Annotated in this window: 42 protein-coding genes (2 of these 42 only partly in view); 32 read left to right on the forward strand and 10 right to left on the reverse strand. The window is 73.8% G+C overall.

The window, feature by feature from the left end; all coding sequences use genetic code 11:
• From OGH68_RS29740 to OGH68_RS29755, 4 genes are all read left to right on the forward strand, one after another.
• Window positions 1–3349 carry the 3' portion of a S8 family serine peptidase gene (locus OGH68_RS29740; RefSeq protein WP_264248243.1) on the forward strand. Its footprint begins 392 nt before the window's first position, so the window shows 3349 of its 3741 coding nt (coding positions 393–3741); the start codon falls outside the window, past its left edge; it ends in the stop codon at window positions 3347–3349.
• A gap of 135 nt (window positions 3350–3484) precedes the next feature.
• Window positions 3485–5254, forward strand: coding sequence for a protein phosphatase 2C domain-containing protein (locus OGH68_RS29745; protein WP_264248246.1), 1770 nt, complete (start codon window positions 3485–3487; stop codon window positions 5252–5254).
• Window positions 5255–5336: 82 nt separating this feature from the next.
• Window positions 5337–7079: a pyruvate dehydrogenase gene (locus OGH68_RS29750; protein ID WP_264248247.1), complete on the forward strand. Its 1743-nt coding sequence runs from the start codon at window positions 5337–5339 to the stop codon at window positions 7077–7079.
• A gap of 188 nt (window positions 7080–7267) precedes the next feature.
• A complete protein-coding gene (locus OGH68_RS29755) occupies window positions 7268–7693 on the forward strand; it encodes an ATP-binding protein (protein WP_264250349.1) in 426 nt (141 codons plus the stop codon).
• Window positions 7694–7735: 42 nt separating this feature from the next.
• Here the strand turns inward: OGH68_RS29755 and OGH68_RS29760 are convergent, their stop codons facing one another.
• Both OGH68_RS29760 and OGH68_RS29765 read right to left on the reverse strand, forming a co-directional pair.
• On the reverse strand, window positions 7736–8800 hold the full coding sequence (locus tag OGH68_RS29760) for a DUF2637 domain-containing protein (RefSeq protein WP_264248250.1): 1065 nt from the start codon (window positions 8798–8800) through the stop codon (window positions 7736–7738).
• A gap of 209 nt (window positions 8801–9009) precedes the next feature.
• Entirely contained in the window at window positions 9010–9855 is an 846-nt protein-coding gene (locus tag OGH68_RS29765; protein WP_264248251.1) for a (2Fe-2S)-binding protein, read from the reverse strand.
• 149 nt (window positions 9856–10004) lie between these two features.
• Here OGH68_RS29765 and OGH68_RS29770 point away from each other — a divergent pair, with 149 nt between their 5' ends.
• Both OGH68_RS29770 and OGH68_RS29775 read left to right on the forward strand, forming a co-directional pair.
• Entirely contained in the window at window positions 10005–10769 is a 765-nt protein-coding gene (locus tag OGH68_RS29770) for a GntR family transcriptional regulator (RefSeq protein WP_264248253.1), read from the forward strand.
• 47 nt (window positions 10770–10816) lie between these two features.
• Window positions 10817–11986, forward strand: coding sequence for a hypothetical protein (locus tag OGH68_RS29775; protein WP_264248255.1), 1170 nt, complete (start codon window positions 10817–10819; stop codon window positions 11984–11986).
• Window positions 11987–12082: 96 nt separating this feature from the next.
• Here the strand turns inward: OGH68_RS29775 and OGH68_RS29780 are convergent, their stop codons facing one another.
• The gene (locus tag OGH68_RS29780; RefSeq protein ID WP_264248256.1) at window positions 12083–14206 is read right to left on the reverse strand and encodes an FG-GAP-like repeat-containing protein; all 2124 of its coding nucleotides are present in this window, start codon (window positions 14204–14206) and stop codon (window positions 12083–12085) included.
• A 709-nt stretch (window positions 14207–14915) separates the two neighbouring features.
• Here OGH68_RS29780 and OGH68_RS29785 point away from each other — a divergent pair.
• From OGH68_RS29785 to OGH68_RS29795, 3 genes are all read left to right on the forward strand, one after another.
• On the forward strand, window positions 14916–18626 hold the full coding sequence (locus OGH68_RS29785; RefSeq protein WP_264248259.1) for an ALF repeat-containing protein: 3711 nt from the start codon (window positions 14916–14918) through the stop codon (window positions 18624–18626).
• A 140-nt stretch (window positions 18627–18766) separates the two neighbouring features.
• A complete protein-coding gene (locus tag OGH68_RS29790; protein ID WP_264248261.1) occupies window positions 18767–19183 on the forward strand; it encodes a hypothetical protein in 417 nt (138 codons plus the stop codon).
• A gap of 78 nt (window positions 19184–19261) precedes the next feature.
• On the forward strand, window positions 19262–19618 hold the full coding sequence (locus OGH68_RS29795) for a hypothetical protein (protein WP_264248262.1): 357 nt from the start codon (window positions 19262–19264) through the stop codon (window positions 19616–19618).
• Here the strand turns inward: OGH68_RS29795 and OGH68_RS29800 are convergent, their stop codons facing one another.
• The 3 genes from OGH68_RS29800 to OGH68_RS29810 form a co-directional block, all read right to left on the reverse strand.
• On the reverse strand, window positions 19619–20137 hold the full coding sequence (locus OGH68_RS29800) for a protein phosphatase (protein WP_264248264.1): 519 nt from the start codon (window positions 20135–20137) through the stop codon (window positions 19619–19621).
• Window positions 20134–20931 carry a hypothetical protein gene (locus OGH68_RS29805; protein ID WP_264248266.1) on the reverse strand — a complete coding sequence of 266 codons (798 nt, stop codon included), beginning with the start codon at window positions 20929–20931 and terminating at the stop codon, window positions 20134–20136. The genes OGH68_RS29800 and OGH68_RS29805 overlap by 4 nt, the downstream gene beginning before the upstream one ends.
• A 116-nt stretch (window positions 20932–21047) precedes the next feature.
• The gene (locus OGH68_RS29810; RefSeq protein ID WP_264248268.1) at window positions 21048–22316 is read right to left on the reverse strand and encodes a hypothetical protein; all 1269 of its coding nucleotides are present in this window, start codon (window positions 22314–22316) and stop codon (window positions 21048–21050) included.
• Between the two features lie 170 nt (window positions 22317–22486).
• Between OGH68_RS29810 and OGH68_RS29815 the strand changes: the two genes are divergently transcribed.
• The 11 genes from OGH68_RS29815 (at window position 22487) to OGH68_RS29865 (ending at window position 35747) form a co-directional block, all read left to right on the forward strand.
• Window positions 22487–23467 (forward strand): ABC transporter substrate-binding protein, encoded by a 981-nt coding sequence (locus tag OGH68_RS29815; protein ID WP_264248271.1) that lies wholly within the window; start codon window positions 22487–22489, stop codon window positions 23465–23467.
• A 17-nt stretch (window positions 23468–23484) separates the two neighbouring features.
• Window positions 23485–24456 carry a FecCD family ABC transporter permease gene (locus tag OGH68_RS29820; RefSeq protein WP_264248274.1) on the forward strand — a complete coding sequence of 324 codons (972 nt, stop codon included), beginning with the start codon at window positions 23485–23487 and terminating at the stop codon, window positions 24454–24456.
• An 8-nt stretch (window positions 24457–24464) separates the two neighbouring features.
• Entirely contained in the window at window positions 24465–25490 is a 1026-nt protein-coding gene (locus OGH68_RS29825) for a FecCD family ABC transporter permease (protein WP_264248276.1), read from the forward strand.
• A 647-nt stretch (window positions 25491–26137) separates the two neighbouring features.
• On the forward strand, window positions 26138–27001 hold the full coding sequence (locus tag OGH68_RS29830) for an ABC transporter ATP-binding protein (protein WP_413471048.1): 864 nt from the start codon (window positions 26138–26140) through the stop codon (window positions 26999–27001).
• 83 nt (window positions 27002–27084) lie between these two features.
• The gene (gene amiA, locus OGH68_RS29835) at window positions 27085–27222 is read left to right on the forward strand and encodes a streptamidine family RiPP (protein ID WP_264250350.1); all 138 of its coding nucleotides are present in this window, start codon (window positions 27085–27087) and stop codon (window positions 27220–27222) included.
• Between the two features lie 80 nt (window positions 27223–27302).
• Complete coding sequence (locus OGH68_RS29840) at window positions 27303–28091, forward strand: hypothetical protein (RefSeq protein ID WP_264248278.1); 789 nt, start codon at window positions 27303–27305, stop codon at window positions 28089–28091.
• Window positions 28088–29581: a CocE/NonD family hydrolase gene (locus OGH68_RS29845; protein WP_264248280.1), complete on the forward strand. Its 1494-nt coding sequence runs from the start codon at window positions 28088–28090 to the stop codon at window positions 29579–29581. Before OGH68_RS29840 ends, OGH68_RS29845 begins: the two co-directional genes overlap by 4 nt.
• Window positions 29578–30945, forward strand: coding sequence for a YcaO-like family protein (locus OGH68_RS29850; RefSeq protein ID WP_264248282.1), 1368 nt, complete (start codon window positions 29578–29580; stop codon window positions 30943–30945). Before OGH68_RS29845 ends, OGH68_RS29850 begins: the two co-directional genes overlap by 4 nt.
• 7 nt (window positions 30946–30952) lie before the next feature.
• Window positions 30953–32302 carry a hypothetical protein gene (locus OGH68_RS29855; protein WP_264248284.1) on the forward strand — a complete coding sequence of 450 codons (1350 nt, stop codon included), beginning with the start codon at window positions 30953–30955 and terminating at the stop codon, window positions 32300–32302.
• Entirely contained in the window at window positions 32299–34041 is a 1743-nt protein-coding gene (locus OGH68_RS29860; protein ID WP_264248286.1) for an ABC transporter ATP-binding protein/permease, read from the forward strand. The genes OGH68_RS29855 and OGH68_RS29860 overlap by 4 nt, the downstream gene beginning before the upstream one ends.
• A complete protein-coding gene (locus OGH68_RS29865) occupies window positions 34038–35747 on the forward strand; it encodes an ABC transporter ATP-binding protein (RefSeq protein ID WP_264248288.1) in 1710 nt (569 codons plus the stop codon). Before OGH68_RS29860 ends, OGH68_RS29865 begins: the two co-directional genes overlap by 4 nt.
• Window positions 35748–36566: 819 nt before the next feature.
• On the opposite strand, the gene OGH68_RS29870 is transcribed toward OGH68_RS29865, so the two are convergent.
• On the reverse strand, window positions 36567–38255 hold the full coding sequence (locus OGH68_RS29870; RefSeq protein ID WP_264250351.1) for a PucR family transcriptional regulator: 1689 nt from the start codon (window positions 38253–38255) through the stop codon (window positions 36567–36569).
• A gap of 283 nt (window positions 38256–38538) precedes the next feature.
• Between OGH68_RS29870 and OGH68_RS29875 the strand changes: the two genes are divergently transcribed.
• From OGH68_RS29875 to OGH68_RS29930, 12 genes are all read left to right on the forward strand, one after another.
• The gene (locus tag OGH68_RS29875; RefSeq protein ID WP_264248290.1) at window positions 38539–39429 is read left to right on the forward strand and encodes an FAD binding domain-containing protein; all 891 of its coding nucleotides are present in this window, start codon (window positions 38539–38541) and stop codon (window positions 39427–39429) included.
• 2 nt (window positions 39430–39431) lie between these two features.
• On the forward strand, window positions 39432–40019 hold the full coding sequence (locus OGH68_RS29880; protein ID WP_264250352.1) for a (2Fe-2S)-binding protein: 588 nt from the start codon (window positions 39432–39434) through the stop codon (window positions 40017–40019).
• A 2-nt stretch (window positions 40020–40021) separates the two neighbouring features.
• Window positions 40022–42397 (forward strand): xanthine dehydrogenase family protein molybdopterin-binding subunit, encoded by a 2376-nt coding sequence (locus OGH68_RS29885; RefSeq protein ID WP_264248292.1) that lies wholly within the window; start codon window positions 40022–40024, stop codon window positions 42395–42397.
• 260 nt (window positions 42398–42657) lie between these two features.
• Window positions 42658–44139, forward strand: coding sequence for an NCS2 family permease (locus tag OGH68_RS29890; protein ID WP_264248294.1), 1482 nt, complete (start codon window positions 42658–42660; stop codon window positions 44137–44139).
• Window positions 44140–44172: 33 nt separating this feature from the next.
• Window positions 44173–45324, forward strand: coding sequence for an XdhC family protein (locus tag OGH68_RS29895; RefSeq protein ID WP_264248296.1), 1152 nt, complete (start codon window positions 44173–44175; stop codon window positions 45322–45324).
• Window positions 45325–45419: 95 nt separating this feature from the next.
• A complete protein-coding gene (locus tag OGH68_RS29900) occupies window positions 45420–45821 on the forward strand; it encodes a TOBE domain-containing protein (protein WP_264248298.1) in 402 nt (133 codons plus the stop codon).
• A gap of 13 nt (window positions 45822–45834) precedes the next feature.
• Window positions 45835–46620, forward strand: coding sequence for a molybdate ABC transporter substrate-binding protein (gene modA / locus OGH68_RS29905; RefSeq protein ID WP_264248300.1), 786 nt, complete (start codon window positions 45835–45837; stop codon window positions 46618–46620).
• 118 nt (window positions 46621–46738) lie between these two features.
• On the forward strand, window positions 46739–48715 hold the full coding sequence (locus OGH68_RS29910) for an ABC transporter permease (protein ID WP_264248302.1): 1977 nt from the start codon (window positions 46739–46741) through the stop codon (window positions 48713–48715).
• Window positions 48716–48834: 119 nt separating this feature from the next.
• A complete protein-coding gene (locus tag OGH68_RS29915; RefSeq protein WP_413471135.1) occupies window positions 48835–49461 on the forward strand; it encodes an RNA polymerase sigma factor in 627 nt (208 codons plus the stop codon).
• 23 nt (window positions 49462–49484) lie between these two features.
• A complete protein-coding gene (locus OGH68_RS29920; protein ID WP_264248305.1) occupies window positions 49485–50240 on the forward strand; it encodes a hypothetical protein in 756 nt (251 codons plus the stop codon).
• Between the two features lie 201 nt (window positions 50241–50441).
• Window positions 50442–50897 carry a hypothetical protein gene (locus OGH68_RS29925; RefSeq protein ID WP_319020253.1) on the forward strand — a complete coding sequence of 152 codons (456 nt, stop codon included), beginning with the start codon at window positions 50442–50444 and terminating at the stop codon, window positions 50895–50897.
• 110 nt (window positions 50898–51007) lie between these two features.
• Complete coding sequence (locus OGH68_RS29930; protein WP_264248308.1) at window positions 51008–52504, forward strand: aminotransferase class I/II-fold pyridoxal phosphate-dependent enzyme; 1497 nt, start codon at window positions 51008–51010, stop codon at window positions 52502–52504.
• A 50-nt stretch (window positions 52505–52554) separates the two neighbouring features.
• On the opposite strand, the gene OGH68_RS29935 is transcribed toward OGH68_RS29930, so the two are convergent.
• The 3 genes in view from OGH68_RS29935 to OGH68_RS29945 are tightly spaced (at most 52 nt apart) and all read right to left on the reverse strand, a layout consistent with a single transcriptional unit that may run on beyond the window.
• Window positions 52555–55824: an SAV_2336 N-terminal domain-related protein gene (locus OGH68_RS29935; protein WP_264248309.1), complete on the reverse strand. Its 3270-nt coding sequence runs from the start codon at window positions 55822–55824 to the stop codon at window positions 52555–52557.
• A gap of 6 nt (window positions 55825–55830) precedes the next feature.
• Complete coding sequence (locus OGH68_RS29940; protein ID WP_264248312.1) at window positions 55831–56859, reverse strand: AAA family ATPase; 1029 nt, start codon at window positions 56857–56859, stop codon at window positions 55831–55833.
• Between the two features lie 52 nt (window positions 56860–56911).
• Window positions 56912–57671, reverse strand: the 3' end of a protein-coding gene (locus tag OGH68_RS29945; RefSeq protein ID WP_264248313.1) for a hypothetical protein. It continues 1442 nt past the right edge of the window; the window shows 760 of its 2202 coding nt (coding positions 1443–2202); its start codon lies beyond the right edge, outside the window; the stop codon is at window positions 56912–56914.

Consider the following 57671-nt stretch of genomic DNA (forward strand, 5'->3'; position numbering starts at 1 on the left):
CGCGCACACCTCCGCGCTGCCGCTGATCGCCACCTACCGCGGCGACACCGCCCGCTCCGCCCCGGCGGTCCCACGCGGCGCGAAGCGCGCCCTCGTGCTGGACGCCGTGGACGGCGTCGCGCTCAAGGCCGACAAGAAGCAGGCCACGGCCTTCTGGGCGGACGTCACCGACTCCCGTTCCCGGTCGGCCTCCGGCCTGAAGAAGCTGTGGCTGGACCGCAAGGTGGAGGCCACGCTCGACCGCTCCACGCACCAGGTCGGCGCGGACCTCGTCTGGGCGTCCGGATACGACGGAAAGGGCACCAAGGTCGCCGTCCTCGACACCGGCGCCGACACCGGCCACCCCGACCTGCGGGGGCGGGTGACGGCCACCGAGAACTTCACCGACTCCGCCACCGCCGGCGACCGGCAGGGCCACGGCACCCACACCATCTCCACCGTCGGCGGCTCCGGCGCCGCGAGCGACGGGCGGAACAAGGGCGTCGCGCCCGGCGCCGAGCTGATCAGCGGCAAGGTACTGAACGACTCGGGCAGCGGTGCCGCCTCATGGATCATCGCCGGCATGCAGTGGGCCGTCGAGCAGCAGGCCGACGTCGTCTCCATGAGCCTCGGCAGCGCCGCGCCGACCGACTGCACCGACCCGATGAGCACCGCCGCCGAGGAACTCGCGCAGAACAAGGGCACGTTGTTCGTCGTCGCCGCCGGTAACACCGGCCCGTCGCTGAACACCGTCTCCTCGCCCGGATGTGCGCCCAGCGTCCTCACGGTGGGCGCCGTCGACCGTGACGACAGCACCGCCCCGTTCTCCAGCCGGGGACCGGCGCCCGTCCCCCACACCCTCAAGCCCGAGATCGCCGCGCCCGGTGTGGCCATCTCCGCGGCGTCGGCGGGCGGCCGGGGCGTGTACGCCTACCGGTCGATGTCCGGCACCTCCATGGCCGCCCCGCACGTCGCCGGCGCCGCCGCCGTCGTCAAGCAGCGCCACCCCGACTGGACGGCGCAGCAGATCAAGGCCGCGCTCGTGTCCTCCGCGAAGGCGTCCGTGCCCGGTGACGTACGCGAGACCGGCGGCGGCCGGCTCGATGTGCAGGCCGCCGTCGACACGACCGTGACCGGCGCCGCCGCGCTCCAGGGCGGGAGCTTCGACTGGCCGCAGGACAGGGGCGACCGCACCACCGTCGACGTCCCGTACACCAACAGCGGGGACAGGGCCGTACGGCTCGACCTCGCCGTGCGCGGCGTGACCGGCAACGACGGCTCCGCCGTCCGCTCCCCGCTCGCCCGGCTCGGCGCACGGTCGGTCACCGTCCCGGCCGGGGCGACGGTCACGGTGCCGCTGACCCTCGACCCCTCCGCCCGGCTCGAGCGCGCCCAGTACGGCGACGTCACCGGCCGCGTCCTCGCCACCGCGGACGGCGTCACCGTCTCCACGCCGTTCTCGCTGTACGTGCAGCCGGAGACGGTCACCCTCCGCGTCGAGCTCCTCGACCGCGACGGTCGGCCCGCCGACGGCGCGTCCTCGCTCGACGTCATCGGCACCGACACCGCGAGCGGTGAACGCCGCTTCAACGACGGCGCGGCCGGCCAGGTCTACCGGGTGCGGCCCGGCTCGTACTTCCTGTCCTCGTACGTGACCTCCGCCGACGGCTCCGTCAGCTACCTCGGCAGGCCCCGGACGGAGGTCGGGAAGGACACCACGGTCGTCCTCGACGCCCGCACGGCACACCGGCTGGACATCGCGACCGACCGGAAGTCCGAGGTCCGTACCGGCACACTGGGCTTCGCCCGCAGCTGGGACACCTGGCTGCACGCCGGCACCATCACCGGCTCGCGCGCCGTCACCGGCTACTACGCCGACGTCCGGGGCCGGGCCGAGGAAGGCGACTTCGAGTTCGTGAGCTACTGGCGGGCCTACGCACCGCTGATCGAGGAGCTCACCGTCGACGGCGGCCCCGAACTGCACCCGGTCGCCGCGAGCGTCGGTTCCGTCAACCTCGACGGCACCGGCGAGGCCGGCCTCGCAGACGCGGGCAGCGGCACCCCCGCGGAGCTCGAAGCGGCAGGCGTGAAGGGCGGGTTCGCGCTCGTACGGCTCCCGGACGACAGCACGAACGCCGTCACCGTGGCACGCGACGCCGAGGCGGCCGGTGCGCTCGCCGTCGTCGTGCACCGAACGGCGCCCGGCGGATGGCTGCCCTCCACCGGCTACGGGACCGCCCCGCTCCCGGTCCTCGGCGTCGACTCGGCACAGGCGGCGCTGCTGCTGGAACGGCTCGCCGACGGTCCGGTCACGCTCCGGTGGAAGGCCACCGCCAAGAGCCCGTACGTCTACAACCTGAGCTTCCCCGAGACCGGCCCCGTCACCTCGGACCGCACCTACCGGGTGCGCGACGCGAAGCTCGCCAGGAACGAGTCCACCTACCGGGCGATGGGTGTCACGACCGACTACACGGACGGTGTCATCGCCCACCGGCCCGGCGGCGTCCAGGCGTCCGTCTCCGGCTTCGACCTGGTGCCGGCGCCGGGCGAGCGCACCGAGTTCTACACGCCCGGAGACACCGAGTGGGAGCACTACGTCTCCTCCAGCTTCCCCTGGGGCGAGCTGATGCTCGACCGGCCGCGCGGCTACCGGGCGGGGGAGAAGCGCGAGGAGACCTGGTACGGCGGGGTGCTCGCCCCGACCGCGCCCCGTGACGCGTCGGGCGCACCGGCGCTCGCCGCCGAACGGCAGGGCAACCTCATCGGCGTGGCGCCGGCGTTCTGGGGCGACAGCGAACACGTCGGCATGGCCGGGTCGTTCGGTGACATCGGAGGCATGCGGCTCGTCCGCGACGGTGAGGAGATCGGACGGACGGCCTACCCGTTCGGGGTCTTCGACGTTCCGGCGGGCGACGCCGCGTACGAACTGACCATGTCCTCCATGAAGATCGGGTCCCCGGCGCGGGTCTGGAAGCGTTCCACCCGGGTCGAGACGACCTGGAGCTTCCGCTCCCGGCTCGACGAGGACGTGTACTCCCAGGGCGTCCCGCTCCTCTTCCCGGGCTACGGGCTCCCCGAGGACGGCCTCAAGACCGTCGCCGCGCGCGACGGCCTGCGCATCGCGCTGAGCGCCACGGGCCACGCGGGCTACGAGCCCGGTGCACTGACCGCCGCGAAGCTGTCGTACTCGTACGACGGCGGCAAGACCTGGAACGAGGCCGCGACGGAACGGCGCGGCGACGACGCGTGGACCGCGACCGTGGACCACGCCGGGGCGGCGGGCACGACCGTCACCCTGAGAACCGAACTGACGGACGCCCATGGAAACTCCGTCTCCCAGCTCGTGACCGACGCGTACGCGGTGCGCTGACCCGCTGACGCGCCGATCACGACCGGTCCGCCGGGCGTCCTTCCCGTGGGGGGTTGGGCCGCCCGGCGGACCTTTGGTGGGTGTCTTTTCGTCAATGCCCGTTTTCTGGCCCCCGGTGGGGTCGACAATAGGGGCATGAGTGAGCAGGGGGAGAGGCCCAACAGGCCTATGACCGAGGACGACTGGTGGAGCAGGCTGTACGACGACTCCGCCCCGGACACCGGCCCTCCGGCCGCATCGTCCGGCGACACGCTCGACGACCGCTTCGACTCGGCATCCGACACGGTGGCCACCCGCCCCGCGGCCTGGTGGGACCACCCCGGCGCCCCGTCCGCACCGGACCCGCGAGCCACCGGCGCCGGGCTGCGTCCGGACGGCCCTCCGCCGGCGCAGGGCTCACCGCCGTCTGACGGCGCCCCGGTCGGGGACTGCCCCGCGCCCCCGCGTCCTGCGGGGGCTCCGCCCGCCGCGCCGGACCCGCGGGGCGCCGGCCTGGCGGCCGGTGGGCCCGGGCCGCCGGCAGGCGGGTTCGCGGGTGGCGCTTCAGCGCCGCGCCCGGACCTGACGCCGTCCCGCCCGGTGACCGCTCCGCCGGCGCAGGGCTCACCGCCGGGCGACGGCGCCGCTCCCGCGCCACCGCGTCCCGCAGGGGCTCCGCCCGCCGCGACCGACGGCCCGGTCCCGGCCGTGCCGACCGAGGGGGCGGGCGGACCGCCCGGCTCCGCCGGGTTGCACCGGGAGGCTCCGCCCCGTGACGACGTCCCCGATGGGGACGCTCCCGCACGACCGTCGCACCCTGCCGGGGATGCCCCCGCGCCGCCGTCCCGAACGGACCGGGACACCCCCGCGCCGCCGTTGGCCGACCCGTCCGTGGGGGTGCCGGGCGGGAAGGGGACGGCGCGGGGCGTGGTGCCCGCGCAGGCGCCGCGGGGTGGGGTTGTCGGGGGCGGGCCCCCCACGTACGACCCTGAGCCGACCGCGCTGCCCGCCGCAGAGGCGGACTCGCTGGACCGGCTCGTCGCCGACACGGTGCTCGACGGCGCCCGGTACGGCACGTACACGCTGCGAGCCGCCTCCGTGCGGGGCGACTCCGCGCGGTTCCGTGGCGAGCCGCGCCGCGACGCGCTGCTCACCGCCCGCTTCGGAACCGGCCCCGCCGCGCTGGTGCTCGTCGCCGTCGCCGGCGGCAACCGCGCCGCCGGGACCGCGCATCTCGTCGCCGCCGACGCCTGCCGCTGGATCGGCGGTGCCGTCGGCCGCAGCCACGCACGGCTCGCCGAGGACATAAGGGCCGGCCGCCGGGGCGACCTCAAGTCCGGCCTGCACCGGCTCACCGACCGCGGCCTCGGCAAGCTCCGGGCCCGCGCCACCGAACTGGGCCTGGAGCCGGAGGCGTACACCGCGGGCCTGCGATGCCTGCTCCTCCCGGCCGACCCCGACTGCCGTACCCGGGTCTTCTTCGGTGTCGGCGCCGGCGGGCTGTTCCGGCTGCGCGACGGCGTCTGGCAGGACCTCGAACCGCCCGTCCCCGACCGGTCCGACGTCACCGGCGCACCCGTCGTCGGCTTCGGCTCCGCCGTGCCGGAGGCGACGCCCGACGGCGACCGGCTCACCATGGACTTCGGCATTCCCGCGCCGGCGTCGCCGTACATCGAGGCCCCGCCGCCCCCGCCGGCCGAACCGTTCCGGTTCCGCGCCTCCGTGGCCCGCCCCGGTGACACGCTCCTGATGTGCAGCAACGGCCTGGCCGAGCCGGTGCGGGGCGAGGCGGCGCTCGCGAAGGAGCTCGCCGAGCGCTGGGGCGGACCGCAGCCGCCGGGCATGGCGCAGTTCCTCGCCGACACGCAGCTGCGGGTCAAGGGCTATGCCGACGACCGGACGGCGGTGGCCGTCTGGGAGGCGTAACCGCGCAGGCGCGTCGGGCCCGGCCGTGGGTTGATGGACCACGAGGTCAAACCCCCGGGCACCAGGAAAGGGCGCGCATCCCATGGCCAAGCAGAACGTGGCGGAGCAGTTCGTCGACATCCTCGTCCGTGCCGGGGTCCAGCGGCTCTACGGCGTCGTCGGCGACAGCCTCAACCCCGTCGTCGACGCCGTCCGACGCACCTCGGGCATCGACTGGATCCAGGTCAGGCACGAGGAGGTCGCGGCGTTCGCGGCGGGCGCCGAGGCGCAGCTCCACGGAAAGCTGGCCGCCTGCGCCGGCTCCTGCGGCCCCGGCAACCTGCACCTCATCAACGGCCTGTACGACGCCCACCGCTCCATGGCGCCCGTCCTGGCTCTCGCCTCGCACATCCCCTCCAGCGAGATCGGCCTCGGGTACTTCCAGGAGACCCACCCCGACCAGCTGTTCCGTGAGTGCAGCCACTACTGCGAGCTGATCTCCAGCCCCCAGCAGATGCCGCGCCTGCTCCAGACGGCGATCCAGCACGCCGTCGGCCGCGGCGGGGTGAGTGTGGTGGCGTTGCCGGGCGATCTCGCGGACCGCCCGGCGCCGGAGAAGTCGATCGAGCACGCCCTGGTCACCACCCGCCCCACCGTCCGTCCCGGCGACGGCGAGATCGACCGGCTGGTCCGTATGATCGACGAGGCCGACCGGATCACACTCTTCTGCGGCAGCGGCACGGCCGGCGCGCATGCCGAGGTCATGCAGTTCGCGGAGCGCGTCAAGTCGCCCGTCGGACATGCGCTCCGCGGCAAGGAGTGGATCCAGTACGACAATCCCTACGACGTCGGCATGAGCGGTCTGCTCGGCTACGGCGCCGCCTACGAGGCCACGCACGAGTGCGATCTGCTGATCCTGCTGGGCACGGACTTCCCGTACAACGCCTTCCTGCCCGACGACGTGAAGATCGCCCAGGTCGACGTCAGGCCCGAGCACCTCGGACGGCGGTCCAAACTGGACCTCGCCGTATGGGGGGACGTGCGCGAGACGCTGCGCTGTCTGACACCGCGGGTGCGCGCCAAGACGGACCGCCGGTTCCTCGACAAGATGTTGAAGAAGCACGCCGCCGCCCTGGAGGGCGTGGTCAGGGCCTACACCCGCAAGGTGGACAAGCACGTCCCGATCCACCCCGAGTACGTGGCCGCCGTGCTCGACGAACTCGCCGACGAAGACGCGGTGTTCACCGTGGACACCGGTATGTGCAACGTATGGGCGGCCCGCTACATCTCGCCCAACGGACGGCGGCGGATCATCGGTTCGTTCAGCCACGGTTCGATGGCGAACGCCCTGCCGCAGGCGATCGGCGCCCAGTTCACCGACCGCGGACGGCAGGTCGTGTCGATGTCGGGCGACGGCGGATTCACCATGCTGATGGGCGACTTCCTCACCCTCGTCCAGTACGACCTGCCGGTGAAGGTCGTCCTCTTCAACAACTCGTCGCTGTCCATGGTCGAGCTGGAGATGCTGGTCGCCGGGCTGCCGTCGTTCGGCACCACCAACCGGAACCCGGACTTCGCGGCGATCGCCCGCGCCGCCGGCGCCTACGGCGTACGGGTCGAGAAGCCCAAGCATCTCGCGGGCGCGCTCAAGGACGCCTTCAAGCACGACGGACCGGCGCTCGTGGATGTGGTCACCGACCCGAACGCGCTGTCCATCCCGCCGAGGATCAGCGCCGAGATGGTGACCGGGTTCGCGCTGTCCGCGAGCAAGATCGTGCTGGACGGCGGGGTGGGCCGGATGGTGCAGATGGCCCGCTCGAACCTGCGGAACGTGCCGAGGCCCTGACGGCGGCGTACGGGTGCGGCCCCGCGCGCCCGGCGCCGGGACCGGCGCTCCCGCCTCGATGTGCCGGCGCGTCCGGCACGGTGGTTCACGACGGCCGGCGAAATCGAATGAGTGGTGCTCCCCGGGCGGGGCATGCATCCGGTGACGCTACGAAGCCGAAGCTCGTTCCGACGTGTGGGTGGGGGATGATGACTGGACGTCACGGGGGCGCGGGAGTTCGCGGCCGGCTGCATCGCAGACTCGGCCGCGGTGATCTCACGGCCGTACCCGAAGTGCGGCATGCTTTACGCGACCTGCTGGGCAAATGGCCCGACCCGGACGAGGGCGGAGCGGCGGACGTGGCCGAGCTGCTCGCGAGCGAGCTGGTGACCAACGCCCTGATCCACACCGAGCACGGAGCGGTGGTCACGGCCACCGTCGAGGACTCCACCCTGCATGTGGAGGTCCAGGACTTCATGGCAGGACTGCCCGTGTCGGACGTGACGAACGCCGATCTCGGCACGAGCGGCAGAGGGCTGATCCTCGTGGAGCGTCTGGCTGACGCGTGGGGTGTGCGCACCGCGCAAGGGGTGGGCAAGGTGATCTGGTTCGAACTGCACGCGGGGGCGGCCTGACCTCCTCGTCGAAGGCCGGGCCGCCCCGGTGCGCCCGGTCTTTCAGCCGAACTGCTGCTCGAGATCCTTGAGTTTCCGCTCCAGGGAGTCGAGACGCGGCAGCGTCTGCGTGTCGTCCTCGGCCGTGAGATCGACCGTGACCGGTTCCGCTCCGGTCGGCTTCACGGCCTGCAGCGAGGGCCGGGACCGTACGGAGAGCTGTCCGGGCTCGGCTATGACGGGCTCCACGACGGACGACGGGCCCCCGGTCTGCTGCCCGTTGCCGGTGGCCGGGCCGAGGGCGGGAAGCCGCGTCCCGCGGTCCGCCCGTCCCAGCCCCCACGTGCGGTGCTGGCGGTTGAGCGCCCGGATCTGGGCGCGCTCCAGCTTCTCCCGGTCACGCCGGCGCATCCGGTTCTGCTGCCGCTGCCGCCGGTCCTCGCGGACCTCGTCGACCGCCTCGTCGAGGGTGCGTACACCCTCCAGGAGCATCAGCGACCAGGCCGCGAAGGTCTCCCTGGGGGCCCGCAGCCACCGTACGATCCGGATCTGCGGCAGCGGACGGGGCACCAGGCCCTGCTCGCGCAGTGCGGCGCGGCGGGTCTGCTTCAGCGCCCGGTCGAACAGCACGGCCGCGGAGAGGGACATGCCCGCGAAGAACTGCGGCGCGCCCGCGTGTCCGAGCCCCCTCGGCGCATGCACCCAGTTGAACCAGGCGGCCGCTCCGGCGAAGGTCCATACCAGAAGCCGGGAGCCCAGGGCGGCGTCGCCGTGGCTCGCCTCGCGCACGGCGAGGACGGAGCAGAACATGGCGGCGCCGTCGAGCCCGAAGGGGACCAGGTACTCCCAGCCGCCGGTCAGGTTCAGGTTCTGCCGGCCGAAGCCCACCAGGCCGTGGAAGGAGAGTGCGGCCGCGACGGCGGCGCAGCAGAAGAGGAGGACGTACGAGGCGGTGCCGTAGACGGCCTCCTTGCGCCGGCGCCGCTCCTCGCTGCGCTCCCACGAGTCCTCCGCGGCCTTGTCACCGGCGCGCTTGCCGCGCGCGAGCACCGCCACCGCCGCCAGGACTCCCAGGATCATCACGGCGCCCGGAAGCAGCCAGTCCAGCGATATGTCGGTCAGTCTCATGTGCGGTGTCCCTTGCATCGCGGTAGGGCGTTTCGGCCGCCATAGTGGCCGAACGCGGGGGACACGCAGGGGCTTTCCGCGCAAGAGAACGCCAACGGGTTCGAGCGGCACGCGAATAGGTGCGATCCGGTCGAACTGACGCCCATGGGCAAGGAGTTGTGTTCGAATTCAGGCCACTCGAAAGGGTGGCGTGGAATGACGTCGGCTGCTCAAGCCGTTTGCAGCAGTCGGGTCACCCGGTCGGCGTCACAGGTACGCGGACAGGTGACGCAGGTGTCCTGCGGCCGGAGCGTGTAGAACAGGCAGCAGCTCGCCCGGTCGCGGGTCGGCAGCCGTTCGCCGTTCGGACCGGTCAGCTCGCGGAACGCGGCGGTGCCCACGTACGGCTTGGTCGCACCCGGCAGCAGCCGCTCGAGCTCCGCGACGGCGCGCGGTTCCTCGCCGAGCAGGTGTGCGATGTACCACAGGCCCTCGACGATCTCGTCGGTCGCCATCCCCCACAGCGCCCGCTTGCCGCGGCGCATCGGGCCGGCGAATCCGTCGAGGACGGGGCCGAGGTGTTCGGCGACGGCGGTGCGGACCTCGCCGCGCAGTGCCTCCTCGTCCGGCACGACACGGGCGCCGGGCAGCTGTGCGGCGGGGTCGTCCGGCAGGCACGCGAAGTCCCGGACCCGTACGGTCATGTGACCCAGCGCACGCTGGAAGGCGACGTCCGCCACGGGGACCCTGGGCACCCGGCGCTGCAGGAACCACGGCACGGTGATCAGCAGGCAGGCGGGCCATGCGTAGCGGTGGAGGCCGAAACTGGCGACGACGTCCGGCCGCGCCCGCTGCCCGTAGTCCCGCAGCACCTGCTCGTCGTCCCAGGCGAGGAAGGAGTCGAGCGCCGCGCCGCCGGCCGCGAGGTCGGCCGCGGCGACCCAGCCGGTGCCGGAGGGCGCCGAGGCGCCCTCGGGGAGTTCCTGCACGCGCAGTCCGGGGAAGACCTCGGCGAGGCGCGCATAGGCATCGGCCACCGGGGAGGTGAGCTCGGACAGCAGGGCAGGAAGGGTCATGCCGGGACCACCGAATCGGGATCGTTAGCAGGTAAGCCTTACCTTACCCGATGCTTCCGGTGTTTGAACTGCGGCCCAGGCCGCCTATCGTGCATTCAGGGCCCCGCATCCGCGATCCGGGCCAGGCCGACTGTCCGAGGAGGGCCCGAGTGGAGCAGGCCAGAGCGCGTGACCTCCCACTCCCGCAACCGCACGGGTCCGCCCGCGTTCCCGTCCAGGGGCGTCCCGGAGCGGAGCACCAGGAACAGGCCCGCGGCGAGCACACCCACAACGAGCCCCCCGCCCCCCGCCTCGTGCAGCGCCACTCGGTACGCGGCCAGATCCTCGACGCCCTGCGCACAGCCCTCGTGGACGGCGACCTGGTGCCCGGCGAGGTCTACTCGGCGCCCGTCCTCGGCGAGCGTTACGGCGTCTCCGCGACACCGGTGCGTGAGGCGATGCAGCAGCTCGTCATGGAAGGCGCCGTCGAAGTCGTGCTGAACCGCGGCTTCCGCGTCGTCCGGCGCAGCGCCCGCGAGCTGGCCGAGCTGGCGGAGGTCCGCGCACTCATCGAGGTCCCCGTCATGCTCCGGCTGGCCCGTACGGTCCCGGCCGACCGCTGGCGGTCCCTGCGTCCGCTGGCCGAGGCGACCGCCGCGGCGGCAGCGACCGGCGACCGGTCGACCTACGCGGAGACGGACCGCGCCTTCCACCGCGCGGTCCTCTCCCTCGCGGGCAACGAGCAGCTGCTGGCGGTGGCGGACGACCTCCACCGCCGCTCCCAGTGGCCGCTCACCAGCACCCCCGCCACCCGCCGGGCGGACCTGATCGCGGACGCGGCGGAGCACACGGCCCTGCTGGACGCCCTCGTCGCCGAGGACCTGGCAGTGGTCCAGTCGCTGGTGCGGGAGCATTTCGCGGGCTCGGACACCTGACCATCGGACACTGACGGGACGACGACGTGCACGGCACGGTATGGACGGTGGCGAACCAACTGGGTGTCGTGGCCGGCACCCCCGCCGGGCTGCTGGCCGCGCTGCTGTCCGGTGCGCCGCGCACCGTACGGCTCGCGCCGGCCGGCCAGGATCCGGCGGAGATCGCCGAACTGGCCTCCCTGCTCCGGGGTTTCGGCCATCTGCGGGTGGTCGTCGAGCCCCCCGCCGACGAGCCGGAGCACGGGCAGCCGCCGGACCTCGCCGACCCGGACGCGGTCTGCGCGGCCGATCCCCTCCTGGTCACCGCCGCGTACGAGGCCTCGCCCGACGCGCACGGCGGTCTGCGCGCCGCCTGGCTGCGGGCCGGCCAGTCACTGATCCGCGACCAGGGCCCGGCCCGGCGCGCGCTGGTGCTGATGGCCTCCCTGCCGCCGGACGCCGAACCGCGGGTACGCGGGGCACTCGCCCGGCTGTCCGGGAGGACGCCGTGGGCCCTGGAGTGGTCCCGGCCGTGCCAGGTCGCCGCGCTGACCGTCGCGGCGGGCGCACTCGTGGTCGCCGACCCGGCCGGCGGCGTACGCACCCTGGACGAGGAGGTCCCGCGCACGTCGACGCCCTTCCGTACCAGGGCGGTTGCCGCGCTGGACGAGGAGACCTGGCTGCTCCTCGACGAACGGGGCCGCCTCCACCGGCACGGCGGCACCGAGACACCGCTGACGAAGGCCGTGGCCGCCACCCTGGAGAGCCATCCGGGCACCGCCCTCGCCGCCGCGGCGGACACCGTGCTGGTCGGCGACCGCATGGGCTCCGTGCACGCCTTCGGCCTCGACGGCCTGCACCAGGCGGCGCTGCACTCCGGCCGGGTGACCGCACTGTCGGCCGTCGCGGACGGCGCCTGCCTCACCGTCCACAGCGGAGGCGGCGACGGCGCCGTGCACATCTGGTCGCCCGGGGCCGGCGGGCACCGCCCGCCCGTGACCGAGCGCCCGTACCCGGTCGTCGCCCTGCACGCCGGACGGACACCGGCAGGGCCGGCGCTCGCGGTCGCCTGGGCGGACGGTCTGGTGAGGCTGCACCTCCCCGGGGTGCGCCGGGCGCTGCCGTTCCGCCCGGGGCCGGCGGTCCGCGCCGTCGCCGTCACGCCGGACGGCACGCTCTGCGTCGGCACGGAGGACACGCTGGTCGGCCTGCGGCCCCGCCAGGGCGGCGGGCACTGACCCGGCGGCTCCTCGCGCGGACATCACGGCACGGCTCCGCCCCGGCAGCAACGGCTGCCGGGGCGGAGCGGGTTCGGTCCGGGTCGGCCGACGTCGTCAGCTGTTGTACGCGTCGAAGAAGCGGGTCGAGGCGTACACCCAGCTGGTGGCGGGCGCCGTCCAGCCGGCGCGGCCGCCGTTGAACATGGCGTCCGGCCGCGCGGTCCAGGTCCACATCTTCACGGCGCCGTCGGGCTGGTGGTACATGATGGCGAGGTCGTCCCTGCCGTCGCCGTCGTAGTCGCCGACGACCTGCTGCATGCGCTTGACGTCCAGGTTGCCCGGGGCGCTGCTCAGGGTCACCTTGGCGGAACCGAAACGGTCCTTGCCGCCGACGTTCTCGGACAGCATCGTGGACGTCCTGTCGCTGCCGTCCGCGTAGTCGTACCAGACCATGGCGTCGTCCCTGCCGTCGCCGTTGAAGTCGCCGGCGTGCGGCGTGGTGCGGTTCCAGTCGAGGGAGAGGCTCTCCCACCAAACGGCCGGGGCGTCGAAACCGCCGTTCGGGGCGCCCGTGAAGACGTACGTCTTCACGGCGTTCGTGCCCTGGCCGTAGAAGACGGCGAGGTCGTCGCGGCCGTCGCCGTCGAAGTCACCGGTGGTGAACTTGGTGCGCTCCCGCAGCCAGGTGCCGCTGGGGGCGGACCAGGAGCTGAACGGCGCGTCGAAGGTGCCCTTTTCGGTCCCGGTGAACGTCCACAGCTTGGTGGTGCCGTCGGCGTAGGCGTACCAGACGGCGAGGTCGTCGCGGCCGTCGCCGTCGAAGTCACCGGCCTGCGGGGTCATGTAGCTCGTGTGGAAGCTGCCCGCCGGGGCGCTCCAGGCGACGGCGGGCGCCTCGAAGCCGCCGTCGGGCCTGCCGAGGGCGACCCAGATCTTGACGCTGGTGTCGCTGTACCCGTAGGTCGCAGCCATGTCGCCGCGGCCGTCGCCGTTGAAGTCGCCGGTCACGAACTTCATGCTCCTGGCCTCCCAGGCGCCGATGGCGGCCGCGAAGGACTTGAGCGGCTGGCTGATCGTGCCGTCGGCGGTGCCGAAGAAGGTGTACGTGGCGTCGCTGCCGGCGGAGAAGTCGTACCAGGCGCCCATGTCGCTGCGGCCGTCGCCGTTGTAGTCGTGGCGCACGACGGTGCCGGCGGCCCACCGGGACGCGCCCTGGGCGTCGTGGACGACGAGGTTGCCGCGGTCCTGGAGGACGAGACTGCCGCTGGGGGCGGTGGTCCCCGACTGCCACAGCGTCGCCGTGTCGGCCGCGTTGCGGACCACGAGGTTGCCGTTGGTGTCGAAGAGGGCGGTGGAGCCCGCCTCCGCGGTGCCGCTGGACCACAGCGCCTTGCCCGCGTCGGAGGTGACCACGAGGTTGCCGTCGGCCTGCATGGTGAGCCTGGCCGCAGCGGACGAGAGCGAGTCGCCGGGGAGCAGCCGCTGTCCCGGTGCGAGCCGGGAGCCGAGCGCGATGCTGTCGGCGCGCGCCGCGACGGCCCCGTTGCGGGTCTCGCTCTCGCCGAAGCAACCGCCCTGCCAGGAACGGCTGCTGACACCGACGAGCTCCACCGTGCCGTTGACCTCGCGCAGCACGGGGCCGCCAGTGTCGCCCTTGCAGAGGGCGTCGTTCGCGGTCGCGCCGCTGATGCCGAGTGTGGTGCCGGTGACCGAGTTCACCGCGAAGGAAGCGGTGTGGAGCCGGTCGGGCACCCACTCGGTCTTCGTGCGGCCGTAGCCGGCCACCTCGAGCGTGTCGCCGGGTGCGGCGGGGGCGTCCGCGACGGCGACGGGCGTGATTCCCGTGGCCGGCACGGCCAGCCTGGCCAGCACCAGATCCTTGCCCGCGCGCGGGACGAGGTCGACGACCTCGCTGACGTGGCCGCCGGTGGTGGTCAGGTCGGTGCGGCCGATGGTCGCGGTCGTCTTCAGCGCGGGCTTTCCGGGGGCGAGTTCGCCGGCGCCGCCGGTGAAGCAGCTGGCCGCGGTGACCACCCAGCCGGCCTCGATGAGCGCACCGGAGCAGGCTCGCCTCTGGTCGCCGTCCCCTATCTCGAGCTTGGCGGTGAAGGCGTATGCGCCGTCCGCCGCCGGTTGGCCGACGACGGCCCCGGCCGGGTCCGTGGCGAGCGTACCGGTCAGGACGGTCAGGGCCGCCAGAGCGGCGGCCGACGCGATGCGTGGATGTCTTTCGGACAAGTGGATTCCTCGGGTTCGGGTTCGCGGTGCGGCGGAGGGATCCGGGCAGCGCGAGCCGTCAGCGGATTCCCGGAAGCCGGCAAGACATTCCTTCCGAATGGGAAAGCGGTGCCTCGGCAAGGGCTCCCGCGCGGAAGGATCTGGTGATCACGACGTGAAGGAAAGTACCCCATGGAATTACCGGATCTGCTGTGACGGTGATCACGTCGCCGGGTGGTGGGACGGTCCTTTGTGGGCAGTGCGTCGAGTCGGTGGATTTGCGTGGCCGAGAATCAGTGTTCATTGACCTGAAACGATGTTGAGGGTTCGACGGTCGTCTGTCCTGGCGTCCTCCATGGCGGCGGATCCGGCTCTGACCTGCCACGGGGCTGCCTGACGGCATGTCAATCACTGTGGACGCCCTGTGAATGGATGTGGGTATCATGCGTCGGGGGTTGAGGGGGGACGGGCGGTCGAGCCGCCGGTCGGCAATGCAACGAAAGCGCTCTGTCGAACGCGCCTTTCGTCAATGGGTGTGCCCGCGTACGCGTTCGCGAGAACCGTTTCTTCTGACGGGCCGGTTCCCTTTGTCGCGCTTCTCGATATCTCGAGCGGCGGTCGCACGGGATCGCCGCTGCCTAGCGATGTGCCCGGCAGTTCCTTGATGCCGGCCGGATGAAATGGGTCTTGCGTGCGGCGAAGATATACGGGAAAGGGAGCGGGACCGGCCGTGGGCCGTTGGGCACGCGTGCTGGTGCTCACGCTGCTGCCTCTCTCGCTCGTGGTGGGACTTCTCGGTTCCGCACCGGCGACGGCGGAGGAAGCGCCGGACTGGGAGGAGATCAGCAGCCCCCTCCCGGCCACCGACCGGGGCCGCGTCGTCGAGCTGTGGAAAACCGGTGGGCCGGGTGTCAAGGCGGCGGCCGAGGCCGCCCTCATGGGCTCCGACGACGACATCCAGAAATTTCTGAACACCGAGCTGCCGACCGCGCTGCTCCACGACCACCGTGTGAACACGGTGCGGATGTTCACCGTCGGCGGACGGGCGGTGCGCGAGGCCGCGCAGAGCGCCCTGGCCACCAACGATCCGGCCCAGCTGGAAGCGTTCCTGAGGGACGGCTGGCGCGCTCCCCTCGAACAGGACCAGCGGGTCAGGGTGGTACAGCTCATCAGCGCGGGCGGGCCGGGGGTGCAGCGGGCCGGAAAGGCCGCGCTGAACGGGTCCATCGACGATGTGCGCGCGTTCCTCGACGAGGGTCAGTTCACCGCCCGTGACAACGACGACCGGGTGCAGGTGGTGCAGATCCTCAGCACCGGTGGCCCGGCGACCAAGGAAGCCGCGAAGGTCGCGCTGAACGGTTCCGTCGAGGACCTGCGGGAATTCCTCGAGGTGGGTCAGTACACGGCCCGGGCGCGGGACCAGGAGCAGGCGACGGTCGCGCAGCTCGCCGCCCAGGCCGAGGAGGCGGGGCGCCGGGCCGAGGCGGAGACCGAGGCGGCCAAGGAGGCCTCGGCAAGCGCGGTCGCGGCCTCGCAGCTCGCCAAGGAGGCCGCGCAGAAGGCCGCGCAGGAGACGGAAGCCGCCAAGGACGACGCGAAGGCGGCCGCCTCCGCGGCCGCCCGTGCCGCCGACGCCGCGAACGGAGCCGCCAAGGCCGCACAGCAGGCCATCGACGCGGCCCGCGCCGCCAACACCTCGGCCCGCATCGCCGCGAACGCCGCGTCCCAGGCGGCATCCGCCGCGGCGGGCGCCGCCCGGGCAGCCTCCGTCGCCCGTGGCGCGGCGGCCGACGCCGCCGTCGACGCGGCCGACGCGGGCGCCGCCCGAGCCGCCGCCGAGACCGCTCGCGGTGCGGCCAAGGGTGCCCGCAAGGCCGCGCAGGCGGCCGAGAAGGCCGGAGTCGCCGCGAAGGCGGCCAGCGCGGCAGCCCACTCCGCGTCCGCGGCCGGCGGCAACGCGCTCCTCGCCGCGAACGCCGCCTCCGCGGCGAGCGACTACGCCGATCAGGCCGGCGCGGGTTCCGCGACGGCCAGGGCGGCAGCGGCTCGGGCGCGTGCCCAGGCCGCGGAGGCCACCCGCGCGGCCAACGCGGCGGAGGTTCTCGCCGCCAGGGCCGCAACCGCCGCCTACCAGGCGAGGGACGCCGCCAACTCCGCCGCCCAGCACGCCGAGAACGCGGCCGACAAGGCCGAGGAGGCGGCCGACCACGCCGGTGACGCCGCCGTCGCCGCCAAGGAAGCCACCGCGCACGCCGCGGCGGCCAGGACCGCCGCCGACGTCGCCACCGCCGCGGTGCAGGAAGCCCGTAACACCTACGACCTGGCACGCGAGGTAGAGACGGCGGAGCTGGCCGCGCGGACATCCGCCGCGATCGTCCAGGCCAGGGACCTGAAGGCGGAGGAGGCGGAACGGAAGGCGGCGTCCGCGCGCGCCGTGCAGGAGGCCCAGGACCTCGACGCCGAGGCCGTCCGCCTGGCCGGTGAGGCTGCCCGGCCGGACGCCGACCCCGACGAACTGGCCGCCAAGGGACGCCGTGTCGCCGTGCTGGCGATGAAGACCCGCGGGCCGTGGAGCCGTACCGCGGCAGAGGTGGCGCTCGCCGGTTCCGACGCGGACGTCGTGTCCTATCTGCGCGTCGGCTGGAAGGAAGCCGCCCAGCAGGACGACCGCGCCCGGGTCGAAAGCCTTGCGGTGGACGCCGATTCGGAAGCCGTCCGGACCGCCGCCGAGGCTGCACTCGAAGGGGATGCCGCGCGGATCAGCGCCTTCCTCGACAAGGGCCGGCACGAGGCCGCGGCCCAGGACTACCGAGTCAACGTCGTCCAGGTCATGGAGAACGGAGGGCCGGGCGTCAAGGCGGCCGGGCAGGAGGCGCTGAACGCCGGCTCGGCGGACAGCCTCCGCGAGTTCCTGCTCACCGGCCGCTACGAGGCACAGGAGGCCGACGAGCGCGTCCGGGCCGTACAGCTCGTGTCCTCGGGAACCCCCGAGGTCAAGGCCGCGGCGCGGGTCGCCCTCGAAGGCCCCGCCGAGCTCCTGCACGGATTCGTCGAGACGGGCCAGTACGCGGCCCTCCGCAAGGACCGGCTCTCCGCGACCCATGTCGCACGCGTCCAGCAGCTGATCGCAGAGGCGGCCTCCTCCGCGGCGAACGCACAGGCGAGCGCCTACACGGCCGCGAAGGTCGCCGCCGAGGCACGCAAGGCGGCGGAGGAAGCGCAGACAGCCGCCGCGCAGGCCGACGATTCCGCGAAGCAGGCGAAGACGTACGCGGACCAGGCGCGCGATTCGGCAGCGAAAGCCGAGCAGTCCGCGGCCCGGGCCGCCGAATCGGCCAGGACCGCGCGCGCCGCCGAAGCCCGGGCGCACACCGCCGCCCGCGAGGCGGCGAGTTCGGCCGCGAGTGCGCAGGCAGCGGCGATCTGGGCGCGCGGCTCCGCAGACCAGGCATGGGCTGCGGCCACCGAGGCCGGCGCCTCCGCCCTCGCGGCCGGCAAGGACGCGGCGGCGGCGGCCAAGGCGGCGAACGACGCTTTCAGGATCGCGGTCAACAAGCAGCGCGCCGAGACGGCCGAGGCCCTCGCCCAGTACAAGGAGCAGCTGAAGCAGGAGCGGGAAACACTGTCAGGGGCGGTCCTGGACGGCCTGCTCGGTGCCGGTTCCCTCATCGACCTGGACGACGTGTTCTCCAAGGAGGGCGCTCACTTCCTCCTGGACGTCGCCGGTCTGGTACCCGGCTTCGGGGAGATCGCCGACGGCGCCAACTGCGCCTGGTACGCCTGGGACGAGGAATGGGTGAACGCCGGCCTGTCCTGTGCGTCCATGGTGCCGATCCTCGGATACGGCGCGAGCGCGGTGAAGTTCGCCAAGTGGGGCAAGAAGCTGACCGGCTGGTTCGAGGACATCGCGGGGCGCATCCCGTGGGGCCGGGTCTGCAGCATCGCCTCGGCCTCGTCGTTCTCCGCCACCACGGCGTCGGTCGCCAAAACCACGTCCGTGAGCGCCACCGGCACCCGGGCCGCCCCCACGGTGACGGCCGACGCGGCAGCGGCCTCCGGCCCGTCGTGCGGCACTGCCGTCTTCAACTCCTCGCGGGCGGCGCTGAACCACTATCTGAAGCACGCCTTCGGCGTCATCCTCAACAAGAGGGGCAACTACACCGGGACCCAGCCGTGGAGCGGTGCGGACATGCCGGAATTCAACGGCCTCGGCGGCTTCGCCGCCTACCAGCGGGCCGCCGGCGAGTTCCTGGCCGGTGCCGCCCGGTCCGGTGACATCGTCACCGACAGCCGTATCTTCCGGATGGACCCGGAGAACGGATGGTTCGGCGTCAAGCGGCTGGACGGCAGCATCGTCGAGACCTTCTTCCGTCCTGACGGAGACCTGCGGGAGTACTTCCTCGAGCAGTTGAAGTACCCCGGGGCCAGGCTGCTGCCCTGAGGGCCGCAGGCGGGCCGCCGGCCGAGCGACCGGCGGTGGTCCGCGGACGGTGACCGGTACAAATTGACGCACCACAAGGGGCGCGCCCGCCGCACGACGGGCGCGCCCCTTCCCGACCCCAACCCATCGGACGGCACAGGATGAGTCAGGCTTTCGTCGAGCGGTACGAGGAGATCCAGCGCAGCGCCGGGCGGACCCGGTCGGTGTCGCCGCAGCAGATGCTTGCGGCGTGGCGCGGCTTCGTCAGCTCCTGCGGCGAGGGATACGAGGAGTCCCTCGCGCAGTACTTCTACGACGTCCGCATCAGGGACGCCATCGAGCTGGCCCTGACCGACCCCGGCCTTTCGGCGCTCGACGGTTACACACGCTTCCGAGCCGCCGTCCACGAGGTGGACGACCGGTTCAGGCTCGTCGCGACGCAGACCCTGCCGATCCGGGACCCGGAGCGGTACCCGTGGTGGCACCGGCTCGTCCCCGGCCGGGCGGGCGAAGAACTCGCGCAACAGCTGCGGGAGGAGTTCGGCCTCCGTGTCGATGTCGTCCAGGACGGCGGCTGACGGGGGAGCACCACCGCGTGCCGGCGGCGGTGGGGGCTGCACTAATCTGTGGCGCCGGTTGTCCAGTGAGGGGGAAGTATGACCGCGGAGTTGCCCGAGTCGCCCATACCCGACGAGGAGTGGGCGAAGTTCCAGCTCGAGAGCGAGGGGCCGGCACGGCTGGCCGCGCCCAAGGAGCCGTCCGCCCGGGCGCGGATGGTCACGGAGCGACTGCGGCGTGCGGACGAGGAGGCCGCCAGGCAGCAGGGCAGGGTGCGGCGCCTCGCACGCCGGGGGAAGCCGGTGCAGGCGCAGCCCGACGGGTGGCGGGCCTGGCCCGACCGGCAGGCGCCGAAGCCGCGCGGCAGGGCCCGCGGATTCCTCTGGATCGGTGCGGCGGTCGTCCTGGTGCTGGTCGCCATGAACCCGGAGCGGTTCTTCGGCTGGCTGGCCTGATCAGCTCTCGGGCGGCGGCTCCAGTCCCGACAGCAGTGAGGCGATGTCCAGCCCGGTCAGCAGATACTGCTCGAACGCCGCGTTGTGCAGCGCCCATGGGGAGCGCCGCAGTCTGACCCGGTCGATGGCACCCTCCGAATCGTGGCCCAGTTCGATCAGGGTCTGGGCGGCGACGAGGCCGGCGCGGTTGTAGCCGGAGTAGCAGCGCACCAGGACCCGGCGCCGCGCCCGCACGGCGTCGGCGGCCGCCGACGCCACCCGGCGCACCCGGTCGATCTCGTCGGCGGTGAGCCAGTCGTCCGGAATGGGAACGACCTGGTGCTCCACACCCGCCGCGGGGCCGTGCCCCTCGCGTGTGTACAGGCTGATCACGAGGTCGAACTCGTCCGCCACCACCACGTTCCGGTGCCGGCCGCCCGCATCGGACCAGACATGGCCGCCCACCCACAGGCCCGTGGTGATCTCGTCCCACCGCGACCGCGGCTCGGGCACGTCGCCCTGTCTGCGGCGGGTCCTCACTGGCCGGCGGGCTCGGGCTCGGCCATGGACCCCTGCGGCGGTACGAGGGGGGACAGTTGCGCTCCCAGCCACACCGGGACGCCGCCCAGCAGACGGAACAACCGGTACGCCTCCGCACGCAGACGGGTCGCCTCCGGTTCCGGTTCACAGTCCGCGAGACCGGCCAGGGCCGGTGCCGTACCGATCAGATAGCCCAGTTCCTCGCGGATGCGCAGGCATTCGGAGAAACCCTCCCGTGCCTTCGCCGACTCGCCGTCGCGCAGGGCGAGTCCGGCCAGCTGCTGCCAGGTGAACGACAGCAGCAGCGGGTCGTCCTGCGCCTGCGCGCCCGCGTGCGCCCGCTGGAAGGCGGCGAGCGCCGCCTGCGGGGAGTCCGCGATGTGCTCGGCGACCAGGCCGCGCCGGAAGTCCAGCAGCGGACGCCTCGGCGACGAGGGGGCGAGCAGCGCCGTCGCCCTGCCGAGCGCGGACCGTGCCTCGTCGGCCCGGTCCCGTACCCCGAGGCGGGTCGCCGCGTAGGCCAGCCGGCCGCGCTCGCTCGCCGCGCCGCCGCGTTCCTCGTCGTCGCGGGCGACGGCCTCCGCGTTCCGCAGCGCGTCCTCCGCCTCCGCCCAGCCGTCGCAGGTGAACAGACAGCGCTCGACCAGCAGTCCCGCCCTCTCCAGCGCCGCCGCGGGCTCCGCGGCACGGGGCGCGAGAAGGGCCGCCGCATCGGTCCAACAGCCGCGCGAACGCAGCCGCCATACCGCGGTCTGGAGTGGATCGTCACCTGCTGTGGTTCCGGAACCAGACATGGCGGTATGCGCCACTTGCCCTCCCCGAGCACGCCATTGAGCTGTTGGGTCAGACCGCATCTCAGCACGGATCGGCACGCCTGGCCAAGAGGTCAGGTGAATCAATTCACAATCTTTCAGCGGCCCACCGGGTCGCCGTGGGCGCCGTCGCCGGGGCACACCAGGGCGAGATGACCCCCGTCGTTGAGCGGTGTGGGCACCTTCAGGGTCGTGACCGGCGCGGATCCGCCGGCTGCCGCGTCGGCGTCAACCAGATGGATCTCGCCATGACCCCCACGGGTGACCGCGACAAGGGGCGAGCCGGGTGACGCGGCGATCGCCCGGCGCTGCACCCCGTCCCACGGTGTGCCGCCGGGCCTGGGTGCCCCGTCCATCGCGGGCAGCGGCAGCCGGGCCGTGACGTGCGGGTCGCCCGTGCCGGTGCGCAGCAGGACCAGTTCGTCGCCGTCCGGGTGCACCCGGGCGAACGCGGTGTGGCGCGCGGCGAGGGCGAGGCGGAAGACCAGGCCGGGGCCGAGCGGGAGCCGCCCGGTGCGGCCCGAGTCGAGGTCGTGCCACCACGCGTCGTTGGTCCACTCCGGCCAGCGGGCGGGCTCCGCCGGCCCGCCGCGTACGCACGACCAAAGCGTCCGGCGCGCCGGGTCGAGACGCAGGTAGTAGCCCCGCCCGTCGCCGGCCCACGACAGTGGTTCCTCCGCGACCAGGAGGCCGCCGCCGTCGAGCCGGGCGCGCCGGACGCCCGAGCCGGTGGCCGCGAACAGCCGCCCGGTGAGCGGGTCGTGGGCGTCGCCGTGCCCGTCGTCGTCGGCGAGCGGCAGCTCGGCCGCGGGTTCCGCGGGCGGGCAGGCGGGCGCGGCGGTCATCAGGCCGGCATGCCGGTAGGCCGTGAGCGACCCCGGTTCGCGATGGCGCAGGACGACCAGCGCGTCGTCCGGTCCGTCGCCGCCGAGGACGGTGACGCCCGGCTCGCCGGTACGGGTGCGGACCCTGACCGAGCGCGGTCCGCCCGCTGCCTTGAGGTCCACGGCGGTCAACAGGTCGCTCCACGGTTCCCAGTTGCGGCCCAGCCCGGTGGTGACGGCCAGCAGCCGCCCCGCCGGATCGGCCGCCAGGTGCTCGGCCGGGACGGCGACCGGCACCGCCGCCTCCACGAGGGGCCGGCCGGCGCCGGGGCCGTAGGGGTCGAGGACCACGAGCTCGCCCGCGAGGTCGTCGACGAAGGCGGTGCGGTCACCGGGCAGGGCGAGGAATCCGGCGTGCTCGGCGAGGTGGCGCCCCTCGACGCGGCCGGTCTCACGGCCGCCCGGCAGCTCCAACACGTGGACGACACCCGCCACTTGGTCGGCGACGAGGAGGCGTGGCGGTGGGGCGGGGTGCTGGGGCACGGCGGTCTCCGGAAGGTGGGGGCGATGGGCAAGAAGGCTTGTTGGTAATGATTATCATGTAGAACAATCAGGTCGGAGTCCTGGGCAGGGCCCCGGCCGGAACCAGCCGAACCAGCCGAACCAGCCGAACCAGCCGAACCAGCCGAACCAGCCGAACCGAAAGAGATGCGATGTCGCGCAGAGCGCTGAGGACCGTCCGCCGCTGGGCGGCCGCCGCCGTCATGGGAACCCTGCTGGCCGGATGCGGCACACCCGCGGACGACCCGGAGGACAAACCGGCCGCCGCCGGACCGAAGGTCGACGTACGGGTCGAACCCATCACCGCCGCACGGAAGATCACCGACGCCGCGGGCGTCACCGTGGAGACTGCCGCACCGCCCCGGAGGGTCGTCTGCCTGGTCGCCCTCTGCGACGACATGCTCGCCGAACTCGGCATGACACCCGTCGCCACCAACTCGGGACTGCTCGCCCACCCCGGCTTCCTCGGCAAGGAGAAGGCCGCGAAGATCCCCGTCGTACCCGGCGGGTTCCTCAGCCCCGAGGCGGAGGCGATCCTCTCGCACGAGCCGGACCTCGTCATCGGCCTCGAGGACACCCACGGCAAGCTCGCTCCCGCACTGAAGGGCGCCACCGTCTTCTGGCCGGTGCAGCCCGAGAAGTGGCAGGACAGCGTAGGTTATCTGCGCGACCTCGCCGCGCTCACCGGCCGTACACAGCAGGGCGAGAAGGCGGAACGGGGCTTCCGGCAGAAGCTCGCGGACGCCGAGACCCGACCGAGCGACCTCACCTCCCTGATCATCTTCGGCAGCGACGAGAACTTCGGCGTCGCCACCCCCGGCAACGACGTCGCCGCCGGCCTCCTGCCGAAGCTCTCCCGCTACCCCTGGAAGAGCCGCGGCGTCGAAGGCACGTACAGCATGGAGGAGATCCTGGCGCGCGACGTCGACGTGCTCTTCGTGGAGACCCTGTCCTTCGGCGGACCCTCGGACGGCAAACTGTCCGACAAGCTCGCCGAGAACCCCCTCTGGTCGCAGATCCCCGCCGTGAAGAACGGCAAGGTGTACGAGGTCGACTCCGAGGTGTGGGCCAAGGGACGCGGCACCCGGTCCCTGTCCCTCGTTCTCGACGAGGCCACGGCCAAGCTCAAGTGACCCGCCGGCAAACGGGGGTGAACCGCCGACTCGCCGCCGCAGGCGGGCTGCTGGGCGCGGTGGCGCTGTGCGCCCTGTGCTTCGGCACACCGTACGTACCGCCGCTCGGACTTCCCGCCGCCGTCGGCGGCGACGGACTCGCCGGCCTCGTCGTCACCGAACTGCGGCTGCCCCGGCTCGTCCTGGCGCTGGTCGCGGGCGCCTGCCTGGGCGCTGCCGGACTGGTGCTCCAGGAGGCGCTGCGCAATCCGCTCGCCGTCCCCGAGATGCTCGGCGTCTCCTCCGGCGCCGCGCTCGGCGTCGCGGCGCCACTCGTCCTCGCCGTGTCCGTACCGCTCGCCGTGCAGCCGCTGCTCGCCCTCGGCGGAGCCGCCGCCGGCGGCCTGCTGACCCTGCTCGCCGCCGGGTTCGGGCGCAGCCCGACCGCCGTGCTGCTCACCGGCGCCGCGGTCGCCGCCGCACTGCAGGCGGCCCTCCTCGTCCTCATGGTGCTCGCCGACCAGCTCGACCTTCAGCTCATCTACCGCTATCTGCTGGGCAGTCTGTCCGCCCGCACCTGGCAGGACCTCTCCGGGCTCTGGCCGTGGCTCGCGGCCGCCCTTCCCGCGCTGGTGCTGTGCGCGCCGGTGCTGTCCGTGCTGCGGCTCGGCGACGACGACGCTCAGGCCCTCGGCGTCCGGGTGCGCCGCGCGCGGCTCGCCGCGCTCGCGATCTCCGTCGTCCTCATCGCGCCGGTCGTCGCGGTGTGCGGGCCGGTCGCCTGGGTCGGCTTCCTCGCACCCCACCTCGCCCGGCGGCTGAGCCCGCGGGCCGACGCGGTGCGATGGCTGCCGTGGTCGGCGGTGTGGGGTGCCCTGGTCGTGGCCTGCGCGGACCTCCCCGCCCGGCTCGCGCTGGCGCCCGTCGAGACACCGGTGGGCGCCTGGACGGCGCTGCTCGGCGTACCGGCGGGGGTCGCCCTCATGAGAAGAAGGGCGGCAGCGGCATGAGAGCCGTCATGACCCTCCCCGTACGGCGGTGGGCGCTTCCCCTGACCGCGCTGCTCGTCGTCGCCGTCGGCTGCGCCGACCTGGTGGCCGGGCGGGCACTGGGCACGGCCGACGTGTGGCAGGTCCTCGGCGGCGCCGGTGACCCGGCCGCGCGCCACATCGTGCTCCAGCTCCGGCTGCCCAGGGCACTGGTCGCACTCGTCGCCGGCGCGAGCCTCGGACTCGCGGGCATGGTCCTGCAGTCCGCCCTGCGCAACCCGCTCGCCGGACCCGAGGTCACCGGCGTCACCCCGGGCGCGGTGCTCGGCGCCGTGGCCGCCACCGGTCTCGGGATCGCGGGATGGCGGTCGCCGACGGCCGTGGTCGTCGCGGCGTGCGTCGGCGGGTTCGCGGGGGCGGGGCTGCTGTGGCTGCTGACCGGCCGCGAGAAACACGATCCCGCGCAGACGGCCGTGCACGGGGTGCTCGTGTCGGCGGTCCTGTCCGGGCTCACGGCGATGGTGCTGCTCGTCGCGCCCGGCGAACTCGGCAGCGTGGTGCAGTGGCTGGTCGGCTCCACGGAGGGGCGGGTGTGGCAGCACTGGGTGCTGCTGTGGCCCTGGGCGGCGGTGTGGGCCGTGGCGGCGTACGCGCTGGCCGCGCCGCTCACGCTGCTGCGCTGCGGTGACGAACAGGCCGCCGCGGCCGGTCTCGGCACCGGCCGCGCCCGCGTCGCCGCGCTCGTCTGCGCCGTCGCCCTGACGGCCGGGGCGGTCTCGGCGGTCGGCGCGCTGGGCTTCGTCGGACTGCTCGTCCCCCACCTCGCGTTCGCCGTCTTCGGCGCGGACCTCCGCCGCGCCCTGCCCGGCGCGGCGCTCCTCGGCGCGGCGGTCGTGACGGGCGCCGACGCGGGCGCGCAGTGGCTTTCGCGGGCGCTGGCCGGTGCGCTGGACATGGACCGGCTGTCCGTCCCGACGGGCGCGCTGACGACGTGCGTCGGAGCGGCGCTGCTGCTCGGGGTGGCGCGGCGCGCGGGGGCGGGGGCGGGGGAGTGACGGTGGGGTGGGCGGGTGCGGGCGGGGTCCGCTGCGCGGGGCCTGTCCCCCCTCCCCGCCCCTTCCCGAAACCGGGGCTCCGCACCGGGGCTCTGCCCCCGGGACCCACCGGGGATCCGCCCCCGGGTTCCGCACCCGGGCTCCGCCCCCAGGCCCCACCGGGGAGCCGCACCGGGGCTCCGCCCCCAGGCCCCACCGGGGAGCCGCACCGGGGCTCCGCCCCGGGCCCCACTGGGGATCCGCCCCCGGGCTTTGCCCCGGGCCCCACTGGGGATCCGCCCCCGGGCTTTGCCCCGGGCCCCACTGGGGATCCGCCCGGGCCCCCGGTACCGCGCTTCGCGCGGTGGCCTCAAACGCCGGCCGGGCTTGGTATGCCGCGCAGCGGCACACCAGCCCCGGCGGGCGGGACCGGCATGTTCCAGCCTCGCCGGCGTTTGAGACGCGGGGTTCGGGGCGGAGCCCCGACGGGACCGGCAAGTACCAGCCCTGCCGGCGTTTGAGGCGCGGGGGGCCGGGGGCGGAGCCTCCGGTTACGGGAAGGGGCGGGGTGGGGGACAGGCCCGCCGCAGGCGGTCACCGGCCCGCGACGCCGGGCCCGACACGTACGCAATCGGCGGCCCCTGGGCCGCCCCGTCGAGAGGACGCGCATGACTACAGCCACCACCCCGAGCGCCGCCGGCGCCGCCGCCGAGAACGCCGCGCGGGCCGGGACGTTGCGGGCGGAAGGAGTTCGGTTCGGGTACGGCGGGCGGGAGGTGCTCGCGGGGGTCGATCTCGACGTCGGCGCGGGCGAGTGCGTCGCGCTCGTCGGGCTCAACGGCTGCGGCAAGAGCACCCTGTTGCGGCTCTGCGCCGGGCTGCTGAGGCCCGCCGCGGGCCGGGTGAGCCTCGGCGGGGACGATCTCGCCCGGCTCTCCCGCAGGTCCACGGCCCGCCGCGTCGCCCTGCTGCACCAGTCGGCCCCGGCCGTCCCCGGCATGACGGTGCGGCAGCTGGTGCGCCAGGGGCGCTACGCGGCGCGCGGCCCGCTCGGCATGCTGCGGGACGGTGACGACGCCGTCTGTTCGCGGGCCATGGCCGACGTGGGCGTCGCCCCGTGGGCCGACCGTCCTGTCGACTCCCTCTCCGGCGGCGAGCGGCAGCGCGTGCGGCTCGCCATGGCCCTCGCGCAGGACACCCGCGTACTGCTGCTCGACGAGCCGACGACCTATCTCGACCTGCGCCACCAGCTCGAGGTCATGCAGACGGTGGTCCGGCTCCGTGAGGAGCGCGGCCTGACCGTGGTCATGGTGCTGCACGACCTCGGGCACGCGGCCCGGTTCGCCGACCGGATCGTGGCGCTGCGCGCGGGCAGGGTGGCCGCCGACGGGCCGCCCGCCGAGGTGGTCACGCCTGTTCTGCTCGCCGAAGTCCTTGGTGTGGCAGGGCGGGTGGGGCTCGATCCGGAGGGCGGGTGGCCGGTGTGTTACCCGGATCACCCTCTGCCGGTCACCGAACCTCTTGCGAAATGAAAATCATATTCATTAGTGTTCGGTGTGCCGCCGGCCGGTCCGGCGGCACAGTCCGCAACACCCGACGAATGGAGAGCCAACTCATGGAGCAGTACAAGGTGTTCAGTCCGATCGCCGAGCAGGGCCAGCTCGCCCACCTGTCCGCCACCCACTCCAACGCGCTCGTCGAGAACCCCTTCGACGACAACGCCGCCGCCGTCGAGACCGACAGCGACAAGTAAGCCCCCGCCGGGCCCGTCCGGAACGCCGTTCCGGACGGGTCCGGCCCGCAGCGCAGACCCCGAACCCCTCAGGAGAACCCGTGGCCACCGTGCGACTCGCCCCCGGCGTCGCCCTTGTCACCGTCCCCGGCCACGGCCTCGCCGTCCGGACCCCGGACGGCGCGTTCCTCCGCGTCGACACCGGCGCGGCGGACCAGGACGCGCTCGTGGCCCAGCTGACCCGTGGCTGCGGCGACGACACGGAACTCGCCCGCCTGACCGCCGCCTTCGCCGACGCGGGTTTCCTGGCCCGGACGGACGACATCCGCGCGCCCCTCAACGGACGCACCGTCGTCCTCCTCGGCGACCCGGTCCTCACCGAGCCGCTCGCCCGCTTCGTCCGTGCCGAGGGCGGCGAGGTGCGCCATGCCGGGCCCGACGACCTAGGGGGCACCGGTCCGTCGACGGCCGTGGTCTGGTGCCTGGACTCGCCCGTCCCGAACGGCCTGTGGGACGAGGCCGACCGACTGCCTGCCCGGGGCACCTGCTGGCTGCGCTGCCACCGCGAGGGCGCCACGGTCTGGACCGAGCCGTTCGCTGCCGCGACAGGCGACGTCACCTCCGCGGACGTACGGCTCCGGCGGCTCGCCGCGACCCCGGCCCACCGCGAACTCGCCGCCTACTGGGCGGGTTCACGCACCGACGACACGGGCCCCGCCCACAACGCCGCCTCGGCCGCCCTGACGGCCTCCCTGATCACCGCCGATCTCATCGCCTGGGCGGCGGGACGGCCCGGGGGCCGCAGACTGCGCCGTGTCGACGTGCGCGACCTCACGGTCACCGAGCACCCCGTGCTGCCGGTGCCGGCCGTCGCACCGCTCGACCGATGAGGGCCGCGACCGTCCCCGTACCGGGCGCCCGGCTGGCAACCGCCGTGCAACTGCCGGACGGTGACGGCCCGTTCCCGGCCGTCGTGATCCGTACCCCGTACGGACAGGTCGGCCACCGCGACGAGGCCCGCGCCTGGGCGGCCCGCGGCTTCGCCGCGGTCGTCCAGGACGTACGCGGCCGGCACGGGTCCACCGGTGACTGGCACCCCTACCGGCACGAGGAGGCCGACAGCGCCGCGACGCTCCGCTGGGTCCGCGGCCACCGCTGGTCCGACGGGCGCGTCGTCGCCGCCGGGGCGTCGTACGCCGCGCACTGCGCACTCGCGGCCACGGCGGCCGTCGAGTCGGCGGACCGGCCCGACGCGGTGATCGCCGCGGTGCCCGCCCTCGGCCTCGCCGAAACGGCCCGCGAGGCCGGCGGCGTCGAACGGCTCGCGGCCCGCGCGGGCTGGTGGGCCGCGCACGGCGACCGGCCCGACTCCGACGCCACCGCCCTCGACAAGGCCCTCGCCCGCGACCCCCGGCTCCTCGAACATCTCCCCCTGACCACCTTCCCCGAGCGCCTCGGCCGCGCCCTGCCGTCCTGGCCGGCGCTCTGGGACGCGTCCCGCCGGCCCCGTCCAAGGCCCCGTGCGCCCCTCCCGCTCCTCGCGGTCGGCGGCACTCGCGACCCGTTCGCCGACGACACCCTGCGGCTCTGGGCGGAGTGGGCGGGCCCCGCCCGGCTGCTGCTCGGCCCGTGGGGGCACGGCCTGACCTCCGAACCGGCCCCCGAGGCCCGCCCGGGACACCGGATCCGGCTCGGCGAGCTGTACGTGACCTGGGCACGGGCCGCCCTCACCGGCGCTCTTGGCCGCGAACGCCGCGGTGCGGTCGCGCTCGGCGACAGCGAGCACTGGTACCCGGCCGCGCCGGACACGGGAGAGCGGACCACCTGGCCGTTCGGCGTACCGAGCGGCCTGCGGCTCCTGCGGGGCGGCACGTTCGTCGCCGATCCCCAAAGCCCCGTACGGTCCGACGACTTGAACGTGCCGACCGGTGAGGCGCCCGACCGCGCCCTGCTCGTCACGCCGCCCCTGCCCCGGCCCCTCGACCTGCTCGGGACGGCGGAGGCCCGGCTGTGCGCCACCGCGGACACCCCCACCGCCGACTGGGCGGTACGCGTCGTCGCCCTCGATCCGGCCGGCCGCGCGGCGCCGCTCGCCACCGGCGTCGTCCGCAGGTCCGGCCCGCCCGGCGCACCGGCCGCGTTCCGCGTGCCGCTCGGCCCGGTCGCGCGCCGGCTGCCCGCCGGGACCCGGCTGCGGGTGGAGGTGGCCGGGCACCACTTCCCGGCCCACGCCCGCAATCCGCACACCGGTGAGGACCCGGTCCGCGCCACCCGCCTCATCGCCTCCCGGCGGACCGTACGCACGGCCGGCAGCGGCCTTCTGCTGCCCGTCGTACGCGGCAGCCGGCCCGTCGATCCCGTACAGGAGACCCGCAGTTGACCACTACCCTCACCCTCGACAGCCTGGTGGACCCCGTCTGCGGGCTGATACGCGGCGTCGAGCCCGTGCCGCACCCGGCGGGTGCGCCGCCCCGCTACACCGCCATGACCGCGGACGTCGGTGACGCACGCCGCTTCGGGGCGTGGCCGGCCGACCGGGTGTCCCTCGGCACGACCTTCGGCGATCCGGAGGGCGCGCGGATCGCCGCCGTCGCCGAGGCCGTCGAACGCTACTGCGGCAACCGGCTGCCCCCGCCGGGACACCCCGGCGCACCGCGCAGGGCAACCGCCGCCGAACTCGTGGCGGAGGGCGGCACCGTGTACGGGCCGGGCGAGCTGCCCGCCTACGCCGACTGGCAGTACGCACGTCCCGGGTTCGAGTACCGCCGTCTCACCGCGGACACTCCGGCGCTGTGGGCCCGCGGGCAGGAGAACGGCGAGGAGTGCTGGGCGCCCGTCGCGCTCACCCACCTCAACTGGCGTCAGGGCGACCTGCGGTCCCTGCCCCGTACGCACCATCTCAACTACGCCGGGATCGCCACCGGCCAGGGCTTCGACGACGCCGTGGAGCGAGGGCTGCTGGAAGTCGTCGAACGCGACGCGCTCGAACTGTGGTGGCATCTCGACGGCCCCGCCCGCGGCATAGACCCCGCCTCCGTCCCCGGTCTCACCCGCGACCTCGACGGCTGTGACCTCGAGGTCTCCATCGTGGAGATGCCCTCCGAGTTCGCGCCGTGCATGGCGGCCCTCGTGCACGACCCGGCACGCGGCATCCACGCCGCCGGTTTCGCCTGCCGTTACGACCCGGCGGAGGCCGCCCGCAAGGCCGTCCTGGAGGCGGTGCACACCTGGGTCTTCACCCAGGGCGCCACCGACGCCGACGGCTGGGTCTTCCGCGCGATCGACGCCGGGATGCTGGCACGCGGCCTCTACCTCGACCACCGGGCCGACCGCCGCTACCTCGACGACTGCGGCACCGACTTCCGTGCCGTACGCGACCTGGGCGCGCACGTCCAGGTATGGCTCGACCCGCGGATGGCGCCGCTGGCCGGCCGCTTCACCCGTCCGGCGCTCGGCGTGGTCCCGGTCGACGAGGTGGCGGCGGGCAGCAGGGCCGTGCTCGACGAACGCCTGGCGGCGGGCGGGCACCGGGTCATCACCCTCGATCTGACCACGGAGGACGTCGCGGAGACGCCGCTGCGGGTGGCGCGTGTGCTCGTCTCCGGGCTCGTCCCCAACGCGCCGGCCGCGTTCGCCTACCTCGGCTGCCCGCGCTTCGGGCACGCGGCGCGGGCACGCGGCTGGCGCACCGAAGTCCCGCAGTCCGCGAGCGACTTCACGCTCGCACCGCCCCCGCACATGTGAGGCACCGATGGAGTCGTCCGTCACCCGAGCGCTGACCCTGGCCCGTTCCGCGCAGGCCCCCGGCCCGGACTTCCCGGCCGGTCCGGCGAGCGTGCCCCTGCCGGGGGAGGCGCTGCCCGTCCCGGCCCGGCTCGACCGGATGCTGCGGCTGTCCCTCGCGGGCCGCAGGCTGCGGCCCGTCCCGTCGGCCGGCGCACTCCACCCCGTCGACACGTACCTGCTCGTCGGGGCGGGCTGCGGGCTGCCGCCGGGCGTCCACGTCTACGACCCGGCGCGCCACCGCCTGCACCGGTGCGGCCCCGCCCCGTGCCCGGCGCCGCCGGGTGCCGTCGCCGTCCTGGGCGTCACCGCCCGCCGCACCGTGTCGCACTACGGCCACCGTGCCTGGCCCCTGGTGCTCCTGGACGTGGGCCACGCGGCGGCCGCGCTCGCCCTGGCCGGGGCGCACGCGGTGTGCCTGGACGCCGACGGCGGGCTGCTGTCGGGCGCGAGCGGCGCACCGGTGGCCCTGGCCGCCGTCCGGCTGACGGCCGACGCGGCGCCGGACGGCCTCGTCCGCTGGGCGGCCCGTGCGACCGGAGGGCGGATCCCGGCCCCGGAGGGGCCCGAGGTCCTGCGCACGGCCGTGGCGGTCCTCGCCGAACTCGCCGCCGCCGGCGGGAAGTCCGGCACCTGGCGCGCTGCCACGGGCCCCCTCCTGCCGGACTCCGTGCTGCTGTCGCGGCGCAGCGCGCCCCCCGGGTTCCACGACCTGCCGCCCCACGAGGCGCTGGCGCGTGTCCTGGCGGCGGCGCGGGCCGCCTCCCCGGACGGCCTCGGCTGGACCCTCGCGGTGAGCGGCCCCCGCCCCGGCCTCCTGACGGCCCCCACACCCGCGCCGCCTGCCGAGTCCACCGTGCCCGGTTCCGCCGCCGCGCCGGCGCACCGCACCGCCCCGGCCGACGGCTCCCTGCCACCGCTGCGCCGCCTCGGGTCGAGTCCGGCCGATCCGTTCGGGACCGCGCCGGCCGCCGGGACCGTGCCACCGCTGCGCCGCCTCGCGTCGGGCGACGTGCTGCCGACCCTCGCCCACTGGGCCGCCGGACAGGGCTGGATCGCCGGAGCCGGAGCCGTGCTCCTCGCCCACGGCTGCCCCTCCGGCGCCACGGCGGCCCAGGTGCGGCACTGCCACCTCGCCGCCGGACACGGCGTCGCCCACGCCCAGGCTGCGGCGACCGCCCTCGGCATCCACTCCCGGCCCGTCGGCTCCTGGCAGGGCGCCGACCTCGGGGCCGCGCTCGGCGGACCGGCCGGGCGCGACTGGGTCGTGCACGGCCTGGCCCTGGGCCGTACGACACAAGGAGACGAACCGTCATGATGCTCCACCCGGAGCTGCTGCGCGCCGCGCGCACCGCGCGCCGCCCCCTGCTCACGGCCACCGCGCTCCTCGCGGCCGTCGCGGCGACCCACCTCGCCCAGGCCGTGCTGCTCGCCCTCGTCCTGGCCCGGATCGCCCGCGGCGACACCGGCGGAGCGCCGTTGCCGCTGCTGCTCGGCGCGGTCCTCACGGCCGTGCTCGTACGCGCCGTCCTCGGCCGCCTCCAGCGGCGTGTCGCGGTGAGCGCCGGAGCCGCCGTGCGGACCGGTCTGCGCGACCGGCTGCTCGAACGCCTCGGCCGCACGGGCCCCCCGCAGCACGCGGAGGCCCGCGCCGGCGCCGTACGCGCCACCCTCGTCGACGGTGTCGAGGGGGTCGACGCGTACATCTCCCGCTATCTGCCGCAGCTGCTGATCACCTGCGCCGTGCCGCCACTGCTGCTGATCGCGGTGGCGGCCGTCGAACCGTGGACCGTCCTCGCCCTCGGACCCGCCCTCGTCGTCGCGCTGTTCGCGCCGCGCTGGTGGGACAAGCTGCTGGAACGCCGGGGACAGCAGCACTGGGGCGCCTACGAGGCCCTGTCCGCGGACTACCTCGAGGCGCTGCAGGGCATGCCCGCCCTGCGCGCCGCCGGTGCGGTGGGCCGTACCAGGGCGCGCCTGGAGGAGCGGTCGCGGGCGCTGCACCGGGCGACGGTCGCCAAACTCCGCGTCTCGCTCGTCGACACCGGGATCACCGACCTCGCCGTGCAGGGCGGCACGGTCGCCGCCGCACTCGTCGCCTGCGCGTCCGCCGCGTCGGGGCACGCGACGCCCACGGCCACCTACCTGGTCCTGATGCTCGCCTCCGAATGCTTCCGGCCGGTACGGGACCTGTCCAGGGAGTGGCACTCGGGATACCTCGGGGTGTCGGCCGCGGACGGGATCGCCGAGCTGCGCACCGCGGAGGGGGGCGTCCCCGACACCGGGCGGACCGTCGCCGCCTGGCACGCGGCTCCCGAAGTCCGCTTCGAGGACGTGCACTTCACGCATCCCGGCGGTCGCGGTCCCGCCCTGGGCGGCGTGAGCTTCACCGCACGCCCCGGCCGGGTGACGGCGGTCGTCGGCCCGTCCGGGGCCGGCAAGTCCACACTGCTCGGCCTGCTGCTGCGGCGCGCGGACCCGGACGAGGGCCGGGTACTCGTCAACGGCGTCGACACCACCGCGTACACGCTCCCGTCCCTGCGGCGGGGGATCGCGGTCGTCTCGCAGGAGACGTACCTCTTCCACGCGACCGTCGCCGAGAACCTGCGCCTGGGCGCCCCCGGCGCGAGTGACACGGCGCTGCACGACGCGGCCCGCACCGCCGGCATCCACGACGAGATCGTCGGGCTGCCCGACGGCTACGACACCCTGGTCGGCGAGCGCGGTGCGACGCTCTCCGGCGGACAGCGCCAACGGCTGGCCCTGGCGCGGGCGTTGCTCGCCGACGCGCCGGTCCTCGTGCTCGACGAGGCGACCAGCGCGGTCGACGAGCATCGCGAGGCCCGCATCGTCGAAGAGCTGCTGCGGGCCGCCCGGGGCCGTACATGCCTGGTCGTCGCGCACCGGCTCGACTCCGTACGCGAGGCCGACACCATCGTCGTCCTCGACGGCGGACGGGTGGACGCCGTCGGCGGCCACGCCGGCCTGCTCGCGGGCGACGGCGTGTACGCGCGCCTCGTCGCGGCCGGACACACCGACACGGAAAGGGCCGCATGAACCCCGAACGAGGCGCCCTGCGCGCCCTGCTGCCCGTGCTCGCGGCGCACCGCGCCATGACCCTGCGCACCTTCTGCGCCGCGCTCGCCGGCCAGGCGTCGCTCGTCGCACTGGTCACCCTCACCGCCCACACCGTCGGCACGGCCGTCGTCGAGCGGCGGGCCCCGGGCGCCGGCACGGTCGCCGCCCTCCTCGCGCTCGTCGCGGTCCGTGCCCTCGCGACCTGGCGGGAGATGGACCTCTCGCACGACCTCGCCTACCGGGTCCTCGCGGAACTGCGCATCCGCGTCTTCGACGGCCTCGCCCGCAGCGCGCCCGCGCGCATCGCGGGACGGCGCAGCGGGGACCTGGCGTCGGCGGCGCTCGGGGACGTGGAGGCGCTGGAGTTCTTCTACGCCCACGCCGTGGCGCAGCTCGCCGCCTCCGGCGTGGTGTTCGGGGGCGGAACGGTCGCCCTCGGGCTGCTTGACCCCTGGCTGCTGCTCGCCGTGCTGCCCGTCGCGGCCCTGCTCACGCTCGCCCCGGTGCTGGAGTCACGCGGCCGGGCGGCCCGCGGAGCCCGCACCCGTGCGGCGGCCGCCGACCTGTCGGCGGAGACCGTCGAGACGGTCGACGGACTGCGGGAACTGCTGACGTTCGGCGCGCTCGACGCCCGGCGCGAACGGCTCCGTGCCCACGGCAGGCGGCTCGGCGACGCCCAGCGTGCCGAGCAGGCATGGGAGGCCGACGCCTCGGCCGTGCGTGACCTCCTCGTCGTCGTGGCCGTCCTCGGAGTCGTCCTCGCCGCGGCGCACACGTTCGCCGGCGCGTGGGCTCCCGCCGCGATGGCGCTCGCCCTCGGCGTGCTCGCGCCCGTCGCAGACTCGGCCGCCGCACTCGGCCAGGCGGGCGGGCTGCGGGCGGCGGCGGCGCGGGTGGGCGCGGCCGTACGGGCCCCGGCGGGTGCCCCCGAGCCCGCCGCGCCCCGGGGCCTGCCCACGGGACCGCTCGGTCTGCGGCTGCGGGACGTCCGCTTCGACTACGGCGGCCGCGCCGTGCTCGACGGGGTGGACCTGACGGTCCGGCCCGGCGAGACGCTCGCCCTCGTCGGCGTCTCCGGCGCGGGCAAATCGACGTGCGCGCACCTGGTGGCCCGGTTCTGGGACCCGGCGTCGGGCACGGTCGAACTCGTCCCGGAAACCGGCCCGCCGGTCGACCTGCGCGACTTGGCCGAGGCCGACCTGCGGGCCGCGGTGGCCGTCGTCGGCCAGGACGCGCCGCTGTTCCACGGCACCCTGGCCGACAACCTCCGCCTCGCCTCGCCGACGGCGACAGCGACGGACGACGAACTGGCCGCCGTCGCCCGCCGCACGGGCGTCGACCGCATCGCCGACGGCTACGACACCCTGGTCGGCGAGCGCGGCACCACCCTCTCGGGCGGCCAGCGCGCCCGCATCGCCCTGGCCCGCGCGCTGCTGACCCGCCCGCGGGTCCTCGTCCTGGACGAGACGACGGCGAACCTCGACACCGAGGGCGACGCCGCGGTCTCCGCGGCGCTCAGGGACGGCTCCCCGTCCCGTACGACCCTGCTGATCGCCCACCGCCCGTCGACGATCCGCCGCGCGGACCGGATCGCGGTGCTGGAGTCGGGGCGGGTGGTGCAGACGGGCACGTGGGATCAACTGACGGAGCAAGGGGGCGCGTTCGCCCGCGTCCTGACGCGCTGAGTGGGCGGGGCGGATCCGCTGCACGGAGCTGTCCCCTCCCCGCCCCTTCCCAAAACCGGGGGCTCCGCCCCCGGACCCCCGAACGGGGCTCTGCCCCGCGCCCGTACCGGGGCAGGCCCGGGGCCCCGGGCGGGGCTCTGCCCTCGGCCCCGTGGGGCCTACGCCCCGAGCGCCGGTAGAGGGCTGCCCCCGGGCCCCCGTGGGGGGCTCCGCCCTGGCCTCTATAGGGCTCTGCCCCAGCCTTGGACGGGGCTCTGCCTCGGCCCCCGAACGGGGCTCTGCCTCGGCCCCGAACGGGGTTCTGCCCCCGGCCATCGAACGGGGTTCTGCCCCGGCCCCGGTGGAGGGATTTGCGCCCAAGGCCCCCGAAGGGGGCTCCGCCCCCGGACCCCGTATCGGGGCAAGCCCCTGGCCCCGGACGGGCTCCGCCCTCGGGGCCTGGACGGGGTTCTGCCCCGTGCCCCGGGCAGGGTTCTGACCCGGCCATCGGACGGGGTTCCCCCGGCTCGGACGGGGCTCCGCCCCAGGCCCCGTACCAGGGCGAGCCCCGGGCCCCGGTACTGCGCTTCGCGCGGTGGCCTCAAGCTCCCCCGGCCGGGCTGGATATGCCGCTGCGCGGCGCACCAGCCCGCCGGCGGGAGCGGGATCCACCCTCGCCGGCGTTTGAGGCGCGGGGGTGCGGGGGCGGAGCCCCCGGAATGCCGCGCGGAGCGCGGTGCCGGGGCCGGGGCGCAGCCCCGACCACCGCCCGAAGGGCGGACCGGGGGCCGGGGCTCGCCCCGGTTTCGGGAAGGGGCGGGGTGGGGAAACGCACCGCCGTCAGCTCATGCGCAGCGCCAGGAAGAAGTCCAGCTTGTCCTCCAGGCGCGACAGGTCCCGGCCCGTCAGCTGTTCGATGCGGCCCACCCGGTACCGCAGCGTGTTCACGTGCAGATGCAGCCGGCTCGCGCACCTCGTCCAGGACCCGTCGCTGTCGAGGAACGCCTCCAGCGTGGGGATGAGTTCCGCCCGGTGGCGGCGGTCGTAGTCGCGCAGCGGGTCCAGCAGTCGCGCGGTGAAGGCGCGGCGCACGTCGTCCGGGACGAACGGCAGCAGCAGCACGTGCGACGCCAGTTCGTGGTGACCGGCGGCGCAGACGCGGCCCGGGCGGGCGGCGGCGACCCGGCGGGCGTGCCGGGCCTCCTCCAGCGCGCCGCGCAGGCCTTCCGCGGAGTGCACGGCCGCGCTGACGCCGAGTGTGAGGCGGCCGTCGTCGGCGAGGCCCGCGGCCAGCGGGGCGCGTACGGACTCCAGGAGCGCGTCGGCGTGCAGACCGGCGTCCGACGGAGGCGGGTCGTCGTCCAGGCCGCCGAGGCTCACCGCCGGCAGCGGCACCAGTGCGATCGCCTCGCCGCCGCTGTGGGCGACGGCGATCCGGTCCGTGGAGTCCGGCCCGGCCGCCGACGGGTCGACGAGGATCTCCTCGAGCAGGGACTGGGTGACCTGCCCGGTCTCGACGGCCGGGTCGTCGCCCCATTCGACCCGGGCGACGACGACCTGCCAGTGCGGCGCGCTGCCCAGCCCCGGCAGCAGCACCGGCGCGGCGACCCGCAGCCGCGCCGCGATCTCCGCGGGGGCCGCGCCGGTCTGGACGAGTTCCAGGACCTCCTGGGCGAGCCGCCGCCGTACCGTACGGGCCGCCTCGCGACGGTCCCGTTCGACGGCGATCAGCTGGGTGACGCCCTGCAGCAGGTCCAGCCGCGGGGCCGGCCAGTCCGCGGCGTCCGCCTCCACGGCAAGCAGCCAGTCGGACAGCACGCCCTCCCGCACATCCCGTACGGCGGGCGCGGCGGGCCCCCGTCCGGTGTTACGGATCGGGAAGAGTGAGTACGTCACGCCTCGTGCGACGGCCCGGTGCGGGGCCCGCCGGCCGTGGCGCACGGCGGCCAGGTGTTCACCGGCGAGCGCCGCGCCGACCTCGGCCGGCAGTCCCTCGCCGGCGCCCGCGATCTGCCGCCCGGTGGGGGACAGCACCCAGGCGCGGAGGTCGAGGTCGGAGCCGAGCAGGTCCAGGACGGCGTCCGGTCCGCCGCCCGTGGGGCCGGACGTCATCAGCCGCCTGTGTCTGTCGACGACGGCCGCGAGGTCACCCGCCCGTTCCCCGGAGACCTGCCGTACGACGTACTCGGTGATCGTCGCGAACGCAACGGACTCGTTCACAGCAAACAGTGGGAGCCGGTGGCGCAAACAGGCCTGGACCAGATCGTCGGGGACGTTTCCGAGCTCCGCCTCGCCGGCCGCGAGCCCGGCGACCTGGGCGCCCGAGAGGATGCGGACGAACGGTTCGGAGTCCTCCGCGGTGCGCCGCCAGGCGAGCCCGGTGAGCACCAGTTCGCCGCCGGAGAGGTACCGACTGGGGTCGCGGAGGTCCGTGGTCATCACGCCCCGTACCCCGCGGTCGAGCTCGTCCTCGCCGCCGAGCAGCCGCAGCCCCAGCGCGTCGTTGTCCAGCAGTGCGCGCAGCCGCATGTCGTCGCCGCCGATCTGTCTCGTTGTTGCCGGTACTGGCCGAAGACCCGTGGCCATGGTTTCCAGGGGGAAACGGTGAGGTTGCTGATCTCCGCCTTTCGTTCGAATCTACAAGACGAGGGAGGCGACCAGCCAACTCCTTCGGTGTTTCGGTGACTGCACCGGCCGGATCGCGGCTTGTGTACTGGACCACATCGCATGAACAGCGCATGAACAAGTCGAGGGCCGGTCGTCCAGGGCCCGTGGCGACGAACGGCCCCGATTGAGAAGAAGAGAGCCACCCATGGACTTCCTTCGCCCCGCCAGCTGGGAAGAGGCGCTCGCCGCCAAGGCCGAGTACCCCACCGCTGTCCCCATAGCGGGTGGCACCGACGTCATGGTCGAGATCAACTTCGACCACCGTCGGCCGGAGTACCTCCTGGACCTGAACCGCATCGGTGAGCTCACCGAGTGGGAGGTGGCCGGCGAGAGCGTCCGGCTGGGTGCCTCCGTCTCCTACACCGCGATCATGCAGAACCTGCGCGCGGAACTGCCCGGTCTCGCGCTCGCCTCGCACACCGTCGCCTCCCCGCAGATCCGCAACCGCGGCGGTGTCGGCGGCAACCTCGGCACCGCGTCCCCGGCCGGCGACGCCCACCCGGCGCTGCTCGCCGCGGGCGCCGAGGTCGAGGTGGAGTCGGTGCGCGGCTCGCGCATGATCCCCATCGACGCGTTCTACACGGGCGTCAAGCGCAACGCGCTCGCCGCCGACGAGCTCATCCGGGCGGTGCACATCAAGAAGGCCGACGGGCCGCAGCAGTACTCCAAGGTGGGTACCCGCAATGCCATGGTCATCGCGGTATGCGCCTTCGGTCTCGCCCTGCACCCCAAGACCCGCACCGTGCGCACCGGTATCGGGTCCGCCGCGCCCACCCCGGTGCGGGCGAAGGCCGCGGAGGACTTCCTGAACGCCGCGCTGGAGGAAGGCGGATTCTGGGAGAGCGGGAAGATCATCACCCCGTCGGTCGCCAAGCAGTTCGCGCAGCTCGCCTCGGGCGCCTGCAACCCGATCGACGACGTGCGCGGCACGGCGAAGTACCGCCGCCACGCGGTCGGCATCATGGCCCGCCGCACGCTCGGCTGGACGTGGGAGCAGTACCGCGGCACCGCCCGCACGCTTGAAGGAGCTGCATGACCATGCGCGTCGATTTCACCGTCAACGGACGCCGCCAGGAAGCGGACGACGTCTGGGAGGGCGAGAGCCTGCTGTACGTCCTGCGGGAGCGCCTCGGTCTGCCCGGCTCGAAGAACGCCTGTGAGCAGGGCGAGTGCGGTTCCTGCACGGTCAGGCTCGACGGCGTCCCCGTCTGTTCCTGTCTGGTCGCCGCCGGCCAGGTCGAGGGCCGCGAGGTCGTCACCGTCGAGGGACTGGCGGACTTCGCCAAGCAGCGTGAGTCCTGCGTGAGCAGTGGCGCCTGCGGCACCAGCCTCCAGGACGCGCAGAGCTGGAGCGCCCGGGGCACCGACTCGCAGACCGGCGAGGGCACCGAGCTCTCCCCGATCCAGCAGGCCTTCATCGACGCGGGCGCCGTGCAGTGCGGTTTCTGCACCCCCGGCCTGCTGGTCGCCGCCGACGAGATGCTGGAGCACAATCCGTCGCCCTCGGACGAGGACATCCGCGAGGCCCTGTCCGGCAACCTCTGCCGCTGCACGGGTTACGAGAAGATCCTCGACGCCGTCCGCCTCGCGGCCGCCCGTCAGGAACGCAAGGAAGAGGCGGTCTGACCATGGCGACCACCGGCACACCCGCGAACCTCACCCAGAAGACCCGGGGCGGCATCGGCGAGTCCACGCTCCGTCCGGACGGCACTCTCAAGGTCACCGGCGAGTTCGCCTACTCCTCGGACATGTGGCACGAGGACATGCTCTGGGGCCAGATCCTGCGCTCCACGGTCGCGCACGCCGAGATCGTCTCCATCGACACCTCACAGGCGCTCGCCCAGGCCGGCGTCCACGCGGTCCTCACCTACGACGACCTGCCGACCGAGATGAAGAACTACGGCCTGGAGATCCAGGACACCCCGGTCCTCGCCAACGGCGTCGTACGCCACCACGGCGAGCCCGTGGCCATTGTCGCCGCCGACCACCCGGAGACCGCGCGCCGCGCCGCCGCCAAGATCAAGGTCGAGTACAAGGAGCTGCCCGTCGTCACCGACGAGGCCTCCGCGACCGCGCCGGACGCGCCGCTGCTGCACCCCGGCCGCGACGACCACCACGCCGGCCATGTGCCGCACCCGAACATCGTGCACCGCCAGCCGATCGTGCGCGGCGACGCCGACGAGGCCGCGAAGCGCGCCGACGTCATCGTCTCCGGCGAGTACACCTTCGGCATGCAGGACCAGGCGTTCCTCGGCCCGGAGTCCGGCCTCGCCGTGCCCGCCGAGGACGGCGGTGTCGATCTGTACGTCGCCACCCAGTGGCTGCACTCGGACCTGCGCCAGATCGCGCCCGTTCTCGGCCTGCCCGAGGACAAGGTGAGGATGACGCTCTCCGGTGTCGGCGGCGCGTTCGGCGGCCGCGAGGACCTGTCGATGCAGATCCACGCCTGCCTGCTGGCGCTGCGCACCGGCAAGCCCGTCAAGATCGTCTACAACCGGTTCGAGTCCTTCTTCGGCCACGTCCACCGCCACCCGGCGAAGCTCTGGTACGAGCACGGCGCCACCCGCGACGGCAGGATCACGCACATGAAGTGCCGGATCGTGCTGGACGGCGGCGCCTACGCCTCCGCGTCCCCGGCCGTCGTCGGCAACGCCTCCTCCCTCTCCGTCGGCCCGTACGTCATCGACGACGTCGACATCGAGGCCATCGCCCTCTACACCAACAACCCGCCCTGCGGCGCCATGCGCGGCTTCGGCGCGGTCCAGGCGTGCTTCGCCTACGAGGCGCAGATGGACAAGCTGGCCAAGGCCCTCGACATGGACCCCGTCGAGCTCCGGCAGCTGAACGCGATGGAGCACGGCACGCTGCTGCCGACCGGCCAGCCGGTCGACTCGCCGGCCCCGGTGGCCGAGCTGCTGCGCCAGGTCAAGGCCCGCCCGCTGCCGCCCGAGCGTCAGTGGGAGTCCACCGAGGGGGCCGACGTCCGCGCCCTGCCCGGCGGCCTGTCCAACACCACGCACGGCGAAGGCGTCGTACGCGGTGTGGGCTACGCGGTCGGCATCAAGAACGTCGGCTTCTCCGAGGGCTTCGACGACTACTCCACCGCCAAGGTGCGCATGGAGGTCGTCGCGGGAGAGCCCGTCGCCACCGTGCACACCGCGATGGCGGAGGTCGGCCAGGGCGGTGTCACCGTCCACGCGCAGATCGCCCGCACCGAGCTGGGCGTCACCCAGGTCACCATCAGCCCGGCCGACACCCGCGTCGGCTCCGCCGGCTCCACGTCCGCCTCCCGGCAGACGTACGTCACCGGCGGCGCGGTGAAGAACTCCTGCGAGCTGGTCCGCGAGAAGGTCCTGGAGATCGGCCGCCGGAAGTTCGGTACGTACCACCCGGCGTGGGCCACCGCCGAGCTGCTGCTCGAGGGCGGCAAGGTCGTCACCGACGGCGGCGAGATCCTGGCCGACCTGGTGGACGTGCTGGAGGGCGAGGCCGTCGAGATCGAGGCCGAGTGGCGCCACCGCCCGACGGAGGCGTTCGACCTCCGTACGGGACAGGGCAACGGCCACGTCCAGTACTCGTTCGCCGCGCACCGCGCGGTCGTCGAGGTGGACACCGAGCTGGGTCTCGTGAAGGTCATCGAGCTTGCCTGCGCCCAGGACGTCGGCAAGGCCCTCAACCCGCTGTCCGTCATCGGCCAGATCCAGGGTGGCACCACCCAGGGCCTGGGCGTGGCGGTCATGGAGGAGATCATCGTCGACCCGAAGACCGCGAAGGTCAGGAACCCGTCCTTCACGGACTACCTGATCCCCACCATCCTCGACACGCCGGCCATCCCGGTCGACGTGCTCGAACTCGCCGACGACCACGCGCCCTACGGGCTGCGCGGCGTCGGCGAGGCCCCGACCCTGTCGTCCACCCCGGCCGTCCTCGCGGCGATCCGGAACGCGACGGGTCTGGAGCTCGACAGGACGCCGGTGCGCCCCGAGCACCTCACCGGCACCTGACCCTTCCCCCCACTTCTCCGAGCGGTGTGCGCCATGCCTCCAAAGGAATCTCACGGTTCCCCGCCTGCCCGCACCGCCCGGAGAGAGCACCACCCGGCAGTACCCAGTACCACCGGGCACAACCCAGCAACACCAGCACCAGCACCACTCAGCGCAAGTCTCGGGCCGTCCCCCGGGTCGTGCAGCCAAGCAGCATCCCAAATCCCGCCGTCACCACATCCCCCGGCGGGTGTCCCTGTGAACCTTGGGAAGTAGGCACCATGACCCAGCAGTCCACTGAGCCGAGGACCACGGCGGAGTACGCCGGCGCGGGTACGCGCCAGCCCGCCGGCCGGTCCTGGCTCGACCGGTATTTCCACATAACCAAGAGAGGCTCGACCGTCGGGCGGGAGGTGCGGGGCGGCATCACCACCTTCATGGCGATGGCGTACATCATCCTGCTCAACCCGGTGATCCTGTCGGTGCCCGACGCGGCCGGGAACAGGCTCGACGGTGATCAGCTGACCACCGCGACGGCGTTCGCCGCCGCCGCGACCACCATCGTGATGGGCCTCATCGGTAATGTGCCGCTCGCCCTGGCCGCGGGACTGAGCGTCTCCGCCGTCATGGCATTCCAGGTCGCGCCCGAGATGACCTGGGAAAACGCGATGGGCATGTGCGTCATCTACGGCGCCGTGATCGTCCTGCTCGTCGTCACCGGTCTCCGTGAACTGATCATGAACGCGATCCCGCTGGCGCTGAAGCACGCCATCACCATGGGGATCGGCCTGTTCGTCTGTCTCATCGGTCTGGTCCAGGCCGGATTCGTGACCTCCATGCCGGGCGAGGGCGGCATCGCCGGCGCCAAGCCCATCCAGCTCGGCACCAGCGACATGCTGACCGGCTGGCCGGTGCTCTGCTTCGCCGTCACCGTGCTCCTGATCTTCCTGCTCCAGGTCCGCAAGGTCCCTGGCGCGATCCTGATCGGCATCGTGGGCGGCACGGCCTTCGCCGCGCTCGTCCACCAGTTCGCCGGCCTCGACAAGGCGGCCTGGGGCGGCCTGAACGCGCCCGAGATCACCGGCTCCATCGTCTCCAGCCCGGACTTCGGACTCTTCGGCGCCGTCTCCTTCGACGGGATCGGCAGCGTCGGCGGCATCACCGTCGGAGTCATCGTCTTCACCCTGGTGCTGGCCGGCTTCTTCGACGCCATGGGCACCATCATCGGCATCGGACAGCAGGCGAACCTGGCCGACGACAAGGGCAAGATGCCCGGCCTCAATCGCGCCCTCGCCATCGACGGCGCGGGCGGTGTGATGGGCGGTGTGGCCGGCGCCTCCGGCCAGACCGTGTTCGTCGAGTCGACCGCCGGCGTCGGCGACGGCGCGCGTACCGGTCTCGCCTCGGTCGTCACCGGCCTCGCGTTCACGCTGTGCCTGTTCTTCACCCCGCTCGCCCAGGTCATCCCGACCCAGGTCGCGGCCGCCGCGCTCGTCGTCATCGGTTCGATGATGATGACCAACGCCAAGCACATCGACTGGAACGACTCGGCGACCGCCGTCCCGGTGTTCCTGACCACGGTGCTGATGCCGTTCACGTACTCCATCACCGCCGGCATCGCGGCCGGAGTCATCTCCCACGTGCTGATCAAGGCAGGCCAGGGCAAGGTGCGCGAGGTCGGCTGGCTGATGTGGGTCCTGTCCGTCGTCTTCCTCGCGTACTTCGCGCTGCACCCGATCGAGGGCTGGCTCGGAGTCAAGTAGCCCGCCACCGCACGACACCCGAAGGAGACCGACATGCTGGACATCGCCGAAGAGCTGAACCGGTGGGTCGAGCAGGGCCGCAGCTTCGCCGTCGCCACCGTCGTGGCCGTCGGCGGCAGCGCTCCGCGGCAGCCGGGCGCCGCCCTCGCCGTCGACAGCGACGGCACGGCGATCGGCTCGGTCTCCGGAGGGTGCGTGGAGGGCGCCGTCTACGAGCTGTGCCGGCAGGCACTCGAGGACCGCGCCAGTGCCCTGGAGAGCTTCGGCTACAGCGACGAGGACGCCTTCGCCGTGGGTCTGACCTGCGGCGGCGTCATCGACATCCTCGTCACCCCCGTGCACGCCGACGCCCCCGCCAGGGAGGTGTTCGCCGCCGCGCTGGCCACCGCGGCCCGTGGGGAGGCGGCGGCGGTCGCGCGGATCACCGACGGGCCCGCCGACCTCGCGGGCCGCGCCCTGCTGGTACGGCCGGGCGGCACGTACGAGGGCACCCTCGGCGGCCATCCGGAACTGGACCGAACGGCGGCCTCCGAGGCCGCGGCCATGCTCGACGCCGGACGCACCGGGACCGTCGTCATCGGCGAGGACGGCTCCCGCTGCGGCCGGCCGCTGACACTGCTCGTCGAGTCGAGCGTTCCCGCACCGCGCATGATCGTCTTCGGTGCGATCGACTTCGCCGCCGCGCTGGTACGTGTCGGCAAGTTCCTCGGCTACCACGTCACCGTCTGCGACGCGCGGCCCGTCTTCGCGACCGCGAGCCGCTTCCCGGACGCGGACGAGATCGTCGTCGAATGGCCGCACCGCTATCTGGAGTCGACCGGGGTCGACGGCCGTACGGTGCTCTGCGTACTGACCCACGACGCCAAGTTCGACGTGCCGCTGCTGGAACTGGCGCTGAAGCTGCCTGTCGCCTACGTGGGCGCGATGGGCTCCCGCCGCACCCACGAGGACCGCAACAGACGGCTGCGCGAGGTCGGCGTCACCGAACTCGAACTGGCCCGGCTGCGCTCGCCGATCGGTCTGGACCTCGGCGCCCGTACGCCGGAGGAGACGGCCCTGGCCATCGGCGCGGAGATCGTCGCCAACCGCCGCGGCGGCAGCGGAGTCTCCCTGACCGGCGCGCACACCCCGATCCACCACGACGGGCGGGACACCCCGGGGGGCCGCATCGGCTCGGTGGCCTAAGACCTCTGTGGCATCGTCCGGCCGTGCCGCATCTGCCATGGAGGAACGGCTGAGCATGCTGTACCTGCGAACCGAAGCGTTCTAGAGTGGCGCATATGCAGTCCTACACCATCGGTCAGGCGGCGCGTCTGCTCGGCGTCAGCGCCGACACCGCGCGGCGCTGGGCCGACGCCGGCCGGATCGCGACCCATCGCGACGACAGCGGCCGGCGTCTCGTCGACGGCCGGGATCTGGCCGCGTTCTCCGTCGAGGTCGCCCAGGGCCAGGGCGGCGCCGGCGAGGAGGACGTCTCGTACACCTCGGCGCGCAACGCGTTCCCGGGCATCGTCACCGCCGTCAAGCTCGGCGACGTCGCGGCGCAGGTGGAGCTCCAGGCCGGACCGCACCGGCTCGTCTCGCTGCTGACCCGCGAGGCCGTCGAGGAACTGGGCCTGGAGGTCGGGATGCAGGCCACCGCCCGGGTGAAGTCGACCAATGTGCACATCGACCGCGTCTGAGAGGTGACGGCCCGTGTTCCCCACCCGTACCGGGCACCGCCGCGCCGCAGCCGCGATCCTGGCCGCCGCGCTGCTCGCACCGCTCGCCGCCTGCGGCGGCAGCGACGACACGGACGCCACCGACGGCGCGGACGCCACCCGGCTGACCGTGCTCGCGGCGTCCTCGCTCACCGACGTCTTCAGGACCGCCGGGGCCGCCTACGAGAAGTCGCACCCCGGCACAGAGGTCACGTTCTCCTTCGCGGGCTCCCAGGAGCTCGCCGCCCAGGTCCGGCAGGGTGCCCCCGCCGACGCGCTCGTCACCGCCGACACCCGGACCATGGAGAGCCTCGCCGGGGACACCGGCGAGGCGGTCGTCATCGCCAGGAACCGGCTGGTGATCGCCACCGAGAAGGGCAACCCGCACCGGATCCGTTCGCTCACGGACCTCGCCGACGGCAAGCTCAAGGTGGTCCTCGCCGCACCCCAGGTGCCCGTCGGCCGCTACAGCAGGCAGATCCTCGACGCCCGGCACGTCCAGGTGCGGCCGGTCTCCGAGGAACCGAACGTGCGGGCCGTGCTCAGCAAGGTGGAACTGGGCGAGGCGGACGCCGGACTCGTCTACCGCACCGACGCCGCCACCGCAGCCGGCCGGACCGACGCCGTCGACATCCCCGACGAGCAGAACGCGGTCGCCTCGTACCCGGCCGCACCCCTGAACGCCTCACACCACACCGACGCCGCCGAGGCATTCGTCACGTGGCTCAGCGGCCCCGAGGCGCAGAAGATCCTGCGGGACGCCGGCTTCCAGCAGCCGTAGCTCCCGCGACCGAGCAGTCGGAGCCCCGCGGCCCAGCATCCAAGCCCCGACGGCACAGCAGCCGAACGTCCTCGGGCCCGGCAGCCGCAGCCCCGGCCCAGCAGCACAGGAACGCACCATGAAGCGTCTGCGCGCCAGCACCCGACCCGCCCGGACCCCCCGGTCCCCACGGACCGCGGCCGTCTCCGGCCCCCGTACGCCCGCCGTGCTCGCGGTGCCCGCGCTGCTCGCCGTCGCCTTCCTGCTGCTGCCCCTGGCCGGCATCCTCGGCCGTACCGCGTGGACGGACATCGGCACCCATCTGACCAGCCCCGGCGTCACCGAGGCGCTGCAGCTGTCGCTGGTGGTCTCCTTCTGGGCGCTCGGGCTCTCCCTGCTGCTCGGCGTGCCCCTCGCCTGGGTGCTGGCCCGCGCCGACTTCCCCGGCAAGACCCTCGTGCGCTCGCTCGTCCTGCTGCCGATGGTGCTGCCGCCGACCGTCGGAGGCGTGGCGCTCCTGCTCGGCTTCGGCCGGCGGGGGCTGCTCGGGCCCTGGCTGGAGGACACCTTCGGCATCACGCTGCCGTTCCAAACTTCCGGCGCCGTCGTCGCCGCGACATTCGTCGCCATGCCGTTCCTGGTCATCAGCCTGGAGGGCGCCCTCGCCGGTCTGCGCCCCGGGTACGAGGAGACGGCGGCCTCGCTCGGGGCCTCGCCGGTACGGGTCTTCCTGACCGTCACCCTGCCGATGGTCGCGCCCGGGCTGGTGGCCGGAGCGGCACTCACCTGGGCCCGCGCGCTCGGCGAGTTCGGCGCGACCATCACCTTCGCCGGCAATCTGCCGGGCACGACACAGACGCTGCCTCTGCAGGTGTATCTGCTGCTCCAGGAGGAGCCGGAGGCGGCGACGTCCCTGTCGCTCCTGCTGCTCGCCGTCGCCATGGCGGTGCTGGTCGCCCTGCGCGGCCGCTGGACGGGCGGCGCGCCGGTGCCGCGCCGGGCGGCTCCCGTGGCCGAGGAACCGGTCCCGCCCGCCCCGACCCGTACAGTCCCCGGGGCCGGAGCGCCGGCCACGGGCGGACGCTGGGCGCTGCACGCCGAGGTCACCGGCTTCGACGAGCTCACCCTCGACGCCGCACCGGGGACCACCATCGCGGTCGTCGGCCCCAACGGCGCCGGAAAGACGACCCTGCTGCGCGCGCTTCTCGGACTCACCCCGCGCGCCGGCGCAGCCCTGACACTCGGCGGCACCGACGTGTCCGCCCTGCCGCCGCACCGCCGCGGCATCGCCTGGGTCCCCCAGGACGGCGCGCTCTTCCCGCACCTGAGCGCGCTCGGCAACACCGCGTACGGGCCGCGCGCCCATGGCGTCGGCCGTGCCGAGGCCCGGCGCGGCGCCCAGCAGTGGCTCGACCGGCTGGGAGTCGGCCACCTCGCCGCCCGCAGGCCCGCCCAGCTCTCCGGCGGCCAGGCCCAGCGCGTCGCACTCGCCCGCGCCCTGGCCGCCGGGCCACGGCTGCTGCTCCTCGACGAACCGCTCGCCGCCCTCGACCAGACCACCCGGGCGCAGGTGCGCCACACCCTGCGCGGCCATCTCGACGGGTTCGGCGGCGTGTGCCTGATCGTCACCCACGACCCGGTCGAGGCCGTGTCGCTGGCCGACCGGGTACTCGTCCTCGACGACGGCCGCGCCGTCCAGGACGCTCCGCCCGCGGAGGTCACCCGCCATCCGCGTTCGCCGTGGGTCGCGCGGATGCTCGGCCGCAACGCCTGGCCGGGCACGGCGGCGGCCGGCGGCGTCGAACTGGCCGGGGGCGGACGGCTGGTCGTCGCCGACCCGCTGACACCGGGCGCGGAGGTCCTCGCGATCATCGCCCCGGAGGCCGTCGCCGTACACCGGGAACGCCCCGGCGGCAGCCCCCGCAACGTCTGGCCGGGCACCGTAAGCGAGATCACGGTCGTCGGCAGCCGGCTGCGAGTCCTGGTGACCTCCACCGACGCGCCGGACCTGGTCGCGGAGATCACCCCGCAGGCCGCCGCGGAACTTGGCCTCGCCGAAGGCGTCGACGTCTGGACCGGGGTCAAGGCCACCGAGGTCACCGTCGTCGGTCTGTAGCACCACGGGACGACAGTCACACCGTGTGCCTGCTGTGACGTTTCCATGAGCGATGACGCAGATTGTAGGGAGGCATGAGCATGGCACGGATCCCGTGCCGGCGGCGTGAAGAGGACCGGGTGGGCAAGGAGCGGGGCAGCCGGCGTACGGAGACGTACGACAAGGAGCTCGGCGATGCGGTGACGAGCGCGCAACAGGGCGACGAGGCCGCCTTCTCCGCGGCCTACCGACTCGTCCACCCTCCGCTCCTCGGCTATCTGCGTGGACTCGTGGGCGACGACGCGGAGGACGTAGCCTCCGACGCCTGGCTGGAAATAGCCCGTGACCTCGGCCGCTTCCGGGGTGACGGCGCCGGCTTCAGGGCCTGGACCGCGAGCATCGCGCGCAACCGGGCCATCGATCATCTGCGCCGGATCAGGAGCCGTCCGCGCGGCACGCTCCTCGAGAGCGAGCTCGCCGCACTGCCCTCCCGTCAGGACACCGCCGCCGAGGCCTTCGAGACCGTCTCCACCCGGCAGGCGCTGGACCTGATCGCGCGACTGCCCCGCCGGCAGGCCGAGGCGGTGCTCCTGCAAACCGTCATCGGCCTCGACGGGCCGGCCGCCGCCCGGGTGCTGGGCACTCGGCCGGGAGCGGTGCGCTCCGCCACCCACCGCGGACTCAAGCGGCTGGAGAGGTACCTGTCGTCGCTTACGTCCGGCGGTGTGACAGATTCAAACTCCCCTTCGCTGGGAGATTCGAGATGACCGAAAACCGATCGGGAGGTGCCGTGGGACCCGGTACCGACCCGCAGCAGCAGCCGCAGCCACCCACGCTGGACGAGGTGCTCGCCGCCGCCGCGCGTCCCGAGCCCGTTGCTGCCCAGGCCGCCGAGAACGCCCTGGCCGCCTTCCGCGAGGCCCGGGACGAGGGGGCCCTGGGCCTGCCCACCCGGCCGGACGACGACTGGCGTCCCGCCGAGCCCGGGACGCGAATCCCGTGGATCAAGGCCGGGCTCGGCACCTTCGTCGCGGGCATCATGCTCGGCGGCGTGGCCGTGGCGACGGGCACGCTGCCCGCCCCGTTCGGGGATCCGTCCGACGGGCGGCCGAGTCCGGCCTCCAGTGCCTCCACCTCCCCGTCGGGCATTCCGGCGGCGACGGCGAGCGCGGTCGCCCCGCGGGTCACCAGGTCCGCCGGCCGGCCTGCCGCGACGCCCGGCGCCGTGCGCCACCCGTCCACCGCCGAGGACCGGGCGGCCCATTGCCGCGCGTACGAGGCGGCCGAGGCGAACGGGCGGGCCGGGAACGGCAAGGCGCTGGACAGCGCCGTGCGCGAGCGTCTCGAAGCGGCGGCGGGAGGTCCGGACGGCGTCGAGGCGTACTGCGCGGGGCTGTCGCAGGACGGACGGTCCGACGCCTCGGAACACCGGGCCACGTCCGACCCGGGCAGGAACACGGCGGCCGCCGTGGCGCCGACCACAGGTGTCGCCAGGGGCGGCCAGGACAAGGGACGCGTCCCGAAGCAGAAACCGGCGCGGCAGTGAACGGCGGCCGACGGCGCCGGCGGTAGCGGCGGCACCAGCGGCAGTCAGTGCCGACAGGCGCGACAGACGCTTCACCGCACCCGAAGGTTGTACGGCATTCGAAAATTTTTCTGTGACAACAGCCACCTGCGCCATCCGTGATGCCGTGGCCTCCGCTTCCGCTGGGAAGGGCGAGTCCATCGTTGTGGAGAGGCGGGCGCCGTGGAAGAGCGCGCAGCAGAACTGCCGGACGCCAAGGGTATGCAGAGCTACGCCGCCGGGTTCGTCACCGAGATGAGCGAGCGCAGCAGACTGCCGCTCGACTACACCGTGGCAAGCCTGAGGCTGGTCGATCTCGTCGTCGACGGACTCAGACGCAACAGACCGGTCCGCGCGGGCGTCGACCGGGTCCTCCGCGGCCTCGGCGCCTACACCGGCGAGGTGATGGTCAGACGCGCCGGGGCGAGGTGGGTGGACCTCGACGACGGGCAGCGCGAGATGTTCGGGCAGACCGTCGGGGTCCGGATGCCCGACGGGCGGGTGTGGAATCCGCTCGGCAAGGTCGTCAAGCGGTTCGAGGACGGTCCCGGAGAGTCGGTCGAGCGCTTCTACCTGCTGCTGCACGGCCGGCAGCCGCCGAGGGCGCGCGGCGGGGCGATACAGCGCGCGGCCTGCTGACCGGCCGCCGGCCCCCGGACGACCGCTTGAACAACGGGCGGACGGCGTCCGTACCTGTGGGCGGCCCGTGTGGATCCGCACGGGCCGCCAGCACGCAGGGGAGGCACGTCTTGGCCGGCAGCGGTGTCAGCAACGGCAGCAACGGGGGCAGCGGGAGCAACGTCACCGCTCTGTTTCGCGCGTCCACCGCGCACAGCCCCTCGTACTTCACGCTGGACCGGGCGGGCGGCGGAGCGGCCGGTGAGATCGTGGACTTCTGCATCCCGTGCAATCCGTACTTCCCCACCCCCACCATGTTCGACCGCCTCGCCGGCAGCCTCAGGGAGATCCTGACCTACTACCCGAGCGGCGCGGACACGATCACCGCCGAACTGTGCCGGCTGCTCGGCCTCAATCCGCAGACCGTGGCGATGGGCAACGGCTCCACGGAACTGATCACATGGATCGACCATCTGCTCGTACGGGAGTCGCTGGCCGTCCCCGTCCCCACCTTCGGCCGCTGGACCGACCAGCCGACGGAGACCGGGAAACGGGTCGACATGCTGCTGCTGCCCGAAGCGCGCGGCTTCGCCCTCGACCCGGCCTCCTTCGTCCAGTTCGTACGGACGAGAGGCTCGCGCGTCGCGGTCGTCTGCAACCCGAACAACCCCGACGGCGGCCTGCTCCCCAAACAGCAGGTCCTCTCGCTCCTCGATCAGCTCCAGGACCTCGACCTGGTCGTCGTCGACGAGTCCTTCCTCGAGTTCGCCGACGCCGGGCAGGAGACCAGCGTCGCGGCCGAGGCAGTGCTGCGCACCAACGTGATCGTGCTGCGCAGCCTCGGCAAGAACTTCGGTCTCCACGGGGTGCGTTTCGGCTATCTCGTCTCCAACCCGGGCCTGGCCGGCGAGGTACGGGCCGCGCTGCCGAAGTGGAACCTCAACTCCTTCGCGGAGACAGTGGTGTTCATGCTGAAGGAGTACCGCCAGGAGTACGCGGAGAGCCTGTCGCGGGTGTGCGGCGACCGCCAGGCCATGATCTGGCGGCTCTCCCAGCTCCCCGGCCTCACCGTCTACCCGTCACAGGGGAACTTCGTGTACGTGCGCCTCCCGGAAGGGGCCGACGGCGCGGTCCTGCGCGACCGGCTGCTTGCCGAGCACGGCGTCCTGGTGCGCGAGTGCGGCAACAAGATCGGCAGCTCGAGCCGGTTCGTACGGCTCGTGGTCCGCCCGGAACAGGACGTGGAGCGGCTGCTCACGGCGATGGAACAGGTGCTGTACGGCGGCCTGGCCCGGTCCGCGCGGGCCCCCGCACCCGCGCCGGAGCCGCCGCAGCCGATGCTGGCGCAGATACCGGCCCAGCCCCAACAGCCCCGTGCGCAGCCGCTGCCGCAGGCCCAGGCCCGGCAGCCGGCCCCGGCGCCCATGCTTGCGCAGGCCCCGTCGCAGCCACTGCCGCAGCAGAACCCTCCGCTCGCCCTGGCCCACGAGCCCACCGCCCGGCAGCCGCTCGCCGCCCGCGGCCTCGCACCCGCCCAAGCCGCCCGCCCCGGTGCCACGGCCGGGGCACCGGCCGCCGGCTACACCTCGGGCACGGCGGCGGTGGACCGTCTGATCGCGCAGGCGTAGGGCCCGGTCGACCTCCGGCCCGGCCCGGTCGGCCGGGCCCGGACGCGTCCTCAACGCACGGACGGTGACTGCCCGTCGGCCGGCCCACGGCCCATGTCGAAGTGGACCGGTCCGGATGCGGACGGGTCGATGAGAACGGCGCCGTCCGGCATGCTGCCGCCGAACCGGCCGTCGGACACGGGCCTGGTGAGCAACACCACACGGGTGCGCAAGTGCTGCAACAGGCGGTGGTCGAGCCAGGCAGTGTCCGAGGAGTCGGCGAACAGCAGCAGATGGATCCCCAGCCGTCCGCCGGACTGCGCCACCCGTGTCACCGCGGTGCGCAGCTCCGGTGACAACAGCAGGACCCGGTGCGCCTCCTCGACAGCCACGATCAGACGCGACAGGGCGGGCAGATACGGATTTCTACGGCTCGCCGTCTCGAAGGCGCCGATGTCACGCTCCGTCGTGGTCGTCCCGAGCACCCTGCGACGGTTCACGATCTCGGCGTTGAGTTTCTCCGCCAGGGACAGCGGCCGCACCGGATCAGCGGACAGCCCGAGGAAGGCCGTGCCGGCCGATCGCCCGGCGTACCGCCCGAGACGGCTGGCGCCCTTGGAGTCGGCCACGACGAGTTCCACACCGTCCCGGCCTCGAGTCAGTTGCTCCACCACACGGTGCAGCAGGTCTTGGCGTAGGCGGGCCGGACGGCCCTGGCACAGCAGATGCGGACCCTGGCCACCACGTTCCGCGCTCTCCAGATCGAGCCGCACCGGCGTCGCGTCGTCATCGAGCCCGAGGGTTACCGCCAACCGGTGCTTCCCGGGCTCCCGCTCGTGGGCCAGTGCGTTGAACGCACGCAGCAGTTCCTGGGCGGTCGGTCTGCGTTCCGGGTCGTGTGACAGACAGGCGCGCAGACTCTCGGCGATCTCGGCGCCCAGCGGCAACTCGAACGCGTCCGGTGCGCCGGCGACCTCGTCCGTCGCGACGCCGGCCGCCGCTTCGACAAGGATCCGGCCGAGCGCGTAGATGTCCGCCGCCTGTGTCGGCTCGGCGTCGGCGCCCGGCAGCTCCGGGGCACGGTAGCGGGCGTTCTGCCGGTGGCTTGCGCGGTGCCGGGCGACCGTGCCGTTGATCGACGCGGTCATCCAGCCGGCGATCTGCACCTCGCGGCCGGCGATCAGCACACTGTGGGAGGTCAGCGAACCGTGCACCAGCCCCTTGCGGTGCGCCCGGGCCAGGCCGTTCGCGAACTGCCGGGCAACCATCAACAGCCCGGCCTCGTACAGGGGTCCGTGCCGCTCCACGAAGGAACGCAGATCCGGTGCCGGGTCCGTTCTGCCTTCCAGAGCGCACTCCACCGCAAGCCACGGATGCTCGCAGCCGGTGTCCCACGCCAGCAGCCGGGGGGCGTACAAGCCGTCCATCCGCTTCAGTGCGGCGACCTCCGTGGCCACCAGGTCGAGGGCGTGCGGGACCTCCGGCCTGCGGATGACGAGGACGCGGCCCTCCCCGTCGTGGGCAAGGAACAAACCGACCCGCGACCAGCCGGCCGTGTTTTCGGCGAACACTTCGTACGGCAGGGCGCCCGAGCCGTCGAACCGCGGATCGGACACGAAAAGGCGAGACCATCCGGTGCTGTCCTCGTCCAGCTCGAAGCCCGGCGGCAGCTCCCGCAGAGCCGCGGTTTCCTGCTTCGAGGGCGTCGGCTCCGCAGTGTCGGGCAGCGAGAGCCCCAGCCGGCGCATTACGGTCTCGTCCACCCAGCCGAACGGTCGGCGGCTGCCTGCCGGCAGCCGCTCAGAGCCGTGCGGGTGCGGTATCCACGCCGGGAAACCGCCCGCGGTACTGGCCAGTTCGGTGAGCCTTGTCGTCACCGCACGTGAGGTGCGGAGCAGTTCGGACGGTGGAACGACGGACAGCAGGATCCGCCGCGTCTCCTCCGTGAAGTCGAAGGTCCGCTGGTGAGGCAGGTCGCCGGGGCCCTCGACACCGTGCATCAGCCCGCCGAGGAAGACCTCGGCCAGGTGGGAGGTGTCGGCGGCCGGGCTCACGGCCTGCTGCACCAGCCGCATCACCGGCACGGGAAGTGGCGCCACGGCCGCCAGATGCGCCGCGAGACGGTACGCGTCCGGGGAGGCGGCATCGCGGAACCGCAGTACGGCCTCGGCTGTGACGTCGCTGCCGCCCCCGTGGACGGCCGGCTGCCGGCCGTCCACGGCGGGACCCGTGCCCGGCCGCGTGAGCAGAGGGAGCACAGCGGTGCTGCCGGCCGAGCCGACCAGCTGTGCCCAGACGCCCAGCGAGCTCGGGTCGGTAGTGAGGACCGGCACGGGCACGCCGTCGAAGGGAGCCAGCTCCGGCGGCAGTACCGGGTCCTCGACGAGCCAGGACCGGTTGGCCGCGCCCCGGCGGCGGGTCGTGACCTGCCACGGCTCAGCGCCGATGCCGGAGCCTGCCCGCAGCCTCGGCGGCAGGACGTGCACCAGCGCCGTCGGGCCGGTCGCGGCCGCACGGAGCAGGGCGGCGTGCATCCTGCCGTCGCGCCACGCCGGGCCCACACCATCGCTCACGACCAGCAGCAGCGTGCTGCCCGAGGGATCGAGCACCGTCGACATCGGCAGCGTGGCCGCGCGGGCGCAGAACGGACGACGGCTCAGCCGGGGGCCGTCCGGGCTGCGGCTGTCGAGGCCATGGATCCGCACGTGGCGGAAGGCTCCGCAGCGTTCCATCAGCGCCTTGATCTCGCCCGCGAGCCGCTGCCACAGCAGCATCGAGACGCCGTCGTCGACGAGCACGGTCAGGTCGAGCCAACGGGTGCGGGCAGGACGCAGCACCGCCTCCGGCAGGCCCGTCTCGGCCATCGCCGTGACTGTCGCGTCGACGTCGAGTTCCGCCCGCAGCGTGTCGGGACGCCAGTGCCTGAGCGGTCGCAAAGCCCGTCCGAGGCGCAACTCGGCGTCGCCCAGCGCTTTCATCCCCGGGGCGCGGACGGCTGTGGCGGCCCGGTCGGATGGGGCGGGCTGCTGGTCCGCGGCCGCCGGAGCGGCATGCAGACCGCTCCGGGCAGCGGGCCGGTACGGGACCCCGGGTGCTGCCTCCGCGGGCGCCACCTCCTGCTGCGCGCCGCCCGGCAGGTCCTCGGCGTCCGCGGGCGAAGCACCGGCGTCCAGCCGCTCGGACGCGGACACGACGGGCGCGGCGGCGGCAGCGGCCGCGCGCGCCAGCGCGGTGGCCGCTGCCGGAGGCAGGCGGGCCGCCAGCCACAGGGCATCGAGCAGCTCCTCGGCGGCGAGTTCCTCGCCGTCGCCCGACAGGACGTTGCGGACCCGTTCCAGCACGGCCGGCTACACCGTCCTGCCGAGCCGGTGCAGCACCGCGTCGAGCAGACCCTCGGCATCGAGATCCACACCGCCCCGGCGCAGGAAGACGGCGTTGAGCAGTTGGTCGGTGGCGAGCTCACCCCTGGCCCTGCGGGCGAGGAACGCCCGCATCAGCTCGTCCATGCCCTCCATGTCCGTGTCCACGCCGGTCCCGTCGGGGTCCAGATGCGCCGAGATGATGGCGCGCAGCCGGTCCTCGTCCGGTTCCGGCAGGTCCAGCCGTACGCACCGGCGGAGGAAGGCAGGCGGGAAGTCGCGCTCCCCGTTGCTGGTGATCACGACGACGGGGAACTCGGAGCAGCGCACCCGGCCGCGGACGACGTCCGTCCACGCCTCGGGGTCGGCGGTCATCACCCGTACCGTGGCCTGGTCCTCTGGGAGCCGTGCCAGCTCCGGGATCTCGAACTCGCCCTCCTCGAAGACGTTGAGGAGGTCGTTGGGCAGGTCGACGTCGCCCTTGTCCAGCTCGTCCACGAGCAGCACCCGAGGGGTGGCGGACGGCACGAGCGCCGTACCGAGCGGACCGAGGCGTACGTAGGATCCGATCCCCGGCTCCCCGCCCGGCGTGCCGTCACCGTCCTGCGGGTCGCGGCGCATGTTGGTCTCCCGCAGCCGGCCGATGGCGTCGTAGCGGTAGAGCGCTTCCCGGAGCGTGGTACGGCTGTTGACCGGCCAGTGCAGGACGCGGCCCAGGGACAACTCATGGGCGACGGCGTGTGCCAGGGACGACTTGCCTGTCCCGGGGTGCCCGGTCACCAGCAGCGGTCTGCGCAGCAGCAGCGCCGCGTTGACGACGTCGGCCTCGGAGGTGCCGATCAGGTACGGCCGCTCGCGGCCGGTGCCGTTATCGCCTGCGCCGTCGAACCGGCGCCACGGTGGGGCCGACGGAAAGGTGATGCTGCGGGACCGGCCGTCGCCCCTGAACAGCCGCCAGTCGCCGTCCCCCGCGTCGTCACTCGCGCCGTGCTGCCCCTGGGGGCCGTGGGCCGTCATCAGGTCTCCGCTCCTTGTCCGTTCGTGCGTCGTCGCCGGTGGACCGACCAGGTCATGAGGGGTCCGCCAGCTCCAGCGGGCCGGGCAGCGCCAGTTCGCCGTCGTCCCACACCAGCGCCGGCCTGGCGGCGGAGGACTGCTCCGACCCGTAGACGGCGGCCCTGAACTCCTGGAGCCGCTGCGGCAGTTTGTGCAGCGGACCGGTGGGATCGATGTCGTCCATTCGGCCCGCGTCCTCGTGGGACTCGGCCGCCCGGTCCCAGAGCACGACCGGGACACCCATGGCCAGACAGACGGAGAGCAGGGGATCCCGCTGCTTCGGCGGTCCGTGCAGCACGACCCGGGCCGTATTGCGGTCGGTGGTCTTCAGCAGCCCGTACAGCTGCTTGATCGTGACGGAGGGCCGGTCGACGACCAGAGCGCCCGGATCTCCGGCCGCCCAGCGTCTGCGCATCTCGCTCTGCCCGTCGGGCGAACGGCGGACAATCTCGGGACAGCGCAGGGCCACCTGGTACCTGGCGCCCAGCGGCAGGCTGAGCTCCTCGAGGTCGGGGAAGATGTCACCGAACTCGCTGCCCGTGTCCCAACTGTCCACGGGTACCTGGAGACTGTCGCGTCCGACGACCACGTCCACCTGAGCCGGATCGTCGCCCGCGCCGCTCCCGCAGCCGTCCGCCGTCTCACGTATCAGGCGCCCGATACCGTCCGGGGACAGGGGACCGTTCCGCGTGGTCACGGGAGTCTGCGTACCGTCCTTGCGGACCAGCCGGATCTCGCAGTGGTAGTGCCCCGGGGAGTCCGGCCCGGCCTCC

It is taken from the genome of Streptomyces peucetius (assembly GCF_025854275.1).
Classification (GTDB): domain Bacteria; phylum Actinomycetota; class Actinomycetes; order Streptomycetales; family Streptomycetaceae; genus Streptomyces; species Streptomyces peucetius_A.

Coding starts and splice junctions, on each gene's coding strand:
- OGH68_RS29910 (WP_264248302.1), top strand. CDS start 46,739: ATGAAGCGTCTGCGCGCCAGCACCCGACCCGCCCGGACCCCCCGGTCC.
- OGH68_RS29760 (WP_264248250.1), bottom strand. CDS start 8,800: ATGAGACTGACCGACATATCGCTGGACTGGCTGCTTCCGGGCGCCGTG.
- OGH68_RS29890 (WP_264248294.1), top strand. CDS start 42,658: ATGACCCAGCAGTCCACTGAGCCGAGGACCACGGCGGAGTACGCCGGC.
- OGH68_RS29865 (WP_264248288.1), top strand. CDS start 34,038: ATGAACCCCGAACGAGGCGCCCTGCGCGCCCTGCTGCCCGTGCTCGCG.
- OGH68_RS29745 (WP_264248246.1), top strand. CDS start 3,485: ATGAGTGAGCAGGGGGAGAGGCCCAACAGGCCTATGACCGAGGACGAC.
- OGH68_RS29875 (WP_264248290.1), top strand. CDS start 38,539: ATGGACTTCCTTCGCCCCGCCAGCTGGGAAGAGGCGCTCGCCGCCAAG.
- OGH68_RS29855 (WP_264248284.1), top strand. CDS start 30,953: ATGGAGTCGTCCGTCACCCGAGCGCTGACCCTGGCCCGTTCCGCGCAG.
- OGH68_RS29815 (WP_264248271.1), top strand. CDS start 22,487: ATGTCGCGCAGAGCGCTGAGGACCGTCCGCCGCTGGGCGGCCGCCGCC.
- OGH68_RS29795 (WP_264248262.1), top strand. CDS start 19,262: ATGACCGCGGAGTTGCCCGAGTCGCCCATACCCGACGAGGAGTGGGCG.
- OGH68_RS29750 (WP_264248247.1), top strand. CDS start 5,337: ATGGCCAAGCAGAACGTGGCGGAGCAGTTCGTCGACATCCTCGTCCGT.
- OGH68_RS29845 (WP_264248280.1), top strand. CDS start 28,088: ATGAGGGCCGCGACCGTCCCCGTACCGGGCGCCCGGCTGGCAACCGCC.
- OGH68_RS29870 (WP_264250351.1), bottom strand. CDS start 38,255: ATGCGGCTGCGCGCACTGCTGGACAACGACGCGCTGGGGCTGCGGCTG.
- OGH68_RS29790 (WP_264248261.1), top strand. CDS start 18,767: ATGAGTCAGGCTTTCGTCGAGCGGTACGAGGAGATCCAGCGCAGCGCC.
- OGH68_RS29895 (WP_264248296.1), top strand. CDS start 44,173: ATGCTGGACATCGCCGAAGAGCTGAACCGGTGGGTCGAGCAGGGCCGC.
- OGH68_RS29755 (WP_264250349.1), top strand. CDS start 7,268: ATGACTGGACGTCACGGGGGCGCGGGAGTTCGCGGCCGGCTGCATCGC.
- amiA (WP_264250350.1), top strand. CDS start 27,085: ATGGAGCAGTACAAGGTGTTCAGTCCGATCGCCGAGCAGGGCCAGCTC.
- OGH68_RS29940 (WP_264248312.1), bottom strand. CDS start 56,859: ATGACGGCCCACGGCCCCCAGGGGCAGCACGGCGCGAGTGACGACGCG.
- OGH68_RS29765 (WP_264248251.1), bottom strand. CDS start 9,855: ATGACCCTTCCTGCCCTGCTGTCCGAGCTCACCTCCCCGGTGGCCGAT.
- OGH68_RS29825 (WP_264248276.1), top strand. CDS start 24,465: ATGACCCTCCCCGTACGGCGGTGGGCGCTTCCCCTGACCGCGCTGCTC.
- OGH68_RS29900 (WP_264248298.1), top strand. CDS start 45,420: ATGCAGTCCTACACCATCGGTCAGGCGGCGCGTCTGCTCGGCGTCAGC.
- OGH68_RS29830 (WP_413471048.1), top strand. CDS start 26,138: ATGACTACAGCCACCACCCCGAGCGCCGCCGGCGCCGCCGCCGAGAAC.
- OGH68_RS29860 (WP_264248286.1), top strand. CDS start 32,299: ATGATGCTCCACCCGGAGCTGCTGCGCGCCGCGCGCACCGCGCGCCGC.
- OGH68_RS29880 (WP_264250352.1), top strand. CDS start 39,432: ATGCGCGTCGATTTCACCGTCAACGGACGCCGCCAGGAAGCGGACGAC.
- OGH68_RS29805 (WP_264248266.1), bottom strand. CDS start 20,931: ATGTCTGGTTCCGGAACCACAGCAGGTGACGATCCACTCCAGACCGCG.
- OGH68_RS29885 (WP_264248292.1), top strand. CDS start 40,022: ATGGCGACCACCGGCACACCCGCGAACCTCACCCAGAAGACCCGGGGC.